The organism is uncultured Marinobacter sp. (assembly GCF_947488835.1).
Lineage (GTDB): Bacteria > Pseudomonadota > Gammaproteobacteria > Pseudomonadales > Oleiphilaceae > Marinobacter.
Genome location: NZ_CANLBK010000001.1, coordinates 807,402 through 865,072 on the forward strand (window position 1 = coordinate 807,402; position 57,671 = coordinate 865,072).

The following is a 57,671-nucleotide window of genomic DNA, read 5'->3' on the forward strand; positions in this document are numbered from 1 at the left end:
TCAACGATCTGGTCGCACCCGGGGGCAGACTATACGAGCAGCGGGAAACTGCCTGGCGAATGCTCAATGACATCCCCGGTGTAAGCTGCGTAAAGCCTCAAGGCGCTCTCTACCTGTTCCCGCGACTGGATCCGAAAATACATCCGGTAGTAAATGATGAAAAGCTGGTTCTGGATCTTCTCCTGCAAGAGAAAATCCTTCTGGTTCAGGGCTCAGCGTTCAATATTGATGACAAGCAACATCTCCGGGTCGTATTCCTGCCCCGGAAAGACACGCTGGAGGATGCCATGACCAGACTGGGCAACTTCCTCAGCAAATACAGACAATAAAACGGCAGGCAAAAAAGAAGTGATTTATGGCTGACATCCATATCGAGGAATTCTACAAAGACGCAGCTATTGCACTGGTGCAGCTATACAACGCCTTTCCAAGGCGGGTAAATCTGTTTGTGGAAGATATTGCGGGCGCGGACCAGCCGGACGAGTTCGGGCTGCATAGCAAGCGCCATATGGCGTGCTTTGGCACGTTATTATGGCTGGCAGAAGAAGGTTTTCTTCGCTATGTGGATACTATTCGGCAGGACGCTCTAGATCAGGCGGTTCTCACCCAGGAAGCCTTCATACGTTTGAGCGCGCCTGCACCCGATACGCTTTTGCAGGAGTTCGGTGATCCTGAAGATTCCGCAGGCGCTCCCCTGCCACCGTCTCTAAAAGAAGACCTCTCCAGCCACATTCATCTTGTACGCACCGCGCTGAAAAGCCGTCACTCCTTGCGTATTGGCCATGTCGTTCGAGCAACACTTTTTACTGACAAATAAAGCTATTGGGCCTGACAGGGGGCAAATCAGATTTTCAACTTGAACCCGATCGCACGAAAACTGTCCTGAAGGGATTTACTGGTGCCTTTGAGCTGCACTTTCAGGCTGGAGCACTCCCTTCGTATGGGATAGTCCTTCCGCATGCGGTCAAACGCGGCACCGCGCTCTTCGCTGGTTGGAAGCCCCATGATATGGCGCAGGCGCGCATCGTCCTGCCTCGGGTCGTAGCAGGCCCGCAGCGCTACGCGAATGGCTGCTTGCTCATCGGCTGCACTTGTAAATGACACCTTGCTGAGCGCAGGTTCAGGCAGGAACTGGCCCGCTTGCTTGCGCGCCGGCAGCCCCAGAAACCGGCTAACCGCCTGGTAGATCATCCCGGTGCCCTGAACTTTACCCTCAAGGCTGTAGCCGGCAATGTGAGGGGTCGCCAGCCAGGTCTTTCCTACAAGCTCCTGGCTAACTCTAGGCTCTTCCTCCCAAACGTCAAGCGCTACCAGTGGCGCATTAGCCTGGCTCAGGCGCTCATGCAGTGCAGCGCCATCAATTACTTCACCGCGCCCGGTATTGATCAGCAACTGCTCGGAAGTCAGCGAATCCAGCTCACGCTTGCCGATCAAATGCAGGGTGGGGTGAGCAGAGTCTCGGGTTAATGGTGTATGGAGAGTAACCACATCGCACGCAAGCACTTCATCCAGGCTCACGAAGGCAAGGTCTCCTTCGCGCTCTGCTCTGGGTGGATCGCAAAGCTTCACACTGAAGCCCAGGCGATCCAGCTTTTCCGCAAGCTCACTGCCTACATTGCCGGCGCCAACAATCCCAACTGTGAGTTGCGACCAATCATTCAGCACCTTGCGCTCTGCATACAGAGACAAAACACTCAACACATATTCAACGACACTGTTAGCGTTACAGCCAGGTGCAGCTGAAAAACGGATGCGATTTTCTTCCAGCCAACTCAGGTCAATATGATCGGTTCCAATTGTGGCCGTTCCGACAAAGCGAACCGAACTGCCTTCGAGCAATTCACGGTTAACGCGGGTAACCGACCGAACCAGCAATATGTCTGCATCGCGAACATCGCTGGCACTCATCGTTCGGCCGGAGACACGCCGAATCTCACCTATGTCACCGAAAAACGCCTCCAACTGCGGAATGTTTTCATCTGCGACGATCAACATAATAAGCTCATGCCGCCTCAGTTTCTGCGGGGGCGGGGGCCGCCACGACCACCTGGCCCGCGTCCGCCCTGTCCTTGCGACGGCCTGCGGCCACGCTTACGGGTAATGGGCGGATTATCCATTTCAGCCATCAACTCTTCTTCCGGAACGGTTGTTTTGAGCTTTTGACCGATGTACTTCTCAATGGCCGGAAGACCAAATGAGTCGTCCTCTCCTGCAAAACTGACCGACACACCGGTCTTTCCTGCCCTGCCAGTGCGCCCAATGCGATGCACGTAATCTTCAGCGCTGTCAGGCAGGTTGTAATTGAACACATGGGTAACGCCATCCACATGGATGCCGCGCCCGGCAACATCCGTAGCCACTAGCACCTGAATGCTTCCGGCCTTGAACTGTTCCAGAGTTTTCAGACGCTTGGCCTGGGCAATCTCTCCAGACATAAGAGCAACTTTAACGCCCTGGTTGCGCAAATCCTCTTCGAGGTCCCGGCACTGGTCACGTCGATTGGCAAACACCAAAGCCTTTTCAACCTCAGGACGCTTGAGATAGTTCACCAACACCGGCAGTTTTTCGTCATCACCAACCATGTAAACCGTCTGTTCGACCCGCTCGGCAGTTTTCTGCTCCGGTTCGATCTCCACAAACTCGGCATTATTGGTCCACATAGACGCCAGGTTCAGAACGTCCTGATTGAAAGTGGCGCTGAACAGCAGTGTTTGACGTTCATCTTTAGGAGTGCACTTGCGGATAATGCGCTTTACATCAGGAATGAATCCCATGTCGAGCATTCGGTCTGCCTCATCCAGAATGAGGATATCGAGCTGATCAAGGAATACGTCCTGAGAGCCAAGGAAGTCAATCAGGCGACCCGGGGTGGCCACAAGAATATCAACAATACCGTTGTGCAGCTGTTCACGCTGTTTGTCATAATGCATCCCGCCCACTACGGTAACGACGTTGTGGCCCGTGTGTTTGCACAACGCTTCTGCATCCTTGGCAATCTGCATGGCCAGTTCGCGCGTAGGCGCCAGCGCCAGAACCCGAGGCTCAGATGCAAAGCGATCGCCCTCTGGTATTGGCGTTTCGAGCAGGCTCTGAATGGCGGTAATCAGAAACGCCGCTGTTTTCCCGGTTCCTGTTTGCGCCTGGCCTATCAAGTCCTGGCACGCCAGTGTCCAGGGCAGAGTTTCCGCCTGAATCGGCGTGCAGTATTCGAAACCAATGGCGGCAATGGCGTCCAGCAGGCGTTTGTCCAGATTCAGATCGCTGAATCTCAGATCGCCGGTGTGCTTTGAATCAGATGTCATGGAGTCTCAGTTTGCCTCATAATGTTCTTTTGCAGAATAGAGCGGAACCACGCGCCGGACATCATCACGCCAGGCTGTACTGAAGTTATCGTCGGTTCCATAAAACGATTTCAACGTATCAAAAAAGGACTGTGCCCGCCGCGGCAGACCAGTCGTCAAATAATTTTCGGCCTGGTCAAGCACTCTGGACCGGAAGCGGCATTCGTCAGACGCCCCCCCACCAGACAGGTTATCCACACTGATATGAAAATTCGAGCCGGCAGCCACTGAAAACAACCACTCGATAGCCTGTGGTTTGACCTCAACCTGTTCGAATGCCCGCTGTTGTGCAGGTGTCCGGCCGTCCGGGCAATACCAGTAACCATAGTCGTGAAGTGTGCGCCGGTGCTCACCTGCGACGCACCAGTGACTTATTTCGTGCAGAGCACTGGCATAATATCCATGAGCAAAAACAATCTGCGCAAGCTCACTGGTGCCACCAGCAGGCAGGTATTCAGGTTCTTTGTCGCCTCTGACCAGAATAGTCCGGAATGCCTCCTGGAACAGGTCATTAAACAACATGATAAGATCGTTTGGGCTGTGATTCATTGGGAAGCTATTGTGCGACTTTAACGCGCCCAATGCCAGAGGGAACTTTCTTGCGGACCCTATGTCCATTCACTCGCAAAATACTACCGGGGCGCAGGCACCTTATTGTATCGCCAGCTCTCTTGTACGCCATGACACTCACCGGGAAACTGCTTACTCCATGACAGCATTATCTACCACTTCCGGCAACGCGCGCCGCTTCCTCTCTCCAGCCAGCTTGCTGTTCGTATTCGCCCTGCTGTTTACAGCTACAACTACGTCCTGGGCATTTGGCGGCGGCAACTCCCTGTTTGGCGGCCAGAGCAACCAGTTTCTTCCAGTAGATGAAGCCCTTCCCTTCAGCCACTCCATAGAAGGTGACGCAGTGCTGCTGCTCTGGGACATCACACCCGGGCACTATCTCTACAAGGATCGCGTCAGCATCAAAGCGCTGGGTGAAGGTGTCAGTGCGGGCGCCCCGCAGTATTCCAGCCCCGGCACAGAAACAGAAGACGAGTTTTTCGGGAAGACCACTGTTTTCTTTGATCCCGTTGAAGCCCGGGTGCACGTCACCCTGCCAGACAATGTCCGGGAAGCCCGCTTTGAGGTAACTTATCAGGGCTGTGCAGAGGCAGGATTATGCTATCCACCCCAGACCCGCGAAGTGCTCTTTTATCAAAGCCGCGACGCTGCCGAAGCGCAAGGGGCCACTGGCTCAACAGCGCCTACAAAAACCAAAACGGACACCAGCTCGGCAACCGGGCTTGCGGGCTTTCTCTCGGAGCAGTCGACACTGGTTATAGCTGGCGTATTTCTACTACTCGGCCTGGGACTAACCTTTACCCCTTGCGTACTGCCAATGGTTCCGATCATTTCTTCACTGGTGTCCGGACAAAACACCCGCACGACTGGCCAGGCAATTCTGCTTGCCAGCAGCTACGTGCTGGGCATGGCGCTAACCTATGCTGGCGCCGGAGTGCTTACAGGGTTGCTGGGTGCCAGCTTCAATCTGCAGGCACAGCTCCAGTCGCCCTGGGTGCTCGGTGTGTTTGCCGTGATGTTTGTGGTTTTTGCGCTGTCGATGTTTGATCTGTTTGAAATTCAACTGCCGCGCGCCATCCGCGATTCGTTAAACAATGCCAGCCAACGCCTCACAGGTGGTCGAGTGATCAGCATTTTCGGCATAGGCGCGCTCTCTGCTCTTATTGTATCGCCCTGCGTGTCTGCGCCCCTTGCGGGCAGCCTCCTTTACATCTCCACAACACAGGATGCAGTAATCGGTGGCATTGCTCTTTTTGCTCTAGGGTTGGGCATGGGGATCCCACTCATCCTGGTAGCGGTTGGCGGGCGCAAGCTACTGCCGAGCACCGGGCACTGGATGACCACCGTCAAACACTTCTATGGCGTGATGCTCATTGCCGTCGCGATCTGGTTGATTGAGCGCCTGGTTCCAGGGTGGGTTGGGCTCACTTTATGGGGCATATTGATTGCTATCACCGGCGTACAGCTGGGGGCTTTCGACGCGGCAAAGGCTGGCTGGGAGCGGACACGAAAAGGTCTGGGGCTGATCTTTTTCGCTTATGGCTTAGCATTGCTGGCCGGCGCCATTGCCGGTGCCAATAACCCCCTTGCACCACTGGACCCGTTCATCGCCAAAGCGTCTTTCAGCGGGAACCCGGGTGACACAGCTGGTAACGACAGTAGCCATGCCGGCTTTACCCGGGTAGAAGCGCCCGCCGATATTGAAGCGATGCTCCTGCAAGCCCAACAGGAAGGTCGCCCGGTAATGCTGGATTTCTACGCCGACTGGTGCATTTCATGCAAAGTAATGGAGCGCAACGTATTTAGCGACGGGGCTGTCATTAACTCGCTCAAGCCTTTTACGCTGCTACAAATTGACATGACGGACAACACACCCGCTCAACAGGCCATGCTGGACGAACTAGGGCTGTTCGGGCCACCGGCGATACTGTTTTACGATAGCACCGGCGGTGAAATGAAACCACAGAGAGTGCTGGGTGAAATGAACCGCAGCCAGTTCCTCGATCACCTCAATGGACTGACGCCCTCTATTTGACCACTCAAGCATCACAGCAGGATGACGTTACGGGCATTATTCGCCCCGGCGAATGAAGTAAACAAACAGGTCGTCCTGCTCTGTATGACTGATCAGCTCATGTCCTAAAAACTGACAAAACCGCGGTATATCACGGGTCGTTGAAGGGTCTGTTGCGATCACCCGCAAAACCTTTCCAGGTTCAACATTATTGATGCCAGTGTGAAGCATCATCACTGGTTCAGGACAAAACAGGCCGCTGGCATCCAGTTCGGCATCAAAATCGGTAGCACTCACAAAATGTCTCCATCTGGATGATCTGATTTTTCAGAAATACGTGCTAAATTACTGTTTATACCATTAAAACATCTGGAGGTTTGCATGATCCGGGTTCTGATCGAACGCCATATTGCTGAGTCACTTGAAACTGCCTATGAGGAGCGCTCCCGCAAAGTTCTGCAGCGTGCTGTGGCAGCACCGGGGTTTATTTCCGGGGAAACACTGGTCGATAAAAACGATCCCAACCACCGTATTACCCTTGCAAACTGGCGCTCTGAAGCGGACTGGAACCGCTGGTATCTTTCAGACGACCGCCGCAACCTGATGGCAGAACTAGTGCCAATGATGGACAAAGATGAAGCTATAACGGTACTTGCACAGAGCGGCGTTTAATCCGTTCAGGCGAAGCCTGTGACGGCTTGCAGAATTTCAAACTGTTTTACAACACTGATTCTGCATTTTCGCTACACTTCCGAGTTCCAAGGCTCTGCCCCAAGCCAAGGCTCTCGGGAAATGCTGATGTCACTCGTAGCGCGCTTTATCGTTTTTCTGCTCTGCAGCCTAGTTCCGGCATTCGCTATTGCGAATACGGCTGAGCATGCCTCCCAGTGCCCAGCGGTAGACGCCAACGATGTTTATGCACGTAGTTCGTTGATGCACTATGTTTGCTATTACCAAGCTTCCCCCGGTGAACCAGCGCACTCCGCAAGGCGCCCTGACGAACTGCCAAAGAACCTTGAGTGGACCCCCTCACGTGGACACGACCTGACATTTACTCAAACCCGCTCAGTGTACTGGATTCGCCTGAACATTCGAAATAGCGGCAGCGAACGCGGGCTATGGTATCTCAACCTCAGCTATCCTTTGCTTGACGAAGTCACCTTCTGGTGGAGCAACAACTCCAGGGACGTACTGGTCACTGGCGACCAGCACCGATTCGGCTCAAGGGCCATCGATTACCGATATTTCCTTTTTCCTATAAAACTCGACAGGGGCGAAACCCGCACGATTACACTTCGAGTACACAGTAGTGGCGCGCTGAACATCCCCTTGAGGCTGGAGTCTCCGAAAGAGCTCATTGCCTCAAGCAACCACCTGTCCGTGACCCACGGGCTGTTTTACGGCGCCATTCTGGTGCTTGCGGCTTTCAACCTTCTGCTCTTTATCAGTTCCCGCACCGCCTATTACTTTCATAACGCACTTTATATGGTCGCCATGGGCCTTTTCCTGTTTACCATGGGTGGTTTTGCCAATCAGTATTTCTGGCCCGAGAGCCCCCAGTTCGCGAGCATATCCATTCCCCTCACGCTGGTACTCTGCGCTTTGGCCATGTCGCTCTTTGGCCGCTCATTCCTCGAAGTAAAGCAAGGCACACGTGCTGACAAAACCTTGAAAGCCATCATCTGGATTTGCGCGGTGTTTACTGGGCTGACACTCATACTCCCATACACCGAAACCATTCTGTACAACACCGCTCTCGGGCTGGCCATCATCTTTGTTCTTTCAATTATTGCTATAAGCCGTTGGCGTCAAGGTTATCAACCAGCAAAGTGGTATGTACTGGCCTGGGCAATTATGGCGGGCGGGGCTTTGGCTTATGCTGGCGCAGCATTCGGTTATCTTGCAGACTTTTTAGCGCGAGAATCACTGATGCAGATCGCCATCGGTGGTCAGGTCATTTTGCTGAACTACGCCATGGTGCAGCGCTGGCGTCTTCTGAACGATAAACTGCTGAAAGTAGAGCAAGAAGCCCGAACAGACCTGGAGCACAAAGTGCACGAGCGCACCGCCCAGTTGCGCTCCACAATGCGAGAGTTGGAGAAAGCCAACCGAAAACTCGCCGCTCTTAGCCTCAACGACTCCCTTACCGGGCTTTTTAACCGTCGCCATATGGACAACATTCTGACTGAACTGTGTGCTGAGGCGCGCAGAACCGGGCAACCGCTAACCGTCGCCCTACTCGACGCCGATCACTTCAAATCCATCAACGACACATGGGGCCACGGCTTTGGCGACATATGGCTACAGCAAATAGCCGGCATTTTAAGCCGCCATGTGAAGCGGCCAAGGGACATTGCCGTCCGGTTTGGTGGTGAAGAGTTTGCTTTACTGTTACCAGGCACCGACACCGAAGGCGCTAAAAGAGTATGCGACGCCATACTTGAAGACTTACGCACCACCGAGATAGAGGCTCCCGGCGGAAATCTCGCCCAACTGACTCTCAGCGCAGGCATTGCGACACTATTACAGGACGAAGATCAGCAGACATTATTCGCAAGGGCCGACCGCGCTTTGTACAAAGCCAAAGCCCGCGGGCGAGACCAGGTAGTGTTAGCTGACGTTTGACGTATTTTATGTCGCTCCACGCCGTTTTTTTGTTCTTAGTCAATTTTGACGAGTTCAACTTGCTCGCCTCTGGGGCTATCATAGTGAAACGGCAGGCATGAGCGCATGGGAAAGGCGCCATGCTGCCGTTTCGGGTGCATTTGACGGATATCAGGAGTTGACCCGCGTCATTGCAAACAGCTAATGCTTTCTCCATACTTGCGCCCGCATAATTTCCCTCTCTGAACCCATTGGTAAGGCTATGAGCACACAAAATCCGAACCTGACATATAACTATAAGGTGGTGAGACAGTTCGCCATCATGACAGTGGTATGGGGTATTGTAGGCATGGCGCTGGGCGTGTTGATTGCAGCACAACTGGTCTGGCCATCCCTCAACCTCGATCTGCCATGGACTCACTTTGGTCGCCTGCGACCGCTGCATACTAACGCCGTTATCTTCGGCTTTGGTGGCAGTGCCCTGTTCGCGACATCCTATTACGTTGTGCAGCGCACCTGTCAGGCTCGCCTGATTTCAGACAAACTCGCCGCCTTTACCTTCTGGGGCTGGACCGCAATTATTGTCGCAGCAGCCATCACTTTGCCGATGGGCTACACCAGCACTAAAGAGTACGCAGAACTGGAGTGGCCTATTGATATCGCGATTGCGATAGTCTGGGTTACTTACGCCGTCGTGTTCTTTGGTACTATCACAAAACGCAGCACGCCTCACATTTATGTTGCCAACTGGTTCTACGGTGGGTTTATCCTTACCATCGCCGTACTTCACATTGGAAACAACATGGCACTGCCGGTCAGTGCATTTAAATCCTACTCAGCATATGCCGGTGTAACCGATGCTATGATGCAGTGGTGGTACGGTCATAACGCAGTAGGCTTTTTCCTGACCGCAGGCTTCCTGGGCATGATGTACTACTTCGTTCCCAAGCAGGCTGGACGTCCCGTTTATTCCTACCGCTTATCCATCGTTCACTTCTGGGCGCTTATTGCGACCTACGTATGGGCCGGTGGCCACCATCTTCACTATTCCGCCCTTCCAGATTGGGCCCAGACTGCCAGCATGGTGATGTCTCTGATCCTGCTTGCTCCGTCCTGGGGTGGCATGATCAACGGCATGATGACCCTATCCGGTGCATGGCACAAACTGCGTACCGACCCTATCCTGCGTTTCCTGGTGGTTTCCCTGTCGTTCTACGGCATGTCCACGTTTGAAGGCCCGATGATGTCGATCAAGACTGTTAACGCACTGTCCCACAACACAGACTGGACCATTGGCCACGTGCACTCCGGTGCCCTCGGCTGGGTTGCCATGATCAGTATTGGTGCAATTTACCACCTGATCCCGAAAGTATGGGGACTCAAGGAAATGTACAGCACCAGCTTGATCAACGTTCACTTCTGGCTGGCAACTGTTGGCACCGTTCTGTACATCGTTGCTATGTGGGTAAACGGCATCATGCAGGGCCTCATGTGGCGTGCAGTGAACGACGACGGCACTCTTACCTACAGCTTTGTGGAAAGTCTTGAAGCATCCTACCCAGGCTACTTTGTACGCTTCCTCGGTGGCGTCATCTTCCTGAGCGGTATGTTGTTCATGGCCTATAACGTCTACATGACCGTGCGCCAGAAAGATGCGGTTGCTCAGGACAATGCAGCAATTCAGGCGGCGTAACGGAGAGAAACCCGATGAAACACGAAATTGTAGAAAAGAATATTGGCCTGATGATTGTATTCATCATCCTGGTCATCAGTGGTGGCTTTCTGGCGGAAGTGCTCCCGCTATTTTTCCTGAAAGAAGTAAACGAACCGATAGAAGGCCTTGAGCCCATATCGGCACTGGAACTGGAAGGCCGTGACATCTACATCCGTGAAGGCTGTCACGTCTGCCACACCCAGCAAATCCGCCCGTTCCGCGCTGAAACCGAGCGCTACGGCCACTACTCCGTTGCGGGCGAGTTCGTGTACGAGCGCCCGTTCCTGTGGGGTTCCAAGCGCACGGGGCCTGACCTGGCCCGTGTTGGCGGTCGTTATTCAGATGCTTGGCAGCGTCAGCACCTGATGGACCCCCGCAGCGTCGTTCCTGAGTCAAACATGCCTGCTTTCCCGTGGCTGTTCGATACGCTGGTTAACCACAAAGGCACCGCAGCCAAGCTGTCCACTTTGCAGACTCTGGGCGTGCCCTACACTGACGAGCAAATCGCCAGTGCAGCCGACGAGCTTGAAGGCAAGTTCGAAATTGAAGCGCTGGTCGCATACCTGCAACAGCTTGGCACCGTACTCTCAGACAAGCGGTAATCTGATGGATATTAACGAGTTACGCGGCGTTCACACCCTTGTCCTGATGGCGGTCTTTATCGGCATCATCTGGTGGGCTTTCAGTGCCCACCGAAAAAAGGCGAACGAAGAAGCGGCCCACCTGCCGTTCGATGATGACGAGGTGGAAAAGCGTACTCTTGAACAGGAAAAAACGGAGAAAAAACAATGAGTACCTTCTGGAGCATCTGGGTCACAGTGATCGTGCTCGGTACAGTCTTTGGCTGCTGGTGGCTATTACTTGCAACACGTAAGAGCCAGGTATCCGATTCAGAAACCGAACGCACTACCGGCCACTCTTTCGATGGCATCGAAGAATATGATAACCCGCTGCCAAAATGGTGGTTCTATCTGTATGTGGCCACATGCATCTTCGCGCTGGGCTATCTCGCACTCTATCCGGGGCTGGGTAACTTCAAGGGCTTGCTAGGCTGGACAGCTGTTAATCAGTGGGAAGCCGAAGTTGCGAGTGCTGATGAAAAATACGGCGAAATCTATGCCCAATATGGTCAAACCCCGGTAATAGAGCTGGCGAAAGACGAAGACGCACTGAAAATTGGTCAGCGCCTGTTTGCCAATAACTGTGCTGTCTGCCACGGCTCCGCCGCTCGAGGCCAGGTTGGCTTTCCAAACCTGACCGACGACGACTGGCTATGGGGTGGCACACCTGACGCCATTCTGGAGACTTTGCGCAACGGTCGCATGGGTAACATGCCAGCGAAAGGCGTCATGCCGAACATGAACGCGGCTCAGGTTGACCAAGTGGTTAACCATGTACTGAGCTTCAGTGGTCGTGAAAAGGATGCAGCCGCTGCCGAGGCAGGTGAAGCTGTATTTGCACAAGCCTGCGCTGCCTGCCACGGAGCAGACGGAAAAGGCATGCAAGCCCTTGGCGCGCCGAATCTGACAGATAACATCTGGCTGTACGGCTCCAACTACGAGTGGATCAAAGAGACGGTTCTGCACGGTCGCCAAAACGAGATGCCCGCCCAAAGCGGTCGCTTGTCCAGCGATCAGATCCAGATCCTGGCTGCTTACGTTTACAGCCTTTCAAACTGACGTTCCTGCCGGGTCGTTGACCCGGCCTGGTCTGTTCAACCCTGTGCCTGCCCTTGCGGGCACAGGCTTGAAAAGATCAGCACCAGCCCCTGAAAAGGCATTGCGCCCGCTTTACGACTCCATCTGGAGGTACTCATGAGTAACGAAATCCCGGTCAAACAGATCGACCCCTCCTCAGAACCTTCGGGCGACACACAGAACACAAAAACAGTAGAGCTCTACGCCAGTCGCAAGAAAATCTACGTCAAAGAAGTAACCGGTCTGTTCCAGCGCATCCGCACTGTCAGTCTGCTGCTACTCATGAGCATGTACTTCCTGTTCGTATGGTTAACTTTGGACGGCAACCCGCTTATCCACTTCGACCTGCCGGCCCGGGAATTCCATCTCTACGGCGCGACCTTCTACCCCAAAGACTTCTTTCTACTTTCAGGCATGCTGATTATCAGTGCCTTTGGTCTGTTCTTCATAACCACGCTCTTTGGCCGCGTCTGGTGTGGTTACACCTGTCCACAAACGGTGTGGACGTTCATCTTTATGTGGGTTGAGGAGCGTATAGAGGGCAGTCGCAACAAGCGCATGAAGCTCGACAAAGCACCCAATTCACGGGAAAAAATGTTCAAAAAATCAGCAAAACATACAGTTTGGCTGATTATTGCGTTGCTGACCGGGCTAACATTTGTCGGTTACTTCTACCCGATTCGCGAACTCGTTTCCGATATTTTCACCCTTCAGGCTAATGGCTGGGCGTACTTCTGGGTGGCCTTCTTCACCGCGGCCACGTACATCAACGCCGGCTGGATGCGGGAACAAGTTTGCCTGTACATGTGCCCGTACGCTCGCTTCCAGTCCGTTATGTTCGACCCTAATACCCGCATCGTTTCCTACGATCCAAATCGCGGCGAGCCTCGCGGCGGCCGCAAAAAAGACACAAAGCCAGACGAAGTTGGTCTGGGTGACTGTATTGATTGTGGGCAGTGTGTGCACGTGTGCCCCACAGGAATTGATATTCGTGATGGCCTTCAATACGAGTGCATCGGCTGTGCTCTCTGCATCGACGCCTGTGATGAAATCATGGACAAGATGGACTACCCTCGCGGGCTGATTCGTTACACCACTGAGAATGAACTTGAAGGAAAGCCTTCAAAACTGCTTCGGCCCCGTACGTTCGGTTACGGTGCAGTTTTGACCGCGATGATCGGAGCGATCGTGTTCGTCATCGCCACTCGCGTACCTGCACAGATGGATGTGCTGCGGGATCGGGGTGCCTTATTCAGTTTTAATGGTGAAGGCCGTATTGAAAACTCCTACACGCTGAAAATAGTAAATATGTCTGAATTGCCCCAGACATTCAGCCTGTCGGTACAAGGCATGGACGGCATTCGTATTCTCACACAAACCCAGGTAACCGTAGACAGCGGGGAAAACCGATCGTTGCCGACGGTTGTCGACGTGTCGCCAGAGTCGATTCCACAATCGAATAATGAAATCATCTTCCATGCACAGTCTGAAACGGATGCTTCACTGAAGCTGGAAACCGAAAGCCGATTTGTCGGTCCAACCCAGTGATCCACAGCGATCACCGTTGGCAACCTGTAAACAGACGAGACTGAGCATTATGAATCAAGAAGTATCCGTAGCACCCTGGTATCGCCAGCCCTGGTTCTGGTTTCTGACCATTGCACCATTATGTGCTATTACCGTTAGCATGATCATGCTCGCTGTAGCGTCGAACATGAAAGATACGATGGTGTCTGATGACTACTCTAAAGAGGGGCGCGGCATTAACCTCGAGATTGCCCGTGACAAAGCAGCGGCAGATATGGGGCTCAACGCTGATATTTCGTTCGAAGATCGCAGTATCCTGATGAATGTAAACACTCTACAAGGTCCTGCAGACTTCCCGTATCTGATACTCAACCTGTTTCACCCAACGCTTTCAGAAAAAGACCGTACGATCCAGTTCCGTAGCGACGGTAATGGCCACTATACAGGCAATATGCTGGATGACATTAACGGCCGTTGGTACTACGAGCTACGCGGCCCGAATAACCACTGGCGCCTTAAAGGCGAAGCCTGGTTACCGACCGACAGCAACTTGCATATGGGCCCGAAAGGATCCGCCCAAGGGTGACCCCTGTGGATTGCTTCCATTGTGGCGAGCCGGCTGACGGCGAGCCGCGTATTACTCTCGAGCTTGATGGCCAAACACGATTTTTCTGTTGCCAGGGCTGCAAGGCGGTGTGCGAAACCATTCACACTGAAGGCCTCACAGGCTTTTATCAGCTCCGCACGCACACCGCTATTACTCCGCGCCAATTAACAGCCGCCGAACTCGACAGACTCAGAGAGCTGGACCACCCGCTGGTTCAGCAAGCCTTTGTGTCTCCCGTTAAGGGGGGCCAGGAAGCCCAGCTCTTAATCGGTGGCATCACGTGTGCCGCGTGCATATGGCTGCTTGAAAACCACATGAAAAAGCAGCCTGGTGTAGTCTCTTTCTCCGTAAACCACACCACGCAACGAGCACGCCTCAACTGGGCTCAGAACCAGGCCGGACTGAGCGATCTGTTGATCGCTATTCATGAGCTCGGCTACACCGCTCGCCCCTATCAATCAGATGAAGTAGAGGACCAACTCAAAGCAGAAAATCGCTCCATGCTGATTCGCTTGGCCGTCGCGGGCATGGGCACCTTCCAAAGCATGATGCTCGCTTTCCCACTTTACTTTGAGCTGGTCAGCGACCTGTCACCGGAGCTTGTGTCGTTTTTCCGGTGGTTTGGTTTATTGGTGGCAACGCCCGTTGTTTTTTACAGCGCCGATTCGTTTTTCCGCAACGCGTTCAGGGATATAAAGAGCCGACACCTGACCATGGATGTACCTGTGGCCATTGCTATAGGCCTTGCATACCTGGCGAGCGCCTGGGTAACCGTAATGGGCGGTGAAGAGGTCTATTTTGAATCGGTCTGTATGTTTACCTTTTTCCTGCTGCTCGGACGCTACATTGAAGCTCAGGCAAGATACCGCGCAGGGCTTACTGGTAATGCGTTGGCGGGCTTCAACCCAACAGTAGCAACCAGGGTGACCGGCGAGGAAACGGAAGTTGTACCCGCCCACCAGGTAAAACCAGGCGACGTGGTTCGTATCCGGCCTGGAGAAACCCTACCAGTAGATGGAGTAATTCTGCGCGGCCAGTCCACGCTCAATGAGTCCGCACTCACTGGTGAGTATTTGCCGGAAACCCGGGTTCCTGGCAACAGAGTGCATGCGGGTAGCGTGAATGGCGAAAACCCGCTGGATATTCAGGTTGAGAAGTCCGGAGCTCAAACACGACTATCAGGCATTCTTCGGATACTCGACCGGGTGCAATCCGAAAAACCACCTGTCGCCCGTATGGCAGACCGCATAGCAGGCAAGTTTGTTGGGCGCGTGCTAATTCTTGCCCCTGTCGTCTGGATCGGATGGTGGTGGGCCGGAGCAGACAATGCTTTCGATATCACTCTCTCCGTACTTGTAGTGACCTGCCCCTGCGCACTGTCGCTGGCAACGCCGACTGCGATTACCTCTGCCACGGTCAAACTGCGGCGGCTGGGCTTCCTTCCCACCCGCGGCCATGCACTTGAGTCCATGAATACCATAGACACGGTAATCTTCGACAAAACCGGCACGCTGACCCGGGGCAAATTGAGCCTGATTGATACCCGCATTACAGGAAGCAAAAGCAAAGATACATGCCTGCGCCTGGCTTCCGGTCTTGAGCAACATTCTGAACACCCTATTGCACAGGTATTTCATAACCGGCCAACAGCAGCCATCGAAAAGGTCACCAACCATTTGGGTGGTGGCCTAACCGGGCATTTGGGTGATCAAACGTTTTATATTGGGCACAAGGCCTTCGTGGCGGTCCATCTGAACGCGCCAGAACCGGAATCAGAGCCCCACACAGGCATGGAAATCTGGCTGGCTTCCGATACCGAATGGCTTGCGAGCTTCTGGCTTGATGACCAGCCCCGGGAGGACGCTGCCCAAGCTGTCAAAGCGTTGCAGAATGCAGGTATTCGCACAGTATTGTTGAGCGGAGATCGTTCCGGCCATGTTCGCGAAATAGCGGACATTCTGGGAATCGATGAGGCCATTGGGCAGGCATCGCCAGAGCAAAAGCTTGAGGTTCTGCAAAAACTGAAAGCAGAAGGCCACCAGGTGATGATGGTTGGTGATGGCCTTAACGACTTACCCTCGATGGCTGGTGCAGGCATATCGGTCGCCATGGGCACCGCAGCGGATCTTACGCAACTAAAAGCAGATGCTGTTCTGCTCAATGGCCAGCTAATGCAACTTGTAGAGGCCCTGGATACCAGCCGCCGCACCCGAAAGATCATTCGCCAAAATATGGCATGGGCACTCATCTACAACGTCAGTGCCTTGCCTCTGGCTGCAGCAGGCCTGGTTCCACCCTGGCTAGCAGCAATCGGAATGTCGATTAGTTCCCTGATCGTCGTATTGAACGCATTACGCCTCGGCAAACAGTCTCGGGCCAAAACTCGTCCCGAAACATTACAAGTTGGCGCGCAGGTTGCGCCCTGATACCGTGAACATCTGGTTTTAATATGAGGTTTACCCCGTGGAAGTTGTAGTGTTCCTGATTCCGATCATGCTGATTCTCGTGGTGATGGGCATTTTTTTATTTTCCTGGGCCGTCAAAAATGGTCAATACGATGATCTGGAGGGGCCTGCACACCGCATTCTGTACGATGACGATTTAGATATGATCCCGGAGGAAGCCCGCACGGACAAACAGAAAAAAGCGGCTGACTCGCCAAGCAATGAGGTTCAGGTTGAAGATGGCGAATCCGAGACCAAGCCTGACCGAACATGAGCCCGGAATTGTATCTCAGTTATCCCAGTGCGTTTCTCATCGGTCTGCTTGGCAGCACTCACTGCATTGCCATGTGCGGCGGAATCAGCGCCTCTCTATCCATGGCGCTGCCGGTTGGCAAGGGGTTCCGCTTTCGGCAATCAATGTTATTGCTTGCGTACAATTTTGGGCGCATAGGAAGCTACGCACTAATCGCGGCACTGATTGCACTTCTAAGTACCTCAGCTGCAAATCAGTGGGCGCAGATGGGTATCTTGCTGCGCTCGGCGGCGGGCCTGCTGCTGATTGCCATGGGGCTTTCCATGGGACAATGGTGGCAGGGCATTCGTTATGTAGAGCGCGTTGGTGCCCCCCTCTGGAAACGTCTATCGCCTCTTGCCAGCAAGATTCTCCCGATCAATCATGCGGGCCAGGCGCTTGCCCTCGGGGCTCTCTGGGGCTGGCTGCCATGTGGATTAGTCTATAGCACGCTTGGCTGGGCAGCCTTGCAACCGACAATAGGTTCGGCAGCACTTACCATGGTGTTTTTTGGGCTGGGCACCCTGCCCTCGATGCTAGGGGCAGGTTATGCAGCTACCTGGATCAACGGTTTGAAAAGCAATCAGACGTTCCGGAAATTCACCGGCGTTCTGTTGATTATTTTCGGGCTTTGGACCCTGCCCCTGCTGGCACTGACCGGCCACTGAATCAGGCCTGCTTTGTGCCACTCCGAGCAATCATCCCGCCATACCTAAATATTCAGAACGTCCAGCCGTCCAAAGCTCTGCTCCGGGTCTTGCTCCGGTACAGCCGTTTGGACAGCCTGGCGCTTGCCCCCCAAGCGCTTGCCCTCGCGAAAATCATAGAGGTTAGGGTCGGCAAGGTGTGATGGCTCAACATTGCATAAGGCCCGGAACATCGACTCAAGCCGGCCAGGATGTTGCTTGTCCCAGTGCTGGAACATTTCCTTGATGACCTGACGCTGCAGATTTTCCTGAGAACCGCAGAGGTTGCAGGGAATGATCGGGTACTCCCTAAGCTCCGCGTACCGGGCAATATCTTTCTCGCGGCAGTATGCCAGGGGGCGAATCACTGTATTCCGGCCATCATCACTGTGCAGCACCGGCGGCATGGTTTTAAGCTTGCCGCCATAAAACATATTCAGAAACAAGGTCTCCAGAAGATCATCGCGGTGATGGCCCAGGGCAATCTTGGTGACCCCCTGCTCCTCAGCAAAGTTGTAGAGAATGCCCCGCCTTAGGCGTGAACATAGGCCACACGTTGTTTTGCCCTCTGCTACCTTGTCAGTAACAATGCTGTAGGTATCTCGTTCAATGATGTGATATTCGATGCCCATTTCGGCCAGATAGCGTGGTAAAACCTCTTCCGGGAACCCCGGCTGCTTCTGATCCAGGTTGACAGCAATCAGCTCAAACGACACTGGTGCGCTTTTCTGCAAATTGAGGAGTATGTCCAGCATGGCATAAGAATCCTTGCCACCGGAAAGGCAACACATTACCTTGTCGCCTGCTTCGATCATCGAGAAGTCTGAAATGGCCTGGCCAACATCCCGGCGCAGGCGTTTCTGCAGTTTATTCTGCTCCAGTTTAATAGTACGTTCGTATACTGAACTATAATTCTGTTCGGGGCTGTCACTCATCGCTTCGGGCATATCAATTGTGTTCAGTGGGAAAATGATCGTGAGATTATACGCATCCACTTCTACCAGGGACAGGCTACTAACATGGATATGTTGAGCTCAGGTAAAGAAATACCAGGCAAGCGAGAGCGTAACCGCTTGCGCAACCATTCAGCAATACTGAACTCTGCTCGCATCTGCTTTCAAGAAAAAGGTTACGAGAACACAACCATTCGGGACCTTATCAAGAAAACAGATCTGGCTTCGGGTACCTTCTACAACTACTTTCGCAACAAGCAGGATATCTTTGCTGCACTTCTTACAGATTTCCTGAGTGGCTTGAACGAGAATCTGACTCGCTCACGCAGATCCGCTGTGACGACTGAAGAATTTATTCACCGCTCCTACCATGCGCTTTTCAGCGCCACCGCAAAGGACCCCCTTGTTTACGAACTGGCTCACCGTAACGATCGCGCCATTAGAGAGCTGTTTGGTTCGGGCATACTTGAGCTCATCATGATGTCGCTGGAAGATGATGTTCGTAGCGCCGTCACCCGGGGGATCTTGCCAAACGTTGACCAGGAGTATCTCTGCGCTGCGTTCTTCGGCGTCGCCTATGAGACCAGCCTGGTGGTAGCTCGGCGGGTGCACCTGGACCCGGAACAAGCGGATACTGAGGTAGACCGGGCGACTAACCTCACTACCGCACTGTTCCAAGGTGGGCTTCGCGGACTAGCCGCCCTTCCCTGAGTGCGGCTGCTGGCCTAACATTGGGACCATGAAAAACATATCCGCTTCTACGAAGCTGTCGGAAAGAACGTTTGCAAATGCACCGGATACATTGCTGGAGCAGCAGGTTGACCATCTATTGGTGGCTGTTGAGCATGAACTCCGCAACGCGCCAGCCGGCACAGACGAGCTCAGCCTGATCAAAAAGCTTCAAGGCCCACCATGGAAGTTGATTGGCGCCCTGGAGTTTCATGACATTCAAAAGCTCTACCCGGTGCACTTTTTGCTATTCCATGTACTTTACCGCTTGAGGGATACCCTCGCAGAAACCGGAGAAAATCTGTACATATCTCCTTTGCGTATCGGTATTGAGCCTCAAGATATTATCGGCGGGAAGGGTCTGCCCGGGGCAGTGGACAGCCTTCGCAGTTTCTATCTGGATTTATCGCAATATGAGCTACCGGAAGAAACGATTCAGCAAATGATGGATGACTTCTGGGAGGGACGAAGCGGTTGCAAACCCAGTAGCAAAGAGATTCTACAAGCCGCCCGAGTTCTCGGGTTCGATTCTGTCCCCGATCGTTTTCACACGGTAAAACAGGCGTTTCGGCGGGCGGTGATGCAAGCTCACCCCGACCGTGGTGGCGAGACAGAAGCAATACAGTCACTAAACGAAGCGTTTGCCATTCTGAAGGCACACTTCAGTCAGATTTTGGAGCACTCATGATCGCACGAAAACCCTGGAAATCAGCAGCCCTGATCTCACTCTTTCTGGCAAGTTTTGGCGTAAAAGCCGATCTCGTCGTACTTCAATATCACCACATCAGCGAGTCTACACCCCCATCAACCAGCACCTCTAGCTCACTGTTCAATGCACAATTGGACATGGTCACCGAGCTGGGGCTTGAGGTTGTTGATTTGCATAAGGCCACAAAGGACATTTTTTCCGACAAGCCGTCGACGGACCAACGCATCGCTATCACCTTTGATGATGCCTATGAGTCTGTATACAGCACAGCCGCAGGCATCCTCCAGGAACGAGATTTGCCATACACTATTTTCGTCGACACGGCCGCCATCGGAAAACACGGCTACATGACCTGGGCACAACTACGGGAACTGGCGACACGAGACGGCGTAAGCATCGCCAACCACACTGCAGGGCACGGCCACCTGGCACGAAAACCGGACGAGACGGAGTCAGATTGGAAAAAGCGGATAACCCACAGCCTGGATACCGCACAAGCTGAATTAAAACGGAGACTGGGAACCGACCTGCCTGTATTTGCTTATCCTTATGGTGAGTTCGATGAAGCTCTTGAAGCAGCTGTCGCGGAACGAGGCTGGTACGGTTTCGGGCAACAATCAGGTGCTATCGGCCCCCTTACCGGAACAACCCGCTTGCCCCGATTTCCCATGGCCAATGCCTACGGGCAGCTCAACGGGCTGAAAGATAAATTAAACAGTAAAGCTTTCCCCATAGACACAAACAAGCTGCCTGACGGAATCGTGCGTGCCAACCCTCCGACCCTTACTTTGCCGTTGGTCGATGACATTAAGCCCACTAGGCTCACCTGCTTTGCTTCGGGCATGGGGCGGATCGATTTTAACGTGTCTGGCGACAGTATCGCGATTAAGGCACCCAAGCCCTTCAATAGCCGACGATTCCGCTATAACTGTACCCACCCGGCTAAAGAGGGTGGCTTTTACTGGCTTTCACAGCAATGGTTGGATTTGAGCAAACCAGAAGACTGATCGGTTTTATTGTAGAGCGTCTACCATGTCCAGACCCATTTCACCGGTGCTGACATGGGGTATTTTTCGAGGGCCCCGGCGGGTTTCAGTTACCGTTTGGCCTTCGAGATCCTCACTGCGGGTAAAGACAAGCATCCAGCGCTCCGCACCGGTGCTGGAAAATGCAATACGAGCTTCCAGATAACCTCGGCGGTGCCAGTTCTCCGGCACAAAATCCGACACCAGATCCGTTACCAACCGCACTGGACTCAAGTTGCCATCAAGAAACAGCACCGAAGGCGCAACCACGCCCGCACTGGCATAGGAACGCAAACGAAGCAGCTGCCCTTCAGTTTGATCTCCTTGAGGCAATGAAATCAGCTGATAGGGGCTCAAGCCTGTCAGGAACAGGTGCTTAGGGGAACTGTCCTTCAGGTGTACGCCAAATTCCCGGTTTTCCTGCCAGCGTTCATGATCTTCGGTGTCCAGCGTCTCGCAGCAGGTTTCGGAAAAACGGCTCAGGTAGTCATCGCCAGTGTCCTTGATGCCAAGAATGGCAAAGGCATCAGGATCGTGCCCGGCCACCGGTTCAGCTGCAATAAGAGTGTCGCCGGCGCGATACACTTTTGCAGGGGTTGCCCCGAGCGGAGGAGCGATAAACCCTTTTTCCTTATCGGTTCGGGTATCTGGCTGGTAATAGGTATTTCGCACGGTGCCATCGGCGTCGCGCCAGGTAAAATAAGGTTGTTCATCCCCTTCACGCACATAGCCCCGGCGCCGCAACACTTCTGCATCTGGATAATTGGCCGTTGTAAACTCGTCAGCGCCGGCAGACTGGCTGACCGGCTGTTCCTTGGCGGGCTCCTCCACTATGGGCGAGTACCGCACGCGACCCTGCTCATCAACCCAGGAAAAATAGCCTTCCCTGTTTGATACGGTTGAGCCACCAATCTGGCAGGCGGACAACATCGCACCAAGAATCAGACAAGCAGCGGCATGCAGGAATCTATGTCTGTTCACTGATACGCCCTTTTGAGCACGAAACAGCGTGCCGTCAGAATTTTTTCCGGAAACTGATACCCGCCATAACAACGCGGAGAGATGTTTTCACATCCAGCCCTGCGTAGGGGTTATAGATAATATTGGTTATGTTATCGCAGTTAATATTACAACTGGTGTTTGCCGGAATCGTTTCGATCGAGTGCAGATAACTGAGATTCATATCAATTTCTGTATTCTTGTCCCATTTGTATCCCATTCCGACACTGTACAGGTTTGCGCCGCCAAACGGAGCCATAACCGAGCGCTGGTCATCCGGAATCACCGAGTCACGAATCTCAACACCCGCCCTCAAATCGAGCCGCGAGGAAGCATGAAATTCTGCACCGAAGGCCCAGTTCCACTGGCTGGTGAAACCCAACGGTAACTTGAGTGTGTTCGGCGTGGCATTGTCCGGAGACAGAATTCGCGCAGCGTTCAGAAACTCAAGATTACGATCAAAACGGAACAGGAATGCATCCCACTGCGCGTAATCAGTCCAGCCAATGTCGGCGTTCAATGTGAGTTTCGGATGTACATCCACACTGATGCCTGTTTGAAAATGCTGCGGATAAACAAGATCCATGCTGACGTTGCCGGCCTCTCGTGGCGCCCCGGACGGCAGGCTGAGAATGGCTGAGGTAATAGCGCCCAAAACCGATCCGTTTACACTCTGCCAGAACCCGGACCAGTCGTCCGTGTACTGAATCTCGAAGGTGCCTTTCATGTTCATTTCAGCTTCGGAGGTATAGCTTGCGCCCCAGGCAAACCAATCTACCGGCTCCCACATAACCCCAAGTGTGTAGGTAGGTGAAAGGCTGTCCTGAACATTAAGCGACAAAGCACCTATATCGTCCCAGGGGCCCACGTTACCGCCACAAAGAGCCAACCAAGGCTGCAATGGCTCATCGCCACTTTCGCAATTAAATGCATCCTGAAGGATCTCGGCAACACCCAACAGCATGTTAGGCGCCCGCATATACTGATCGGCCGCAATCCCCATGTGCGACAAGTGAATACCTGCACCCACAGACCACTCATCATTAACTTTGTAACCTACTGTCGGCGAAAGGTAGGTCGTGCGCTGCAATGCAGCGGCTTGGGGCTGATAGCGGCCCGGATCATCTTTATCACGGTAGAAACCGGCCGCCATGGGCAGGTAGAACGCATTGGCAAACGTCAGTTTTGAACCAGGTGGTGTGATGCTGAAACCCGCAGAAGGCGCAATCGCAGGCCCGGGCGGCGTGCGCACAATTCCAAAGCCGGGGACGTAGAGCGCTACGTTGTTGGAGTGACTGTGAGTGTTAGCAACAGGATCCCGCTGTTGGCCAGTATTCGGGTCTATTTCAGTGCCATCAATGCCGAATATTTCATAGCCTTCCGGGGCGGTAAAATCAGCGTCAACATCCAGATAGACACCCAGCAGGTTGATTTCAAACTGGCGACCTTCCAACCTGGTCAAACCGGCCGGATTGAAGTGAACAGCCATGATCCCCGGGGGGTCGGCTGTAACCGCATTACCCAGAGCCAGAGCTTTCGGGTGAATAGTCAGGTTCTGCGCCAACTGGGCCTGTGCACCACAAGAAAGTGTCGTGGCTATCATGGCCGCGAGAAGCTGGCGCTTGTGGCTGTTATGTCCCATGAAATCCTTCCCTTCCCTTTAAATCGTCAGCGGCGCCAATCACTCTTTGAGGCCGGAGAAGTTAATGGGTAGGGACACGCCCAGGGAGAAATCCGGGGCATCCTCAGTCAGACCAATACCAAGGCTTGTGTTCACTATTGTGGTATCGCTGACCCGGGTTCCCAGAGACATACTCAAGAAACCGCTCATTTGGTCCTGGGCCATTGCCTGGTCACCATTGGAGAATATAAGGATAGTCTCGTCGCTATAGCTCAGCTGCGCTGAGATACTCAGGGAGATATCGTAAGAGAGCGAATAGGCAAAGCCGGCGGAACCGGAAAGACTGAAACCTGGCTCAACTTCTTTCAGCAATCGCGCACCACGAACCTGCTGTAAATCTTCTGCAGGCAGGTTGTAGGTGACACTGACAGACCCGAACACGACAACCGGATCAAGCACCTTCGACAGGCTTGCGCCACCGCCAATAGAGTAATAGCCGCTGCCGGTTGATAGCTGTTCGTTTATATCGATCTCGTATGGGCTCACACCCGTTTTGGTGCTAAATGTACCGAACAGGGTTGTCGACATTTTGCCGGGCACATAAGCAAAAGGCTGCCAACGCCCAGTAAAGGAGATGTCACCGAAATCGTAGGTGTTCAGTTCATCCTGGGTGTCGTACTTTACGACTAGGGGAATCCGTGTGCCCACCGTGAAGTTGTCCAATAACCCATAATCGTAGGAGAACGAGTTGGTGAAGCTGTGGGTTGCCGAAGGAACCACATCCAGATTGCGCACCGAGCCATTTGTAATCGCAAGATCCAGACGTTGATCAGCTGTATAGGTATAGTCAAACGAGTAGTTAAGGGAGTGACTGCCTTTCTTCTGCAAGGAGTAGTTTTTCTCCGCAGCCTGAAACACTTCTTCAAGCTGACGCGACGAATCTTCATCACCATCCTGTTTTGCGAGCGCATCCCTCGCCTGGCCTACATTGTTATCCTGCGCCAGGGCTGTGCCCGGAAGCAAACCTGCCGCGGAAACAAGGATAAGACCTCGCACAAACCAACGATTCATCCTGACTCCCTTAATTTTTATTGGTAGTAGTCCTGCGCCGGGCTCAGTGCCCGACAATTTTTAGTTGCGACGGTAGTGCAATTGTTTTCTTGTATTCTCAACACTGCCGTCCGGATTGTTTTTCTGCCTTTCAAGCATGTTCTGAATGCGCCTGGCTGTAGCCTCATGGAACTCAGGCATGCGCTCTAATGCCAGCAACGTCATGGTTTGATCGTCTACAAAACGTAGATCCTCTTCCTTGAGCTCAAGGTTATCCAGTGGTTTGTCACTACCCGGAAATACGATAAAGAGCACGTTGTCGTCCCATTTCTCTTCGAACTGGGCGAGCGTGAAAGACAGGTTGCCCACCGCAGGATCTGCCATATATACGCGGCCGTCACGAATGGTTCTGAGCACAACAAAATGCTTGAAACCGGCATGGTGGATAGGAACGATAGCCGGGTGGTCAAGGTCAATCAGATCATCAATCGTGGCGCGAAAACCGCCAGACGGATAACCCAAGGCTGTTACAAGGCGTTTCATGTCGAGCATGGAGAAGGCGCGACGCGACACAATGCGTTCGCTTTCGCCATAATGCAGCAGGCCTTCCATAACTTGGCGCTCCGACAGAGTGCGCCCAAGATAGAAGTTCAGAATGGTGGTCAAGGCCGCACTGCCACAGCTGTAGTCATAAGCCTGGCGAACAATATTGCGGAACTTCTGCTCAACCAGCGGCTCAACCCGAAAACCGGTGAGTAACTCCACTGGGCTGGAATCGACCTTTTGCTCGATAACCACAGCACCCTTTTCAAAGGGCTCGACCACAGTAGCTTCCTGCACTATGGCGAATGTAAGAATGGATCCAGCGAGCACCAGCAGCATGTCAGACGAAATCCCTGTTTTTGTTATCCATGAGATTTTTTGGATTACATATTGTTACGGCAAGATACCGAAATAGCGGAGAGTTTAAAGATAACTGTGCCTCAAATCTGGTGCTGCGGGGGTGCGGGTGCGAGACAAGCTGCACCCGCACATTGTTCAGATGGTGAAAATAAAATCCATAAGCAGGTAGCACAGCAGAGTAACCACCACTATTCCGATGATATTCAGTGCAAACCCCGCACCGATCATATCCCCTATTTTCATGTGCCCACTGGAGAACACAATTGCATTAGGCGGTGTCGCGACAGGCATCATGAACGCGCAGCTGGCGGCAATCGCCGCTGGAATGGTAAGCAGGAGTGGCGATAACTCCTGAGACAGCGCCAGTGCTCCCAAAAGAGGCAGGAAGGCAGCAGTAGTTGCCGTATTGCTTGTTACTTCCGTAAGAAAAATGATCACTGCGACCACCAGCATGATCATTACGATCAAGGGCAAGGCACTTGCAACCCCCATGCTTGCCGCGATCCAGCTTGCCAACCCTGAGCTGCTGATTACACCTGCCATGGCAAGACCGCCACCAAACAGCAGAAGAACACCCCAGGGTATCTCCTTGGCGGCATCCCAATCGAGCACGAACGTCTGTTTCCGTACATTCACCGGAATAATGAACATGGCAATGGCCGCTGATATGGCAATGCCCGTATCGGTCAGCCAGGGCATGATGTTCGCAGAAAGTAGCGGCCTGAATATCCAGGCGCCGGCAGTCAACACAAACACCACAGCCACCAGTTTTTCACCACGGCTCATTTTACCCAGTGCCTTAAGCTCATCACGTATGGTCTCGCCCGCGCCTTCTTGCGACTTGAGGCCAAAGTCCTGGCGGGTGAGCCACCACCAGATCAACACCAGCATAACCGTCGCAACCGGCACACCGAGGAGCATCCATTGGGCAAACCCGACTGACACTCCCTGAGTCTCACTCAAATAAGCCGCCAGCAGCGCATTAGGTGGCGTCCCAATGAGCGTCGCAATGCCGCCAACACTGGCAGAGTAGGCTATGGCCAGCAACAGCGCCGTGGCATAACGCTGCACATTCTCCGGCTGACCGTTGTCCATCATGCCAATAACCGACAGGCCAATGGGGAGCATCATGATTGCTGTTGCCGTATTGCTGACCCACATGCTCAGAAAAGCCGTTGCTAGCATGAAACCCGCAATCTGCCGTTTTGGCTCGTTACCAACTGCCTTGAGCGTCATCAGTGCAATACGGCGATGGAGGTCCCAGCGCTGCATCGCAAGGCCAAGGGTAAAACCGCCCAGAAAGAGAAAGATGATCGGATGTGCGTAAGGCGACGTTGCCTGAGAAATACTCCCCAAACCAAGTCCGGGTACCAGCACGATTGGTAGCAGAGCCGTGGCGGGGATCGGAATGGCTTCCGTTGACCACCAGGTGGCCATAAGCAGCATGAGGCCTAATGCCGACCAAGCTTCAGGTGTCATGGATTCGGGCGGTGGTAGAAGCACCGTCATCAGGAGAAATCCGGCACCGAGCAGCAGACCAATAAGTTGGCTTAAGGGATAGCCGTGCGAGCTTTCTGATGCGGGTTGTTGTTCATGCATACGAGCGCCCCATTTGACTCCACTCCGTTTCAACGTTGGTTTTCACAGAGTATCAAATATAGCGCGGCGACGGTCCAGAGCCGTCGCCTAAACATGGAGCCTTCAAGAGCCTTCGGCTGAGATAAAATAATCTCAGCTGGACAGCAACTCAATCGGATAGCGAATCGTTGTTCTGTCTACCCCTGGCCTGGCTCCGAAATCCACCAGCAACAGGCGGTTGCAGATTTTGTTCTCCAAACCAGGCTCACCCAGCGTCGATTCGACCACTGAGCAGCGGGATACACTGCCACTGGATTCAATCACTAACTCGGGCGTAATACTGCCCTGCAACGAAGGTTTACGGCGAAGTTCACGGTTGTAGATGCTGTAGATGGCGGATTTGTTCGCATCCATGGTGCGTCTGAGCTCTTCTTTGCTGCGTGTGCGGGAAGCGGTTTCCTGCTTTTCACGCCGCACAGCTTCTTTGGCTTCGGCAACACGGGTTGCGTCCGCCACTTCTGCCCTCTCACGCTCTACCAAGGCAACCTGACGGCTCTCACGCTCAAGCGCGGCATCGTTCACACCTGCACTGCGTGCATTGGCCGTCGCTCTCGCGGCCAGGGTATCTTCCGTTTTCCGCGCAATGGGTTCAGCGGTCCGTGTCACCGGTGCATCCAACTTGATGGAACTGGCCAGTGTGTTGAGCTTGGCAAGCTCACTGCCCATGGCCAGAATACCTGTGTTCTTTGCTTTTTCGCGGGCCTTGGCTACGGCTTCAGGCTTTGGTGCTTCTTTCACTTCGGGCTTAGGCGGCAACAGCTGGGGCTTTGGCTCCGGCTTAGGTTCGGGCTTGGCCACTTCAACCGGCTTTTCTTCCGGCTTTATTTCAGCTTTTGGTTCCGGCTCCGGCTTTGGTTCGGGCAAAACCGGCTTCGGTGGTTCCTTTTTCTCAATTACCAGCTTCGCCAGCTGGGGTGGCAGGGCTTCACGCTCCTGCCGATCCTTCTCTGGCAACTCGATCCAGCTCACATAACCGGCAAACACCACAAATAGAGGCACTACAAGCAGCGCAATGGAAAGCAGCCGCCTGCGTTCCCCGCGCTCACCACTCCACGGCAATCCGTACCGATTTTCTGACAAGTTCTGGGTCGACTGCTGGGTCATGCTCCGGCTCCCTCTTTTGTCTGCTGGTTAACCGCCAAAGATATGCTGGCGTATCCCGCATCCACACAGGTAGACATGATCTTTTTGAGCAAATCGTAGGGCAGTTCGCGATCAGCCAAAATGGTAATCGCTCGCCCTTCTTCAGGTGCCGGCTGACCGGATCGGCTGGCCTGATAGTCCAACTCCTGCTTGAGACCAGGCTCAACCTGCCCCTCAAGTGCCTGCAACGTCTCCCGCTTGATGACCAAACGCCCGTTTACCAGGATATCCTGGTCGGTTACGGTCAGCGCGAGCACATCCCCCGGTGGTTGCACGGCAGAGGAATCAGGCAATTTAATGGTGCTGCTCTGGTTGAGTACCTGCACATCAGACGAAGAGTTAACCATCAGGAAGAACACTAGAATCGTAAAGATGTCCATCAACGACACCAGGTTCATCTTGCTCTGGTTCTTGTTGCGTCTGTGGTGACGCTTCTGGCGACGGGCTTTTGCTGACTCTTTCACGACTGCCCTCCTGCCTTTTCTGCGTCTTCAGCAATCTCGACAGGTGCATCACCCAAAGAAATTTCCGGAAACAGCTCCGCCTCTACCAGGCTGCCTGCAACGACTGTGTCGTAGGAACGAACCGTATCCATAACGCTGACCAACACCTGATAGGACGTTTCCCGGGAAGGCATGATAATCACGTCCTTTTTCTCCGGAATACGGCTTTTAAGTTCTTTCATGACCTCTTTAAGGACAACGAAATCGTGCTCGCCTCCTTTCTGGTCAATGCTTTTGATAACGCCGCCCTGATTATCCGCAACCACCAGGTTGTCCGCGTGGATGACCACCTGTATTTGCAGCTCTTCAACCTGCTCTGACGCAAGACTCTCGCCAGTGGGAAAGTTGAGCTCAAGCACGCTGGTGTGTGCAAACACCATGTTCAAAAGTAGCACCGGCACCAGCACAATCATGAGGTTCATGAATGGCGTGATATCGAGATCCGGTTCGCTCTGTAATCGACGATGTTTCCGTCTCATAGCCCGAAATCCTTCAGCTGGTTATCAGGCCGACGCTGCCGCCGGGGCAGAAGAGGATGTAGCCTGAGGCTGAGCAGCCGGGCGAACACCGGAACCATCGCTAAGCAGGTTAAGCACTTTGATACCGGCCATTTCAAAGCTGTCTACAATTTCGTTGGTCTTGGTTTGCAGTACCGAATGAACCAACAGCATGGGAATAGCAGACATAAGACCAAATGCCGTGGTGTTCATGGCCACGGAAATACTCTGGGAAAGCAGGCTGGCTTTCTGCGCGGGATCCGCAGCAGCAACGGCCGTAAAGGCAGCAATCAGACCGATGATGGTTCCCAACAGACCAAGCAGTGTTGCGATATTGGCAAGCGTCGCAAGGTACTGGGTGCGCTTTTCAAGGCGCGGCATTACATCCAGCAAGCCTTCTTCCATAGCGTATTCGATGTCTTCACGGCCCTGTCGGCGTGCCAGCCTCTGCAGGCCGTAACCAATCATGGTGGACATGCCTGTACCGGACTCCTGAGCGTAATTAAGCGCGCCTTTGAAGTCTTTTTTCGCAATCATCTGGTGCAGGCGATTGAAGTCCCTGCGATTAGTGATCTTCTGCGCAGACAGGTAAACGTATCGCTCAATGGCTACTATGAGTCCGATAATCAGCACAACGGCGATCGGAAACATAAAAAAGCCACCTTCCTGGAAAAAGCGAACGGCGGTATCGATCATTTTTAGGGCACTCCATGGTTCAGTTTGGGAATAGTCTAAGCGCTAGGCTACTTCAAAGGGGTTAAGTTTGCGGGGCTCTATGTTGCGGTTTGTTGTAGTTTGCACTCGAACACAGAAACACTGTGACGCACATCTCACTGGCAGGTGGATTTCACTGTGGCTTCAAGGTGTTGCCTCTGCATTTTCCAGCGCATTCTGCTCAGCTTTGAAGACATCATGGTAGCGGACAAGCCGTTGAAACTCGTAACGATCCAGAGGGCTAAAAGCATGCTCCACCAACAACTGCTCATCAGGCGCTCTTAGCTCATCCACTTCCGGTGGTTGCCAGGGCACCAGGTACATCACTGTCGGCACCTCTTGGTCACCACGAATACGGGTGCCCTCAATGGTGACTATCCCTGATTCCTGCGCCTGAGCTGGCAATATGCAAAGCAATGACGAGGCTGCCAGCAGAAAAATTCTGACCATAGTTCTCATGCCTGTTGCCTCGCGTCAAATTCTGTTTTTTGCATCGAATATCCAGTCTTTCACTCTTGGATCCGGCTCTTCTGAGCGCTCTTTGTACTGCTCGTACAACGGCAGCGCCTGGGCTGGCTGGCCCAGATATATATCCAGCAAAAACGCCAGATTCAGGAGCGCGGGCAAATAGTCAGGGTTTACAGCCAGTGCTTCACGGTAACGTTTTTCAGCCAAGGGGAAATCGCCAGCGTTACGGGCAATAACGCCAAGGTTGTTGAGGGCCACCGGGTGTTTGGGGTTCAGAGCGAGAACCTGCTCAAACCGCACCCGGGCAAGCTCCATATCACCGGACTGCATCAACAACAGCCCCAGATTGGCAATAGGGCCGCTTCGTTCCGGATGCTCCTCTGCCATTTGCTCAAAGCGGGCTCTGGCCTCGTCAGAGTCTCCGTTTTCCATTAACACAACCGCTTCTGAAAAAGCCTTCTGCAGGCGTGCCTCCGATTCCGCTGTAACGGCAGCATCATCAGGCGCAGTTGTGCGCTCCGGCCCTACCGCACAGCCCGTGAGCAGCAGAAGCAACATAAGCGCCGGGTTCAATTTTTTAACCCAGATCATGGACAACTCCGGCGGTGACTTCGGGTTTGTTGTAGCGGCCAGGGAGCAGGCGACGTAAGGATTCATAACTGCGTTTCACCCATTCATCAAAGATACCTTCACGGGCCCTGCGGATATTCTGTTCATGGATATCAATGGCATTGTCTTCGAACGGATAAGCCTGCTCTTCCAGCAACAACTCATATTGAGATAGTTCCAGCTGGCTGAGCCCTTCCGGGCGCTCCGAATCCATCAAATCTGCGCCCAGACGACTGTAAATATGGGCAATCTGATAGCCCGCTTCTGTGGCAAAGGATGAAATACCGTAGCTGGCGGTTTTCTGATAAGCGCGCACGGCCGCCTCAAGGGCATTGGTTTTGGCCACCATGCTTTTATTCAGGGGCAAGGTCAGGCGGATACTGTCGTAGCGGACCAGTGCATCCCGCGCCAGGATTGCGGAGGCAGACGCCGCCAGATAGCGCATGCGGTCATCGGCAGCCCCTGGGCTATCATCCACTTTATCCATCTGCCGGTTCAGCCAGTAATTACGTTGCTCAATGTCGCCCTCGGTTGCGTATAGTTCGCCCAAGCGGTTGGCAGCTTCCATGTACGCATCCGCAGGTTCAGGATGCCGGTTTGCGTACTGGCGCCAGGTATCAATTGCCTTGGTGTTGTTACCAGCCCGGTCATAGAGCTCTGCTGCAATTTGCAGATTTTGCCTGCGCTCCTCTGGCGTGGTCGCCATGGCCACCATGAGATTCAGCTCATCGCCGGCTTTCTCCCACTGTTCGGTTTCCCGATAGGCGAACGCGAGCTTTGCGGGCACCGTATTAACCAACTCATGCTCGGGAAAGCTTGAGCGGAAGCCAGTCAACACACTAATCGCCTCGCCCCATCGTGCAGAGCTTATCAGCAGCGATGCCGCATCATATTGTGCATTGGCGTTCAGTACGGACGCAGGCGCAACAAAACCTACCCTCAGATACTCGCTAACGGCGGCATCTGTATCGCCCGCTTGGGCAAACTGCTCCGCCTGGCGGAATACCGAGGCCGCCATATTTTCCTGTACGCCGGGCCGCCGTTGGTCTTCGGGGGGCATCATAGCAAGGGCATCGCGGTAGGACTGTTCAGCCTCGCCATAGCGTGCAAGCTCAAACAGGCTGTGGCCCGCAAGCAACAAGGCTTCGGTGACCAAAGCGGGATCTGCCGCTGGCTGCCAGGTAGCCAGGCGCCCGGCCATAGGAATCACTTCTTCAAGATTCTGCTGGTCATACTCCCGCTGCAAGGCAATGTAGTAGACACCTGGCGCGCGCGGGTCTTCAGGATAGGCATTCACAAACCTGAGGCGGTTGAGCTGCTGCATTTCCTGCAACGCGAACAGGTTTTCAGTGGTTTCATTCATCCAGGTGCCTGCGTACTCACGGAATGCCAGCACTGAGGCATAACCTGCTTCGGCAGCCCTTTCCGGCACTGTTCCAGCTGCCGGGAAATCATAGGCAACACGCTCAAATGCCTCGATAGCATCTGGCCATTGCTGAAGCTCCACATAGGTTTCTGCAAGCAGGAACAAGCGCTCAGGTGTGCGAGGATGATTCGGGAAGGTCGCCGCAAATTCAGAGTAATAGGCTGCTGCCTGGCGGTAGTGTTGATCCGCATTCAGGCTTTGCGGATCCCTCCGCGCCTCCCCGGCTAACAGGTAATGGCGATCAGCCAATTCAGGCAGGAGGATTTCAAGCTGAGCCTCAATGTAGGCCAGGGTTTCAGGATTCGTTTGCGGCCAGTAGCTGCTATAGATGCCGTAATTTTCTATAAATGCAGCTTTACGGGCTGGAATAGCCTTGTCGAAACCGGCAAGTTCCAGGGTATCAATGGCTCGCATGTGGTAACTGGGCGCCCATGGGCTATCCGGGTGGTCTTCGATATAAGCATCAAACACTGCAACAGCGTCGCTATATCGCTCCCGGCCAATCAACAAAGTGCTGTAGCGATCGTAAACCAGAATTTCATAGGGCCGGCTTCCGGCTTCCCTGAAAAGCGCTTGCAGGGTTTGAGCGCCATCAAGATAGGACAACGAAAGACCCATAACACGGAACAAGTCTTCCGTAAGTGTTTGATAGCGTTGCTCTGGCGCATCTGCGGCCTGTTCAAGCGGCATGATCAGATCCAGCACTTCAATGTAACTGAACAGCGCCTGTTGGTAGTCAGCCTGTTTGAACTGACTCCACCCCTTCATGTATTGGGCATTCATCAGGAAGGACGGATCGGCATTGCGCTCTTTGCTCGCAAGAGTGACCTCATCAAATGCCTGCTCCGCTTCCCCGTAGCGGCCATTGATAAACAGGATATCCGCCCGCCGGAATTGAGCTTCTACCCAGTGAGCTGAGCCCGGATACTGTGTTACCAAGGTATCTAGCGCCGCTAACTGCTCACCCGTCATGCCGCGCATCTCCCAGGCTCGGGCTAACTGGTAGTAAATCTGATCATTGCCCGCGCGCTCCGGATATTCCGCCAGCAAACCGGTGTACGCATCAATGGCTCCGGAGAGATCATCCTCTGCGGAATCCGTCATCAGGCGCTCCGCCCGGGCGAATTCGAGATCCGCGAGCCGATGCCGAATGGCGACCTGCTTTAGTGGGTCATCTACTAACGGCAACAAATCCCGGTAACTCTGCATGACAGATTCGAGAGAGACACTGTCCACTGGTACCTGCTCAGACTGGACCTCAACAACTGCCAAACCCGTATCAGGCTTCCGATTTAAAGGGCTCAATGATGCGAGGGTTCCCGGCCGGGCCGCAGGCATTTCACCATCGCCCTGCCCCAAGCCAAGGGTTTGACATCCTGCCAACAACAAAGCTGACAGTAACGGGGCCAAAGCCGCAAACGCACCACGGCTATCAAGACGTGTATTGAGGTGCCGACTAATCATTCGTCGCCTCCACACCCGGATCTGCCCTGAACAACTGGTCCGCCAGCCGGGCCTGTGCATGGCGAGATGCAACCCGGTAACGCCGTAGTTCATTGCTTTGTTGTTCCAGCGCATTATCCAACCGGCTAATGAGGATGTTTCTTGCCTGAACCAACGCGTCATCTACTTGTACTTTAAGCAATTGGATCTCGGCGGCGTTATTGGCAAGTCGTCCTGCAAGTTGAATATGTTCGTTGTCGCCTGCCATCAACTGTTCTATGTCCGATCGCTGTGTTTGAAGCTGCTCCATTTCCGAGCTCAACTCACGAAGCTGCTTCTGCGCGGCCCAACGGTTTACGCCGTAATCATTAGCGACACTCCAGTCAAGGGAGGCCTTCATCCTCTGGTACTTTTCTCGCTGCCGGGCTGTGCTCTGGTCGTCCGGAAGCTGAGCAAGCGTAGCCGCGACCTTGCCCAATCGGGCTTTCAGGGCTTTCTGCTCCGTTGTCATGAAGAATTCGGCGTCTTCCTTGGCAAGGGCTCTTTCAATTTCTGTCTGGAACGAATTCAGGGCCTCTATCCACTCATCCGGTTGTTGCTGCGCCAACTCAAGCCCTGCTTCTTGGCTTCGGCTCTCCCGTTGCACCCGCCGGGTTTTCAGCATGGTTTCAAAGGTGCTGAGCTGTTGTTCCCGCTGCGCCAGCAATGCTTGCATCCGGTAAAGCTCATTGAGCTCCCCAAGAGCCTGCTGGAATGGCTCTGTTGCGAGCACTTCTGAAAGCCCGAAATCGGCAGGCGTTACGCGAAGACGGCCGTAGGAGTCGGTAACAATTTCATCGTTGTCCCGATAAAAATTCAAACGTGCCATGAGGTTTTCTTCGGTCAGAGCTTGCCGGGCTGCAATCAGCTCCTCACCGCGAGCTTCGTAGTGTTCCGCAGCTTGGGTAAATGCTTGCAAGGCCGCACGGGGCTGCTTCATCTGCTCAAGCACATAACCCCGTGCATACGGAACCTGTTCTCTCCATGGCAAAAACAATTCTCTTTGAGAGAGTGCATCCAGCGCGTCCAATGCCCTTTGCATCTCGCCCTGACCGGCCGCTGCAACGGCATAATCGAAGAGGCCTCTGTCGGAAAACACGCCATCCAGGGGCATGGCTCCAAGCAGTGTTAATGCCTCATCAAATTTGCTATTCCTTAGATAAAGACGAGCAAGGGATAGCCGACTTTGATCCAGTAGGGCTCCGTGCTCGGAAATCAGATCATCGTTCGGGCTCTCATCGTCCATAACAGAAATGAGCTCTTGCAGACTTTGCTGTGCTGCGGTGAAATCATCGGCGGCGATGTCGGCCATGGCCAGGTTATAGTTCAAGTAGTGTGCCCAGGGGCCAGAGTGCTTCAGGCTTTTAATCAGAGTGTCATCGCCACCCGCGCTATCACTGAATTCCTCAGATATCATGGCCAACTGCGCTCGCAGGTATAGCCATTCTGCGTGTAATTCTGAGTCGGCTTCTTCCAGCAACTCTGAATCAACCCGCTGAAGATTTTCGTAGGCCAGGTGGTAATCACCCTCGAGATAGAAAACCTTGCCGAGATAAAACCAGGCCTGGCTGCGCACGTCAGGTGCGAGGGTGACGCGGGAGCGGCCGTGTTCATCTTCAAGCAATCGGATAAAGAGCTCACGGGCTTCACGAGTCATGCCGTAAGAGAGCATTAGCCCGCCTTCGACCAGTTCCGGATAATCGCCGTGCCCTCGGATTCCACCACGCTCGCGAGCCACATCCAGCAGGGTGAGCGCTTCAAACGCCTCGCCTTGGTGGTAGTTGTAGAGCACCCAACCATAGGCAGGGTCTTTGGCCCGCACTGGCGACTCTTCAGCAACAACAGCTGACACGCTGAGCAATAATGAAAGGCAGCCGGCGGCTACCGCAACCAGGCGTGTGCCTGTTCCGGTTTTATTCGGCTTTGAGCTGAATGCCACGGGTCGTGTCACTCCCACTCCACTATGGAAACCATGGGTTGGTAGTCTGACGAGCGATCCTCAATTCGAATTTCTAGTGCGGCTGTATCCGTGCCCTTTTCAAATGACAAAGTAGCCGCCTGTTTATAGGCGCGGTTGTTCGGACCAATGCCTTCTACGAAAGCCGTCACTTCGTGGGTTCCGGTTTTGAGGTTGCCGATGTACAAACGCTGCATGCCGCCGCGCTCCAGGGCTGTAACCTGGCTCTCAGTGTACAAATGGGAGGCGACAATATCGCCGTTCACTTTCAGCTTCACGGCGTCCAACTGCAGGAACTTACCCGCATCAACACTGAGAAATACCGCAAACTGCGTGCTTGCCGGGAACAACAGGTCTTCTTCCAGAATAAACAGATCACGGTTCAGGCGAATCACCTTCTTTTTGAGATCCTGAACACGTTCCGCAACCGCTTTACTGTCTTCTGCCGGGTCCGTTTCCGCAAACAGGCTCCCACTCATGAACAACATGAATGCAGCCAGCAGGCCAGCAACCAGTGTCTTTTGTGAATCCGTCATAATCAGGTTTCCTGCAAACTCAGTATTCGAGAATCAGCGATGCTCGGGTAACTAACGCATCGAATGAATAAAGTGGCTCTTGGCCAGGCACATAATTGCCCGGAGCGGTGACATCCCGGAAGTTGTCATAGTCGAAATTCAACCAATCCAGCAGCAGGCTGAACTGAAGCCGCTTGATACCCGGCAAGGATGTCTGCTTCCACTCATAAACCGCGCCTGTTCCAAAGGTTGTGCCCGAAAAAGAGCTCATTTCTTTGTCTCTCGCCAGATGGGTCTGTGAGTTTTCATAGGCGTAAAGGTCGCTGTAGAAATCTGCCTCGCCCTGGCTGTAGTAGCGCACCGACCCCTCCAGCGACCAATGTTGATTCAGAGCGTGCACGTAACCCAATTCAATGGTGTGCGCGTTAATACCCCAGGTGTCTGTGAAATACCGGTATTCACCGCGAATGGAGGCCCGGTAAGGCAGGTGGTAAATAGCCCGCGCGGCCACCGATGAACTGGTGCGAGTTTCGGGGTAACGCTCAGGCTGGTACAAAAACGCATTGGCGTTATTGGGGTCGAGATAACGATTCTGCCGGTAGGGGTTCTGCAAGAAGCCTTCGTCTGTGACTACTTCCAGGTCGAGCCCAACGAGCAAATTGCGAGTGAGAACCTGGCTAAAGCCCAACTGGTAGTTACGGCGATCAGCATCTTCACTGAAACTATTGTTGCCAAGCTTACCCACCTCATCCCAACCTGCCGCATACCCTAAGGTCACAGTGGACATTCCACCAAAGAACTCCTGGCTTACGGTGAAGTACAGGGTACTGGCCTCGTAATCGTTCTCTGAGCTGTTGGTAAATCCCAGGCTCATGATCGCCCGGTCATACAGGTAATCAACGCCCAGCGTATACTCCGTGCGCTCTTCTTCATAAGCACTTGCGGTGGCCAAAACGTCTACCGACGCTGCCGACACCATATCCACATAATACTGCCCCGACACAGACACCTGAGGCCCAACACTCTTGCGCGCCAGCACTACGGGGCCATCAATTACCATGCCGCCGCCGTCGTACCGGTGATAAAACAAATCCACGTTATCCACTGGCAGGGTTGCAGCCTGCGCAAACGAAGCGGCCAGCATAAGTATGATAAACAGCCAGGCCTTAGGCGCGCGCTCAGTTACAACCACAGCCACCTCCCGCGCCACCTTCTGCCCCACGGGCAGACTCCCTCGCCTGATATACGTGGTTGATGTAGGAGTCTGCTTTACCATGGCGGCTCAGGCTCATGATCGGGTCGGCCAGGCGATCCCTCTCATAAGGCTTAACCCAGGGCTCGACAGAGCTGCACCCGGCCGTTGCTGATAACAGCAGCGCCAATAACAAAGGCGCGATGATGGTCAGTTTGCGCATATTGCTTACCCGCTCGGGAATCACTCTCGCACCAGTTCTCTTATCTGGGCTTCGTACTCAACTTCGTAGCCTGGCTTGTAGCCATAGTGAATGTAGCGGGCATTGCCATCACGATCGATCATCACAGTAGTGGGCATGGCCGGCACTTCGTAAAGCTTGCTCACTGAACTTTCCGGATCGTACAAAATGGGATAGTCCACCGGCACCTTCTCCAGAAAACGCAAAGCCTCATCGCGGTTCTCATCCACGTTCACTGCAAGAATGGTGAAGCCCAGATCCTGATAGCGGCTGTAAATATCATCCATCAGAGGCATTTCCTGCCGGCAGGGGCCGCACCAGGACGCCCAGAAGTTGAGCATGACCACCTCACCGCGATGGTCTTCCAACCGGATGTTTTCTCCCGCTCGGCTCTCCAGAGTGAAGTCCGGAGCCGGGACATTGATGGCGTCTGCCTGAACGCTTATTGCAGCGCCGGACAAAGCAAGGGCCAGGGCTATGGCTGTAACCGGGTTATTCATTCAAATGGCTCCTGTGTTCAGAAAAATAGCGACAATCCGGTACGGATTTCAGTGTTCATGGAGGTTTTCTCCGCCCCTACCACATCAATACGGTAGTAGTGCTGGCGCACGCCGATATCTATGGCAAGGCTGTCTGTGAGCAATACCTGATAGCCAGCTCCGGCGTTAACGGTAAAGCGGGTATCACCGCCGAAATCCGTGGCGCCCGCGCCGGCAATCAGATAGAAATTGGTATTGAATGCGTAGTTCTCGCTAAAAAACGCCTGGCCGGGCAGAAGGTTATAGCCCAGGTTGATGTTGTAATAGCGATACTCTCGCTCGCTGTCGGTTAACACCTGCACGTTACCCGCCAGATTTTCAAAACTGGTTTGGCCACCTTCCGCGAAACCTATTCCTGCCTCGAAAAAGAAGGATTCGCTCAGGTGATAGGTAAGCTTGCCGCCATAGACAAACGACGATTCGAAATCTTCAATATTAATCACGCCCAGAAAGCCGCCGATCTCGAAGTTCTCGGTATCAATCAGTGCCTCATTGACCGGCACAGGTTTTACATCCGGCTCGATCAAAGGCCGATCATCACGTTCGGCACTCGCCTGCGCGAATACCTGAGGCGCAAACGCCATAACCTGTGCCAGGCAAAACCCGGTCAGAAAAAGATGCTTAGTCCGATTTTCCATTCTGTCGCTTCTTCGTTGGTTGATCGGCTGGTAAAGACTTTGTAGTCCTTGAACTCGGCCCGGATAAAATAACGCTCGGTGATGTACACCCGCAGTCCCAGGCCCGCATGCCCTACACTGTTATCTCGCTCTTCTGGCACGGCCAATGTTGCTTTGGGATCTACCCAGATATGCCCAACACCAAGGGTGAAGAACGGTGACACTCTCCACTGGGGGAATGGCTGGTGCACTATATTGGCATTCACCATGAGTATCTCCGAGGCGCTGCCCAGTACCTGCGAACCCCACACTTCCGCAGCGAGGTTGGGAGTGAACCAGTAGCCCCCGTAACCAGCGGTGACAGGGTTGTTTTCAAACTCCCCCATCAGAATTCCCGCTTCAAACGTGCGCTCGCTGAACGCCTTCCTATCCGGTACGCTGAGATTGACGCTTTCACCGGTTGCGTCCCGGGTTTGCGCAATCGCTGCAACAGCCACCCAACCTTCTCGGCCCTTGTTATCCCGCACTTTCATCCAGCCGGTTTTGCGTTGCAGCAGGGTTAACCATTCACCTTTTTCGCTGCTATGGAACACCGGATAACCAACAGCAGGGCCGGTGCGCCAGGCCACAAAAGGCTCGACAACCTGAACCCGCTGTTCGGGTTCATCACCGCCCCATAGCCAGCCAGCCCAAGCCGTCCCGGGTAAGCAGAGCATCAGTAACAGAATGGCAATGGGCATGATTGTGGTGTCAGGTCCTGATTAATTGTCTGGGGCGTCGAACGGGTTGTTGTAGTACTGAGCGCCCATGTCCAGCCACTCGGCAATCAGGCGCAGTTCGGCGGGAGACAAACGGCCATCGTGGGTGCCACCGGGCTTGAACGCCTCACGGAAACGAGTACTGGCTAGGGCTCCATTTACAGACATGCTTGCTGGAACCGTAATCGGAACAAGAATGGGCGTTGGCAGGCCAGTAACCTCATCCAGTATCGGATTACCCTCTTCGTCTCTCAGCACCTCGCCTGAATCAACCATTGTGTCAACTAGCACGCCCCCTGGATTTAGTTCCTGCGCGTTATCAGGAAACAGCAACTCCCGATAAGATTTAAAGTGCAGCGGGTTGGCATCGGAAGATCCGTTGGTTAGATCTAAGTTGGCCTCTGGAACAGCCTTTAAGTTTGCGTCAACAGGATCTGCTTCTGTATGGCACGAGGTGCAAGTGTGATCGTCTAATACCTGTCCACCCCCGTCGACAACTACTCGACTCACATTCCATTGCGGATGAATATGGGTTTCGTAATTGATCACTGCCCGGCAATTAGCTGCCCAGTCGTTTTCACAGGCGACGGAAATCGGCGGCGTTGTCTGCAGATTTTCATAAGCCATTGACCTATCTTCTGCACTGCTCATAAGATCCTCCCACTCATCATCCCTGTATATGGGATCAGGCAATGGCAGCCGAATATCCTGAGTTCGCGCATAAACCTCAGCCATGGTTTCGCCGATGCGATCCGTATACAAGCCTGGATCCGTACCCGGGAAAGGCAGCGTGATGGCACTGGCACCTTCCCACACAGACTCCGGGCCGGCATCGGGGCGCCCGTGGGAAACCGGTGATCCAGATTCATGACACCCTTGGCATTCCAAAGTTTCGCCGGGGCGAACCGACAACCAGTTCTGATGGCGCTCAGTGATTCTACGACCCTGACCATCCAATACGCTGATAGCAAACGCCACGTTGGCTGGTACGGCTACTTTTACCGAGCCATCGGGCTCTATGGGTACATAACCCAGAATTTCCCGCATCAATTGCCCACGGCTGCGGCCAAAGGCACTGTTATCAAAATCTTTCACATTCTCATCAGGCATCGATACTGGCTTTTCAAGGCGCAAGAATCGCGCCGGGCGCTGCACCGTTGGCGTGATAGAAGGATCCGCCATCGCTGCGATACCGTTTGGTGTTATATCGATGCCATCCATATCGTAAACGCTGCGAATATGCAGAATGCCATAACCGTCATCGGCGAGATCTGCGGCATCTCCCATGGGCTGATCGTCGGGAATAAACCCCTCCAGTGGCCGCTCACGCATCAGCATGGCTTCATCAAACTGTTCACCTTCAGAAGGCTCCACAACGGGTCGCTGGGTTCCGTTTGCCACATCCAGCAGCCATAGTCCGTATACCGGCGGCGCAGGTACGTAGGCATCAGATTCCAGGCGTTCCTCAGTGCAGTTCACAATACGGCCGGATGCCCTTTCGCTGAGCCGACAGGGTGTCCAACTAACCAGGTACCTTCCGGTTCCGTCCATAAGAGGTGAAATAGAGCCGTAGCGTCCATTTAGCGACAGTTGACCATCAAGCGTAATGCCCGGAATCAGTGGGCGTTGGCCGCCATTGCTGGCAACACCATCAATGCGCAATCCGGCTTCCACGTAGTTATGAATATCGACCTCAGCCGGTGCAGAAGCGTAATCGGTACTTTCAAAGGGACGCAATTGAACCAACACAGAGTTTGAATCGGTTTTCCGGGCCTTCAAGTACTGAACATTGCGTGCTCCGAGAACAGAGTCGTGGGAATGACGACCATACAGGTAGGAGAGCCCTGTACCGTCCGGATTCACCCGATACAGATTCACACCGTTGTTACGAGTCTGCCCTGCATTATCCCAGCGGCTGAATACGATAAACCCTTCATCGGTAACCAGTGGATCCAGGTCGTGGCTCTGATTAAAGGTAATTTGCTGAATGTTCTCACCATCGTCGTCCATGGTATGGAGAACGAATGCGGGAGCATTCCGGTTTTCATCCAGGCCGGCAAACTGGCCTTTGCCCTCATCCAACAAAATGGCTTTGGAAGCCCGCTGGCGGCTAGACGAAAACACTATTCGGCCATCAGGTAAATAAGCCGGAGCAACATCCTGACCAGCTTCGGCTGTTACGTTAGAGGTTATGATTCGGCGCAGGACATCCGCTACACGATCGTATTCCCAGATATTCCAGGTGGGCTGATCTTCGTCATCGGCATCTTCAATTTCCGGCGCCCGCATGGCAAAGAGCGCGCGGTTACCATCGTGGGAAACGTGCAGATCTTTTACGTCATACAACAGGCGGCCCGCATCATTGAGAAACCCAACGCCAGAAAAGGCCTGTGAAGACACATCCACAGCGCGGGCATCGATGGAGGCACTGTTTTTTACAAATAAGCGGGCGCCCGGGCGAAACCCGGAAGGGTCAGCCAGGTTGTCCTCTACCAACGCCCCACTATTGCTATCGAATAACAATGGTCGCTTCACATAGAGCACAGGGTTCTCGACCACCACGGGGTCTGCTTGCTGACTGTCTGCACTTGGTAAACAGCCTGAAAGCGTTACCAACAGACCGGAAAAAGCCAGCAAGCGGATGATCTTGATCGATTTGTGAGGCACGCGCCTTAGTCCCCTGGAAACAGTGTCACCGCAGTGAATATAGTGAATTCATGACATAAATTAAGTCTGTGGAACCGTGCACCTCCAGAGGCTTTACGTAAGTAATTGTAATTACGTGGAGCGCCCCACAAATTCCATGTTAATTGCAAGTATAAACTATTAACAATTGTCAAATTGGCCTAATGTGCCAAAGCTAAACCATTGAGGACGGCGACATGAAAGCCAAAGACAGGGTGCGACTCAACGCATTCAAGGCATGCAGTATGTCACTGCTGATTTTGCTGACTACTGCCTTTGCTTGCACAGCCAGTGCCGGGCCGCGGGAACAAGCCAAGCGGATTCACGACAGGATTGCAGGCGTACCTCCATCTGCCTCTGTACTTGATGACATGGCGCAGGATATTGCTGCCAACAGAAAGCTCGAAGCTGCATTTACTGCACTGGAAGATCCGGCTTTTTACAATGTAACGCTGAAAAACTTCGCAGCGCCCTGGACCAATGAGGCGATGACGCCGTTTGTCCCCCTGAACGATTACACCGCTACTGTGATCGGCCTGGTGCGAGATGATGCAGATTTTCGAAGGGTGCTGTACGACGACATTTTATACGTCGGCACCTGGAACGATATACCGGCCTACTCCAACTCGAACAACAATCATTACGAGAAGATCGAAGAACTTGGCCACGACCTTTCCGACAAACAAAATTTCCGGCCCGAAAGTCAGTCAGCCTTCACCGGCCTGCCAACGGACGCCACAGCCGGCGTAATAACATCTCGCGCAGCCGCCAGAGCCTTTTTCAGCGCAGGCACCAACCGCGCCATGTTCCGGTTTACCTTGATCAACCACATGTGCCGGGATCTGGAACAGGTGGCCGATGTGAACTTGCCCCCGGACAGGATTCGCCAGGACGTTTCACGAAGCCCGGGTGGCGATAGCCGTGTGTTCCTGAACAACTGCGTGGGCTGCCATACGGGGATGGACCCGATGACCCAAGCTTTTGCCTACTACGATTACGAATACAACCCGGACCGTGATCCTGATGGAATGCTTGGAAGACTCGTTTACAACACCGTTAACGACCCCGAGACTCAATCACGGGTGCAGGCCAAGTACCTCATCAACTCCACCACCTTTGCCCCCGGGTATGTCACGCCGGACGACAAATGGGACAACTACTGGCGCCAGGGCACCAACCGGCGGCTAGATTGGGATGGGAACTTGCCCGGTTCGGGTCACGGCGCAAAAAGTCTTGGTGAAGAGTGGGCACGTTCCGGCGCCTTCGCGGAATGTCAGGTAAAGAAAGTGTTCACGAATGTATGCCTCAGGCCACCCTCTACCAGCGCAGACCACACTCAGGTCGAAGCAATGGTGTCGAGTTTCAGGTCCCAAAACTACAATCTGAAGCAGGTGTTTGCCGAATCTGCTGTTTACTGTGCGGGGGAGTAACGCCTGATGAAAACACTAACGTTGCCCGGATCAAACCAACTCCGCTCCGTAGCATCTATTGCACTGCTGATAGTGCTCACCCTCTTCCTCAGCGCCTGTGGTGGCGAGTCCACTGAGGCGCTGCCAAATACATCTTCTGGTTCAAATACCATTAGCTACAGCGGCCCCGCACCGGCTACCGCTGATATACAGAGTTTTAAACTGAATGTCTGGGACAACCTTGTGCAGGACAATCGCTGTGGTTCATGCCACGGTGCAGGCGGCCAGTCGCCCACATTTGTTGACCAGAACAACATCAACAGCGCCTACGCCCAAGCTAGAACCATTGTAGATCTCACTGCGCCCTCCCAATCCAGAATGGTGACCAAAGTAGCCGGTGGCCATAACTGCTGGACAGGCAGTGACGTCGTCTGCGGAAATATTCTGACCACCTATATTTCGAAGTGGGCTGACGGGGCTGAGGGCTCTGTGAAAACGGTGGAGCTTCAAGCGCCGGTGCTCAAATCGCCTGGCTCAACCATCGCTTTCCCGGAAGGCAGCAGCGCCTTCGGAAGCACCGTTTATCCAGTATTGAGAACTTACTGCTCCGAATGCCATGGCGATGGTGGCCAAACACCTTACGTTGCCAGCGATAATGTAGATATCGCCTACCAACAATCCCAAAGCAGGATAGACCTGAACTCGCCGGAAAACTCCCGTTTTGTAGTCCGTCTGAGAAGAGATTTCCACAACTGCTGGGCAAATGGAGCTGAGACAGATTGCGACTGGTCTGCCGGCATGATGCAGATGGCTATTGAGCAGTTCGCAGAGCCATTATCACCCGAGCCGGTCGATCCTGCTCTGGTAGCCAGCAAGGCTCTGGTACTGGATTCAGATGGCCTTCTCGCCAATTCTGGCGGGCGTTTTGAGGACAATATTGTTGCGCTGTATGAATTCCAATCTGGCCAGGGCCAGATCGTCTACGACACCAGCGGCGTCTCCACACCGCTCGATCTCACTCTCAGCGGCAACGTTGACTGGGTACTGGGCTGGGGAATCAATATAGGCCCCGAAGTCAAGCCGGAAAGTGCCCCTGTAATACCCGCAGGCAAAGCGCAAGGCTCGACCGCCAGCAGTAGCAAACTGCATAGCTTACTGACAGGGTCTGGTGAATATGCCATCGAAGCCTGGGTCGCGCCGGGGAACATTACCCAGGAGGATGCAAGAATCATTACCTACTCTGGCTCCTCCACTGCCCGGAACGTAACACTGAGCCAGACCCTGCAACGGTACGAAGTGCTCCATCGCAGCACCACCAGCGATGAAAACACTCCGTTCGCTACTCAAGATGGTGACCAACTCCTGCAGGCAACTCTTCAGCACGTTGTCGTGAACTATAGCCCTGGCTCTGGGCGGCAGATCTATGTCAACGGCGAGCACTCCGGCGATCTCGACCCGGACGACCCTGGCCTGTTTTCCGATTGGGACGACAGCTTTGCGCTCGTTCTTGGCAACGAGACGGATGGCCGCTCTCCTTGGCAAGGTGTCATTCGCATGGTCGCCTTCCATAACCGGGCACTGACATCCGAACAGGTCAAAACAAACTTCGATGTAGGTGTAGGCCAGAAGTTCTACCTGCTGTTTGGTGTTTCCCATCTGATCGATGTGCCAGAAAGCTTTATCGTTTTTGATGTGAGCGTTTTTGACAACTACAGCTATCGCTTTACGGAGCCATTTTTCATCAGCCTTGATGAAACAGCTGAGCCATCAGGTATTCCACTAGAAGGCATGCGCTTGGGCATCAATGGTAAAGAGGCTACTGTCGGTCAAGCATGGGCAAATCTTAAGGTGGTTCTGGATAGTTCCTCCTACGAGCCAGGAAAAGGCCAACCATTATCGCGGCAAGGCACGATCATCGCACTCGAGAATGGCCCGGGTAGCGACGAATTCTTCCTGACCTTCGATCGGCTTGGCAGCAGCGCCTTCTCTCGTTCCGAGCCACCCCTGCCCGGAACCGTCGCGCCAGCAATCCTGCCGCCCTCATCCCATATCGGCTTAAAAACCTTTGATGAGATTAACGAGTCCATGGCCCGCATGACCGGCATCCCGACCACCAACGCTGCGGTTGCAAATACCTTCAACACGGTGAAACAGCAACTGCCCACCGTGGAGAATATCGAAGGCTTTCTTTCGTCACATCAAATGGCCATAACCCAGGTGGCAATTCAGTACTGCGACGCTCTTGTATCGAATGTCCAGAAAAGACAGAACTTCTTCCCGGGATTCGATTTTTCCGCACCTGCCGCCACAGCCTTTGATCATGGCGGCAAGAGCCAGATTACAGGGCCTCTGTTAGCAACATTTGTGGGTGACAATCTGGGCAGTCAACCGAGTACACAGGTCATTGAAGATGAAGTGGGCAGCCTGATCGACCAACTCGCCCTGTGTGGCGGATCCACCTGCCCGAACGACCGCACCGAAACCATCGTTAAAGCAAGTTGTGCCGCTGTGCTTGGCAGCGCCACCACCCTGGTTCAGTAGAGGACTACGCTCATGTTTATACGCAAACCCCTGAAACGGCCTCTGGCCAATGGCGAGCCCCTCTTCCACAACGACCACGGGCGACCACGGACTCGCAGGGAGTTCATTGCTCAAGGCTTCCGAGTTGGCACTGCGACGGTTGTTGGTACTTCAATGCTCGGCCTGTTCGCTAACCCCCGAATGGCGGCTGCCGAGTTGTCTGAACAAATAAAGGCAGAATGTGGCATCGGTATCGCAGGCGCAGGAAAAATCCCGTTTATCTGTTTTGATTTGGCCGGCGGTGCCAGCATTGCGGGCTCCAACGTGCTGATGGGCAAATCTGGTGGGCAGATGGATTTTCTGAGCACGGCGGGCTACAACAAACTGGGTGTACCAGGTGACATGCTTCCGAACGATCCGGCGTTTGTGAACACAGAACTCGGGCTGGCGTTCCACTCAGACAGCGGTTTTTTGCGGGGTATTCAGCAAAGTACCAGCATGATGACCCGCTCACAGACCAACGGCGCGATCATTGCTGCTCGCTCGGAAAACGACACCGGCAACAACCCGCACAACCCCATGTACGGTATCTATAAAGCCGGCGCGAACGGCTCCCTGCTCTCCCTGATCGGTTCACAAAGCACGGAATCAGGCGGCAACTCCATGGCGCCTATGAACCTCATTGATCCGAAAGTTCGGCCTACAAAAATCGACCGTCCATCCGATGCAATTGGATTGGTGGATGTGGGCGACCTGACCTCCATACTGAATCAGGCGGATGCGGTTTCTGTGATGGAGGCCGTTCAGCGTATCAGTGACGCTAAAATGAACCGCGTGAGCACCGGCCTCGGCACAGACGCCGAAAATGATATTCGTAAGCTGGTGCGGTGCGGCTATGCCAAGAGCGCCGATGTGGTCGACACCTATGGCGACCCGGCAATTCTTGACCCCGCCAGAGATGAGCACATTGTCGGGGCTACTGGAATTTTCACTGAGGAGGAATTCAGGGCCAACCGGGAGTTCCAGAAAACAGCTTCTGTGATGAAACTGGCCGTAAACGGCTATGCAGGTGCAGGCACCATCACCATGGGTGGCTATGATTACCACACTGGCGAGCGCGCAACCGGAGAGCGCCGGGATTTACTGGCTGGCCGCTGCATGGGTGCCTGTCTGGAATACGCTGCGAGAATGAACAAGCCACTGATGCTGTATGTATTCAGTGACGGCTCGGTATCCAGCAATGGCACTCTGGACGACTCTGAAGATGGCAGGGGCAAAGGCGTTTGGACAGGTGATAACCAGCAGACCGCAGCGTCGTTTTTCCTGGTTTATAACCCTAACGGCCGCCCTACCCCGATTCGAAATCAGATTGGCTTCATGCGGGGCGATGCCTCTGTGGAAACCGCTTCCAGCCCGGCTGCAAACAACGTAAACCAACTGGTACAAACGGTTTTGCTGAACTACATGGCGTTGCACGGCGAGCAAGCAGACTTTGCTTCGAGGTTCCTCGGCCATGGTTTGGGTAATACGGCGAGCCAGGATCGGTTGATTGCACTGGAGTCTATTGTTTAACGCGGCAGCACACCCCCGGCATCCCCTTCACGATTCCGGGGGTGCCAACCCCTCCGTAAAGTGCATCATCCGCTGGTCATCAATAATGATCGCATCAATACCCGGCAGCTTCTCGATCATCTCCAGGCCCTTTTCCGGGCCAAGCACGAACACAGCCGTAGATAGCCCGTCAGTTGTCAGGGCATCACTGCCAATGATGGTAACGCTCTGCACACCTCGCACGGATTTCCCTGTACCGGGGGAAAGTATGTGGTGCACACGCTCGCCTTGATCATCGATAAAAAAGCGTTCGTAATCACCGGATGTGGAAATAGCCAGATCGGTAAGTGGTAACACCACAACATTTCTGTTCTCTGAGCGGGGGTCACGAACACCTACAAGCCAGGGCCGGCCCCGCTTATCGCCTAGCAAGCGCAAGTCGCCACCCGCGCTGAGCCTGGCATGGCGCACGCCAGCTGATATCAGATGTTCTATACCAAGATCCACAGCGTAACCTTTGGCAATGCCTCCCAAATCTACCAATAAGCCTTTCTGGCGAAAGAAGACTGTTTGCGCCTTATCGTCCAGAACAATGTCCTGATAATTGATATGGCCAAGTCTGGCCTGAATAGATTCATCGCTTGGCTGCTGTCGCTCCCGGTAGTCGTATAAGTAACCGACAGACCCGAAGCTGATATCGAAGGCACCAGCGCTAAGAACAGCTACTTCTTCCGCTTTTCTAAAAACCTGGAATAGGCCGGTGCTTACCCGCACGGGGTTATCCGCTGCCTGCCTGTTAAGGCCGGAGAGTTCGGAGTCCTCCCTGTACCGGCTCATGTCCCTGTCCACTTGGTGGAACACCGCCAGAACATCTTTCGCGATTGCATTAGCAGTGCTCTTGTCGTCGGCCCAGAACTCAAGCTCCACCGGAGTTGTCATGGCCGTATCTGTGTAACGGAACCACTCGGCCTGAGCCATCGAAGGCATCAAATAGATAAGCAAAAGAAATAAAGGGGAACTCCAACCGATAAGCCGGCGAATATTGGAGGCATTGAAGAGAATTAGAGGCATCAGCGATCAGACAATCCCTGTTCGTGGCTCAACAATGCCTGTTTGCGTTTAATCCCCCAGCGATAGCCAGAAAGGCTGCCGTCGCCTCGCAATACGCGATGGCATGGCACAACCACGGCCATTGGATTAGCCGCACAGGCGCCTGCGACAGCTCTCGACGCAGTGGGCATACCCATCTGACGTGCAATATCACCATAGCTGGATGAACTTCCTGAAGGAATCTCCTGCAATGCCTGCCAAACCCTGCATTGAAACTCCGTGCCACGAAGATCAAGTTCTACAGAGAGCGGTCTGCGGCTGTCGATCAGGTGATTCATTACCTCGGTAAACCAGGGGGCCCGGGAATCGTTTGCATGGGTGAGCTCAGCATTTGGGAAACGTTGAGCAAGGTCGTCTACCAGTTCGTCGGCTGTTTCTCCCGGCAAAACAGCACAAACGCCTTTGGGCGTGCATGCAACCAGAACCTCACCGAGGTAGCAGTGGCCGGTTTGCCATAGGATGGTTTCGTCCTGAGCGTTCTTGGCCGTCATGAAAAACTCCTCAGCATGGGCTCATCCGGGGTATTGCGGAACTCGAGAGTTCAAGCGAACGTATTAAGGATCATGTCAGTGAGAAGGCAAACGTGCAATTTTTTATCGGGAAAGGGATTAAAAACATGCCGGGCACTGCCTGAATGACAGCGACCGGCAAGCTACTACAACGTACTACCAGGCTTAGCTCTTGCGAGCGTCTTCCCAGGTTTTAATCAGCTCATCGTAAGGGACTGTTTGGCCCTGCACCTTTTCATTCGTCAGCTTGGGCTTGGGTGCGCCCGGCTGGTCGAACCAGTACTGTGGATCACGGGGCTCGTTCAGCTTGGGAGCACATGTGGTCAGAACATTGGCTCTCTGTAGCCGCTCCATAACCCGATCCTGAGCCTTTGCCAAACCATCAAGCGCTTCCTGCGCTGTGGCTTCACCACTGGCTGCCTGAGCAACATACTGCCACCACAACTGAGCCATCTTCGGGTAGTCGGGAATGTTGGTGCCGGTAGGCGTCCACTGAACCCGTGCAGGGCTGCGGTAGAATTCAACCAGGCCGCCCAACTTAGGTGCCATTTCCGTCATCACGTCCGAGTTGATATCGGAATCGCGAATCGGGGTCAGACCTGCCACAAGCTTTTCAAGGGACACCGTTTTCGACACGGTGAACTGTGCGTAAAGCCATGCCGCCAAGCGACGTTTTTCAGGTGTCGAGTTCAGGAAGGTCCAGGAGCCAACGTCCTGATAACCCAGTTTCATGCCTTCCTCCCAGTAGGGGCCACGTGGAGATGGAGCCATGCGCCACTTCGGCAGACCTTTTTCATCTACAACCGGCAGCCCTTCCTCAATCATGCTGGCGGTGAAGGCTGTATACCAGAAAATCTGCTGGGCAACATTGCCTTGAGCAGGCACTGGGCCGGATTCGGAGAAGGTCATCCCTGTGGCCTCTGGTGGCGCATACTTGCCCATCCAGTCAACGTACTTCTCTGTCGCGTATACAGCAGCCGGGCTGTTTGTAGCACCACCGCGGGAGACATCAGAACCAACAGGGTGGCAATCCTCTACCCGAACGCCCCATTCATCTACAGGTAAACCGTTAGGCAGGCCTTTATCGCCAGCACCCGCCATGGAGAACCAGGCATCGGTGAAGCGCCATCCCAGGGAGGGATCCTTCTTGCCGTAGTCCATGTGGCCGTATACTTTTTTGCCGTCTATCTCTTTAACGTGCACCGAGAAGAACTCGGCAATATCTTCGTAGGCAGACCAGTTAACCGGCACACCCAGGTCATAGCCGTAGAGTTCCTTGAATTGCTTTTTCAGGTCGTCGCGCTCAAACCAGTCAGCGCGGAACCAGTAAAGGTTGGCAAACTGCTGGGTAGGCAATTGATACAACTTGCCATCAGGCCCTGTAGTGAAATCAAGGCCAATGAAATCATCAAGATCCAGTGTTGGCAGGGTAAATTCTTTGCCCTCACCCTTCATGATATCTTCAACGGCAACAACCTTGCCGTACCTGACGTGCGTGCCAATCAAGTCTGAGTCGTTCACGTAGCCGTCATAAATGTTGCGCCCCGACTGCATCTGGGTTTGCAACTTCTCGATAACATCCCCTTCCTGAATCAGGGTATGGGTAAGCTTAATGCCGGTGATGTCTGTGAAGGCCTTGGCCAGCACGCTGGATTCGTATTCGTGGGTCGCAATGGTTTCCGAAACAACATTGATTTCCATGCCACGGAAAGACTCCGCAGCCTTCGTGAACCAGGCCATTTCTTCCATCTGCTGTTCTTTGGTAAGGGTAGACCGTTTGAACGAGTCATTTACCCACTTTTCAGCTGCATCCGAGTACTGGTCAGCACTGGCCTGCAAGCTCAGGCCCATACTGACGGCACCGATTGCAGCGCCAAGCAGTAGGGTCTTAGGATATTTATTGTTTTTAAACATACCCAACCTCGTCATCTTTATTATGAATGGGGCGAAGAAGATCTTCGCTCCGGTTTTTGGCTTGTTACAGCTCTTGTTACCTCTAGCCTTGCCCTTCCGAAAACCAAACACTTATCACGTTCGTTCCTGGTGAAAAAATAGTTCGGTTTCGAATCCTTTACAACATTTAAGCAAGTTTATTCGGGGTGCGTTTATTGCACCCTGTTCAGCCTCTCCTCTAGCCCCATCGCAACAGAACCAGAAGCCAGACAACAGACACAGCCAACGCAACCCACAAAGTGATGTCACTAACCGCAAGGAACGTGAGGTGTATATAGGCTGCCGAAAGCAAACCAATAAACAACCGGTCTCCGCGCGTTGTCTCTATCGGCAAAAAGCCTTTGCGCTCTATACAGGGGGATACAATTTCGTAAACGGTCATTACCGCAAGAATCATGGCAATAACTGAAAAAAACACGATGACCGTAGGGGTCCAATTCATCCAGGCAACCATATGCTTTCTCCTTAAACGCGCCCGAGAGCGAAGCCTTTAGCCACATGGTTACGAACGAACCAGATAACCAGCAAGCCTGGGATTATTGTTAAAACGCCGGCTGCCGCCAGCACTCCCCAATCAATGCCACTCGCCCCTATGGTACGAGTCATGATTGCGCCAATGGGCTGAGCATCCACAGAGGTCAGTGTTCTGGCCAGAAGCAACTCAACCCACGAAAACATGAAGGCAAAGAAGGCCGTTACGCCGATACCTGAGCGAATCATCGGCAAAAACACTTTGATGAAGAATTTGGGAAAACTGTAGCCATCGATGTAAGCCATCTCATCGTATTCACGGGGAACGCCCTTCATGAACCCTTCAAGAATCCAGACTGCTAAGGGCACGTTGAACAAGCAGTGGGCCAAGGCAACGGCGATATGAGTATCGAAAAGCCCGATAGATGAATACAGCTGAAAGAACGGCAGCAGGAAAACCGCCGGCGGTGCCATCCGGTTGCTGAGCAACCAGAAGAACAGATGCTTGTCCCCCAGAAACTTGTACCGGCTGAATGCGTAGGCTGCAGGCAAAGCAACCAACAAGGTAATCACCACGTTGATAGACACATACGCCATTGAGTTGAGGTAGCCGTTATACCAACTGGGGTCTGTAAAGATCACCGCATAATTATCAAACGTGAAATTCTGCGGCCACAGGGTAAGCCCCCCCAGAATTTCGCGGTTGGTTTTGAACGACATGTTCAGCAGCCAGTAAACCGGCGTAAGAAGGAGCAGGATGTATACCGTGATCCCGATGTTTTTATAGCCTGTTTGCCTCATCACACTCTCCTTATTTTTCTTTGTCGGCGTGAGTAATGGCTGTGAAGAACAACCAGGAGATCAGCAATACGATCAGGAAGTAGATCAGTGAGAATGCCGCTGCACGCCCAAGATCAAACTGCCCTATTGCCATGGTTGTCAGGGTCTGGCTAAGGAAGGTTGTCGAGCTTCCCGGGCCCCCGCCAGTGAGTACGAAGGGTTCGATATAGATCATGAAGCTGTCCATAAACCGCAACAGCACAGCGATGATCAATACGCTCTTGAGACGCGGAAGCTGGATATAACGAAACACCGCCCACTTGGAAGCACGGTCAATTTCAGCCGCTTGATAAAAGGCCTCAGGAATTGCCCTCAGGCCCGAGTAGCACAACAGGGCAACCAGAGGTGTCCAGTGCCAAACGTCCATCAGAAGGACGGTCAGCCAGGCGTCTACAGTATCGCCCGTATAGTTGTAATCAATTCCCGCCTGGTTGATTGCCCAGCCAAATAGACCGATATCACCCCGGGCAAATATCTGCCAGATGGTTCCTACAACGTTCCAGGGGATAAGTAACGGAATAGCAACCAGAATAAGGCAAAGCGAGCCCTTGATCCCGGACTTGGGCATCATCAACGCAACACCAATACCCAAAGGAATCTGAATCAGCAGCACAGCACCAGAGAAGGCAAACTGACGGACCAACGAAGCCTGTAGCCGCTCATCCGTCAGAACTTCTTTGAACCACTCTGTGCCAACGTAGTACGCCTGGCCTGGCCCAAAGATATCCTGAACCGAATAGTTCACCACCGTCATCAGAGGGATCAGTGCCGAGAAGGCAACGAGAAGGAAAACCGGGAGGACGAGCCACCAGGCTCGGTTATCTGGGATCTTATCCATCACTGTTGCTCCTGTACCAGGAATTCATCCACGTAAAGCATTAGCCACTGCCCCGGGAACAGTAGATTTACCTGGCTACCAACGCCGGCATCAAACTCCTCACTCTGGCGCACTTTCATTTGCTGTTCGCCAAGCTTTACCGTCACAATTTTGTAGGTACCCAAGTCCTCTACATCCCTTACTTCAGCGGCATAGGTGCCATCGGAGCTTACGGGTGAGAGCTCTATAAATTCGGGCCGTATACCAATCTTCACGTTTTCCGATTCCATGGCACCTAGAATTTCTAGCTGCCATGGCTCCAGGCGAATCTCTGTTGAATCAAATCGAACGCCTCCCGAGCACCTCTCAACCTCCATAATGTTCATGCCAGGGCTACCGATGAAATAGCCGACGAACGTGTGATTAGGTACCTCAAACAGCTCTGTGGGCGTACCGAATTGCACTACTTGCCCGTCGTACATCACGGCAATTCTGTCGGCAAATGTAGATGCCTCAAGCTGATCGTGTGTGACGTACACCATGGTGATATCGAACTGCTCGTGAATCTGCTTGAGCTTTCTACGCAACTTCCACTTGAGCTGAGGGTCAATAACCGTCAGGGGTTCATCGAACAAAATGGCGGAGACATCTTCCCTCACCAAACCACGGCCCATGGAAACCTTCTGTTTTTCATCAGCCGTCAGGTTTTTCGCCTTCTTGTGCAGTTTGTCCTCGATCTCAAGAACCTCTGCTATCTCCTGCACGCGGGTTTTGATCTTTGCAGCAGGTACCTTGTTGTTCTTGAGGGGGAAAGCCAGATTCTCGAATACGGTCATCGAGTCGTACACCACAGGGAACTGGAACACCTGGGCTATATTTCTGTCTCGGGGTGACAGTTCGTTCACCCGCTTGCCGTCAAACAGCACCTCCCCTTCGGAAGGCTGAACCAACCCGGAGATAATGTTCAGCATGGTGCTTTTGCCACAGCCCGATGGCCCAAGCAGCGCATAAGCCCCGCCTTTGTGCCATACATGATCCAGCTGACGGATGGCGTAATCATCAGGGCCTGATGGGTTAGCACTGTAGCTGTGTGCCAAAGATTTCAGTTGAATTTCAGCCATCAGTTTGCACCTCCTGAAACCCGGGTTGGTGTATGCACCAGCTGCTCATTACTATCGAACACAAACAGTTTGTTCACCGGCAAGTACACCTTGAGCGGCGCGCCAGTGTGGTACTGATGAACGCCCATCAACTGCAGCACCATCTCGAAATGGCTGTTCTCAACATGCATAAAGGTTTCAGAGCCACTGATCTCGCTGAGAGCAACTTCCATAGACATCTCAAGGTCATCATCATTGGCTGGCACCAGCGCAATGTGGCTGGGGCGAATCCCGAACCAATAGTCGCCCGGGGCCAGCCTTGCCAACTCTTGTGTTAGTGCGTGGTGTGAATATTCATCAAAGGTTACCTCGGTATCGCTTACACGGCCGCGAACGATGTTCATGGGGGGTTCACTGAACAACTGTGCTGCAAGGGTGTTAACGGGTGAACGATAAACATCCATAACAGGCCCACTCTGAACAACGCCACCCTCATGTAACAAAGTTGTGGTGCCACCCAGCGCCAAAGCCTCATTGGCTTCCGTTGTTGCGTAAACTGCGATGCACTGACGCTCTCGAAACAGATCCCGCAGCTCAGCACGAAGCTCTTCTCTCAACTTGTAGTCCAGATTCACCAGGGGTTCATCGAACAACACCAGCGTTGCATCTTTTACCAATGCTCGCGCCATAGCCGTTCGCTGTTGCTGGCCGCCGGAAAGTTCAAGAGGGTAACGTTTAAGCAGAGGTTCGATCTGTAGCATTGATGCCGTCTCTTTCACCCGGCGATCAATTTCAGAGCCTGACATTTTGGCAAGGCGTAGCGGTGAGGCGATATTTTCGTAAACGGTGAGTGTGGGGTAATTAATGAACTGTTGGTAGATCATCGAAATGTTCCGGCGCTGCACGCTTTGCCCGGTTACATCTTCACCCTTATAGAGCACACGCCCCTTCGTCGGCTTATCAAGCCCGGCCATCAGGCGCATCATTGAGGTTTTGCCGGCTAGTGTCCGGCCAAGCAGAACATTGAAAGATCCCGCCTCAAACGTGAGGTTGGCATCCCGAACGTAATCGACACCGTCGACCGTGCGGGAGAGATTCTCCAGCGTTAAGGACATAAGCTTTCCTTGTTATTCTTATAAAAGCGCAACCGGATACAAAACGAACACCCGGAAACTTATTGTTTGGGTTTATGAACGCAAAGCTCATACCACTTTTTTCTTTCAACCCTCCAGAACACCACCAACTCCATGATTTACTAAACTATTCCATATCGACGACAGATTCACATACGAAAGCAATGATGTTCGTTTGGAAACAATTTGTTCAAACGAAGCATTGACGTGAACAACTGTTAAACAGATTATTGAACAGTTCTCACGCATCAACTGAACACATGCTCCCCAAAGCATCTCCAAAACAAGAAAACGAACACAGGGATGTAGTCTGATGAAGAATAGCCCACAAACGGAAAGTCGAACGGATGTTTCTGAATCCTGGCAACGTTGCATAGCCTTGGGGCTGGACCACGAAGCCGAACCGATTCAACCAACACTCAGCACGGAACAGCTGCAAGATATAACGCGGCAATATGGTGAACTACTCACCAGCGCAGAGGCTGAGGTGGTTCCCTATTACCAGAACGTACTTTCCAGCAGTCGGTGCCAGATTCTACTGGCGGACCACAAGGGCACTGTCCTGAAAAGCTGGGGAGACCAGCGCACCACTGAATCGCGATTGGAGCCCTGGTTCCGGGAAGGTGCTAACTGGCGGGAGCAGCTGTGCGGTACCAATGCCATAGGAACAGCCATAGCAAGCCGGCGGGCGGTACAGGTACAAAGGAGCGAGCATTTTCTGAAGGTTCACAGAAGCCTCATAGCATCAGCCGCCCCCATTTTCGATTCAGAAAAAGAATTGACCGGTGTGTTGAGCGTGTTCAGCGATGCCTATCTGCCACAGCACCACACTCTCGGTATGGTGCGCCTGCTTGCTCAATCCGTTGAAAACCGGCTGCTCAATCGGCAATTTGAGGCGGACTTTTTTCAAATCACCCTCAACACGACCGCCGACAACTTTGATAGCCCTTGGTCCGGAATCCTCGTGTGCAATGATTTAGGCCGGGTTGTCGCCAGCAATCGACGGGCAGATCAACTACTGGGCACTCAAACAAAGAATGTCATGCTCGATGAACTGTTCACTACCAGTCGCAGTGACGTTCTTGGCCACCCGGAACAGTCTCCGCTGCAGCTGAAAACCAAAAGTAAAGTCCGACTAAGCGCCCTCGTAAAACGCCCTTCAACCATCCGAACCGCGCCTGCTGAGACGAAAGCAGTTGTGCAGCGCGCCCCTTTCCCTGGTAAACCGGCAAGCTTTTCCAACCTCGAGTACGGTGACACCTCCGTACGTCGATGTGCCGAGCAAAGTTTAAAAGTTCTTGAGCGAGGCGTTCCGGTACTGATTACAGGCGAAACCGGCGTGGGGAAAGAGGTTTTGGTGAATGCCCTGCATAAAGCTTCGCAGCGAAAAGATCAGCCACTGGTTGCGGTCAACTGTGCAGCCATACCGCCAGAACTTGTGGAATCAGAGCTGTTTGGTTACGAGCCTGGAGCATTTACAGGCGCTCGAGCGAAAGGCTCTCTTGGCCTGATCCGCAATGCTCACAAAGGCATTTTGTTTCTCGATGAGATTGGCGAAATGCCGGTTTCCGCCCAATCAAGACTGCTTAGGGTATTACAAGAACGGGTAGTTACGCCTGTGGGCGCAACAGAGGGTGTTATGGTTGATATTTGGCTGATCACAGCAACCAATCGCTCCCCCCTATCCAGCATAGAATCCGGGCAGTTCCGGGCTGACCTTTACTATCGGATCAACGGGCTGTCTGTGGAGCTACCTGCTTTAAGGCACCGAAAAGATTTACGAAGCCTG

The 57,671-nt window shown here is 53.5% G+C and carries 54 protein-coding genes (2 of these 54 cut by a window edge); 21 read left to right on the forward strand and 33 right to left on the reverse strand.

What is annotated here, in order from left to right:
* Positions 1–329: the 3' portion of a pyridoxal phosphate-dependent aminotransferase gene (locus Q0824_RS03745; protein WP_298447642.1), read on the forward strand. Its footprint begins 886 nt before the window's first position; only the last 329 of its 1,215 coding nucleotides appear in the window; the start codon falls outside the window, past its left edge; its stop codon occupies positions 327–329.
* 26 nt (positions 330–355) lie between these two features.
* Positions 356–817, forward strand: a complete 462-nt coding sequence (locus Q0824_RS03750) for a hypothetical protein (protein ID WP_298447643.1) — start codon at positions 356–358, stop codon at positions 815–817.
* Between the two features lie 26 nt (positions 818–843).
* Here the strand turns inward: Q0824_RS03750 and pdxB are convergent, their stop codons facing one another.
* The 3 genes from pdxB to Q0824_RS03765 are packed head-to-tail and all read right to left on the reverse strand — an operon-like array spanning position 844 to position 3,890.
* Entirely contained in the window at positions 844–1,995 is a 1,152-nt protein-coding gene (gene pdxB, locus Q0824_RS03755) for a 4-phosphoerythronate dehydrogenase PdxB (protein ID WP_298447645.1), read from the reverse strand.
* A 17-nt stretch (positions 1,996–2,012) separates the two neighbouring features.
* Positions 2,013–3,302: a DEAD/DEAH box helicase gene (locus Q0824_RS03760; protein WP_298447646.1), complete on the reverse strand. Its 1,290-nt coding sequence runs from the start codon at positions 3,300–3,302 to the stop codon at positions 2,013–2,015.
* A gap of 6 nt (positions 3,303–3,308) precedes the next feature.
* Positions 3,309–3,890 carry an elongation factor P hydroxylase gene (locus Q0824_RS03765; protein WP_366521625.1) on the reverse strand — a complete coding sequence of 194 codons (582 nt, stop codon included), beginning with the start codon at positions 3,888–3,890 and terminating at the stop codon, positions 3,309–3,311.
* A gap of 160 nt (positions 3,891–4,050) precedes the next feature.
* Here Q0824_RS03765 and dsbD point away from each other — a divergent pair, with 160 nt between their 5' ends.
* Complete coding sequence (gene dsbD / locus Q0824_RS03770) at positions 4,051–5,946, forward strand: protein-disulfide reductase DsbD (RefSeq protein ID WP_298447650.1); 1,896 nt, start codon at positions 4,051–4,053, stop codon at positions 5,944–5,946.
* A 36-nt stretch (positions 5,947–5,982) separates the two neighbouring features.
* Here dsbD and tusA read toward each other — a convergent pair whose 3' ends face one another.
* A complete protein-coding gene (gene tusA, locus Q0824_RS03775) occupies positions 5,983–6,222 on the reverse strand; it encodes a sulfurtransferase TusA (protein WP_298447653.1) in 240 nt (79 codons plus the stop codon).
* An 84-nt stretch (positions 6,223–6,306) separates the two neighbouring features.
* Between tusA and Q0824_RS03780 the strand changes: the two genes are divergently transcribed.
* The 11 genes from Q0824_RS03780 to Q0824_RS03830 all read left to right on the forward strand — a co-directional run bounded on the left by Q0824_RS03780 (position 6,307) and on the right by Q0824_RS03830 (position 17,478).
* Positions 6,307–6,597, forward strand: a complete 291-nt coding sequence (locus tag Q0824_RS03780; RefSeq protein ID WP_298447655.1) for an antibiotic biosynthesis monooxygenase — start codon at positions 6,307–6,309, stop codon at positions 6,595–6,597.
* Between the two features lie 126 nt (positions 6,598–6,723).
* Positions 6,724–8,550 (forward strand): diguanylate cyclase, encoded by a 1,827-nt coding sequence (locus Q0824_RS03785; RefSeq protein WP_298447657.1) that lies wholly within the window; start codon positions 6,724–6,726, stop codon positions 8,548–8,550.
* A gap of 241 nt (positions 8,551–8,791) precedes the next feature.
* Positions 8,792–10,222, forward strand: a complete 1,431-nt coding sequence (ccoN, locus tag Q0824_RS03790) for a cytochrome-c oxidase, cbb3-type subunit I (RefSeq protein WP_298447659.1) — start codon at positions 8,792–8,794, stop codon at positions 10,220–10,222.
* Positions 10,223–10,236: 14 nt separating this feature from the next.
* Positions 10,237–10,845: a cytochrome-c oxidase, cbb3-type subunit II gene (ccoO, locus tag Q0824_RS03795; RefSeq protein ID WP_298447661.1), complete on the forward strand. Its 609-nt coding sequence runs from the start codon at positions 10,237–10,239 to the stop codon at positions 10,843–10,845.
* A gap of 4 nt (positions 10,846–10,849) precedes the next feature.
* Positions 10,850–11,035, forward strand: coding sequence for a cbb3-type cytochrome c oxidase subunit 3 (locus tag Q0824_RS03800; RefSeq protein ID WP_298447662.1), 186 nt, complete (start codon positions 10,850–10,852; stop codon positions 11,033–11,035).
* Positions 11,032–11,922 (forward strand): cytochrome-c oxidase, cbb3-type subunit III, encoded by an 891-nt coding sequence (ccoP, locus tag Q0824_RS03805; RefSeq protein WP_298447664.1) that lies wholly within the window; start codon positions 11,032–11,034, stop codon positions 11,920–11,922. Before Q0824_RS03800 ends, ccoP begins: the two co-directional genes overlap by 4 nt.
* 135 nt (positions 11,923–12,057) lie before the next feature.
* Entirely contained in the window at positions 12,058–13,488 is a 1,431-nt protein-coding gene (gene ccoG, locus Q0824_RS03810) for a cytochrome c oxidase accessory protein CcoG (RefSeq protein ID WP_298447666.1), read from the forward strand.
* 49 nt (positions 13,489–13,537) lie between these two features.
* Positions 13,538–14,053, forward strand: coding sequence for a FixH family protein (locus tag Q0824_RS03815; RefSeq protein WP_298447668.1), 516 nt, complete (start codon positions 13,538–13,540; stop codon positions 14,051–14,053).
* The gene (locus Q0824_RS03820; RefSeq protein ID WP_298447670.1) at positions 14,050–16,500 is read left to right on the forward strand and encodes a heavy metal translocating P-type ATPase; all 2,451 of its coding nucleotides are present in this window, start codon (positions 14,050–14,052) and stop codon (positions 16,498–16,500) included. The genes Q0824_RS03815 and Q0824_RS03820 overlap by 4 nt, the downstream gene beginning before the upstream one ends.
* 37 nt (positions 16,501–16,537) lie before the next feature.
* Entirely contained in the window at positions 16,538–16,792 is a 255-nt protein-coding gene (gene ccoS, locus Q0824_RS03825; protein ID WP_298447672.1) for a cbb3-type cytochrome oxidase assembly protein CcoS, read from the forward strand.
* Entirely contained in the window at positions 16,789–17,478 is a 690-nt protein-coding gene (locus Q0824_RS03830; protein WP_298447673.1) for a sulfite exporter TauE/SafE family protein, read from the forward strand. The genes ccoS and Q0824_RS03830 overlap by 4 nt, the downstream gene beginning before the upstream one ends.
* A 44-nt stretch (positions 17,479–17,522) precedes the next feature.
* Here the strand turns inward: Q0824_RS03830 and ttcA are convergent, their stop codons facing one another.
* Positions 17,523–18,443 (reverse strand): tRNA 2-thiocytidine(32) synthetase TtcA, encoded by a 921-nt coding sequence (gene ttcA, locus Q0824_RS03835; RefSeq protein ID WP_298447675.1) that lies wholly within the window; start codon positions 18,441–18,443, stop codon positions 17,523–17,525.
* 72 nt (positions 18,444–18,515) lie between these two features.
* Here ttcA and Q0824_RS03840 point away from each other — a divergent pair, with 72 nt between their 5' ends.
* Genes Q0824_RS03840 through Q0824_RS03850 form a run of 3 tightly spaced genes read left to right on the forward strand, consistent with a single transcriptional unit; the run spans position 18,516 to position 20,894 of the window.
* Complete coding sequence (locus Q0824_RS03840) at positions 18,516–19,160, forward strand: TetR/AcrR family transcriptional regulator (protein WP_298447677.1); 645 nt, start codon at positions 18,516–18,518, stop codon at positions 19,158–19,160.
* 28 nt (positions 19,161–19,188) lie between these two features.
* Positions 19,189–19,866: a DNA-J related domain-containing protein gene (locus tag Q0824_RS03845; RefSeq protein ID WP_298447679.1), complete on the forward strand. Its 678-nt coding sequence runs from the start codon at positions 19,189–19,191 to the stop codon at positions 19,864–19,866.
* The gene (locus tag Q0824_RS03850; protein ID WP_298447680.1) at positions 19,863–20,894 is read left to right on the forward strand and encodes a polysaccharide deacetylase family protein; all 1,032 of its coding nucleotides are present in this window, start codon (positions 19,863–19,865) and stop codon (positions 20,892–20,894) included. The genes Q0824_RS03845 and Q0824_RS03850 overlap by 4 nt, the downstream gene beginning before the upstream one ends.
* 6 nt (positions 20,895–20,900) lie before the next feature.
* Here the strand turns inward: Q0824_RS03850 and Q0824_RS03855 are convergent, their stop codons facing one another.
* The 20 genes from Q0824_RS03855 to Q0824_RS03950 all read right to left on the reverse strand — a co-directional run bounded on the left by Q0824_RS03855 (position 20,901) and on the right by Q0824_RS03950 (position 42,451).
* A complete protein-coding gene (locus tag Q0824_RS03855; protein ID WP_298447682.1) occupies positions 20,901–21,893 on the reverse strand; it encodes a MalM family protein in 993 nt (330 codons plus the stop codon).
* Positions 21,894–21,927: 34 nt separating this feature from the next.
* On the reverse strand, positions 21,928–23,553 hold the full coding sequence (locus Q0824_RS03860; protein WP_298447684.1) for an outer membrane protein transport protein: 1,626 nt from the start codon (positions 23,551–23,553) through the stop codon (positions 21,928–21,930).
* A gap of 39 nt (positions 23,554–23,592) precedes the next feature.
* Positions 23,593–24,603 carry a transporter gene (locus Q0824_RS03865; protein WP_298447686.1) on the reverse strand — a complete coding sequence of 337 codons (1,011 nt, stop codon included), beginning with the start codon at positions 24,601–24,603 and terminating at the stop codon, positions 23,593–23,595.
* A gap of 60 nt (positions 24,604–24,663) precedes the next feature.
* Positions 24,664–25,464 (reverse strand): C39 family peptidase, encoded by an 801-nt coding sequence (locus tag Q0824_RS03870; RefSeq protein WP_298447687.1) that lies wholly within the window; start codon positions 25,462–25,464, stop codon positions 24,664–24,666.
* Positions 25,465–25,620: 156 nt separating this feature from the next.
* Positions 25,621–27,084: a DASS family sodium-coupled anion symporter gene (locus tag Q0824_RS03875; protein WP_298447688.1), complete on the reverse strand. Its 1,464-nt coding sequence runs from the start codon at positions 27,082–27,084 to the stop codon at positions 25,621–25,623.
* Between the two features lie 132 nt (positions 27,085–27,216).
* Complete coding sequence (locus Q0824_RS03880) at positions 27,217–28,227, reverse strand: AgmX/PglI C-terminal domain-containing protein (RefSeq protein ID WP_298447690.1); 1,011 nt, start codon at positions 28,225–28,227, stop codon at positions 27,217–27,219.
* Positions 28,224–28,730 carry a biopolymer transporter ExbD gene (locus tag Q0824_RS03885; protein WP_298447692.1) on the reverse strand — a complete coding sequence of 169 codons (507 nt, stop codon included), beginning with the start codon at positions 28,728–28,730 and terminating at the stop codon, positions 28,224–28,226. Before Q0824_RS03885 ends, Q0824_RS03880 begins: the two co-directional genes overlap by 4 nt.
* A complete protein-coding gene (locus Q0824_RS03890; protein ID WP_298447694.1) occupies positions 28,727–29,248 on the reverse strand; it encodes a biopolymer transporter ExbD in 522 nt (173 codons plus the stop codon). Before Q0824_RS03890 ends, Q0824_RS03885 begins: the two co-directional genes overlap by 4 nt.
* Positions 29,249–29,272: 24 nt before the next feature.
* A complete protein-coding gene (locus Q0824_RS03895) occupies positions 29,273–29,962 on the reverse strand; it encodes a MotA/TolQ/ExbB proton channel family protein (RefSeq protein WP_298447696.1) in 690 nt (229 codons plus the stop codon).
* 162 nt (positions 29,963–30,124) lie between these two features.
* Positions 30,125–30,430: a hypothetical protein gene (locus Q0824_RS03900; RefSeq protein WP_298447698.1), complete on the reverse strand. Its 306-nt coding sequence runs from the start codon at positions 30,428–30,430 to the stop codon at positions 30,125–30,127.
* A 24-nt stretch (positions 30,431–30,454) separates the two neighbouring features.
* Positions 30,455–31,039, reverse strand: a complete 585-nt coding sequence (locus tag Q0824_RS03905) for a tetratricopeptide repeat protein (RefSeq protein ID WP_298447699.1) — start codon at positions 31,037–31,039, stop codon at positions 30,455–30,457.
* Entirely contained in the window at positions 31,026–33,947 is a 2,922-nt protein-coding gene (locus Q0824_RS03910; protein WP_298447701.1) for a tetratricopeptide repeat protein, read from the reverse strand. Before Q0824_RS03910 ends, Q0824_RS03905 begins: the two co-directional genes overlap by 14 nt.
* Complete coding sequence (locus Q0824_RS03915) at positions 33,940–35,916, reverse strand: hypothetical protein (protein WP_298447703.1); 1,977 nt, start codon at positions 35,914–35,916, stop codon at positions 33,940–33,942. Before Q0824_RS03915 ends, Q0824_RS03910 begins: the two co-directional genes overlap by 8 nt.
* A complete protein-coding gene (locus Q0824_RS03920) occupies positions 35,913–36,458 on the reverse strand; it encodes an AraC family transcriptional regulator (protein WP_298447705.1) in 546 nt (181 codons plus the stop codon). Before Q0824_RS03920 ends, Q0824_RS03915 begins: the two co-directional genes overlap by 4 nt.
* A 19-nt stretch (positions 36,459–36,477) precedes the next feature.
* A complete protein-coding gene (locus tag Q0824_RS03925; protein WP_298449512.1) occupies positions 36,478–37,581 on the reverse strand; it encodes a DUF3570 domain-containing protein in 1,104 nt (367 codons plus the stop codon).
* 34 nt (positions 37,582–37,615) lie between these two features.
* Entirely contained in the window at positions 37,616–37,852 is a 237-nt protein-coding gene (locus Q0824_RS03930; protein ID WP_100639784.1) for a DUF4266 domain-containing protein, read from the reverse strand.
* Positions 37,853–37,872: 20 nt separating this feature from the next.
* Positions 37,873–38,370 (reverse strand): TlpA disulfide reductase family protein, encoded by a 498-nt coding sequence (locus Q0824_RS03935; RefSeq protein WP_298447710.1) that lies wholly within the window; start codon positions 38,368–38,370, stop codon positions 37,873–37,875.
* A gap of 17 nt (positions 38,371–38,387) precedes the next feature.
* Complete coding sequence (locus tag Q0824_RS03940; protein WP_298447712.1) at positions 38,388–39,047, reverse strand: outer membrane beta-barrel domain-containing protein; 660 nt, start codon at positions 39,045–39,047, stop codon at positions 38,388–38,390.
* A complete protein-coding gene (locus Q0824_RS03945) occupies positions 39,017–39,766 on the reverse strand; it encodes an SH3 domain-containing protein (RefSeq protein ID WP_298447714.1) in 750 nt (249 codons plus the stop codon). The genes Q0824_RS03940 and Q0824_RS03945 overlap by 31 nt, the downstream gene beginning before the upstream one ends.
* Positions 39,767–39,787: 21 nt before the next feature.
* Positions 39,788–42,451, reverse strand: a complete 2,664-nt coding sequence (locus Q0824_RS03950) for a hypothetical protein (RefSeq protein WP_298447716.1) — start codon at positions 42,449–42,451, stop codon at positions 39,788–39,790.
* A gap of 215 nt (positions 42,452–42,666) precedes the next feature.
* On the opposite strand from Q0824_RS03950, the gene Q0824_RS03955 reads away from it, so the two are divergent.
* From Q0824_RS03955 to Q0824_RS03965, 3 genes are read left to right on the forward strand one after another with little or no spacing between them, the layout of a single operon-like run.
* Complete coding sequence (locus Q0824_RS03955; RefSeq protein WP_298447718.1) at positions 42,667–43,899, forward strand: hypothetical protein; 1,233 nt, start codon at positions 42,667–42,669, stop codon at positions 43,897–43,899.
* Between the two features lie 6 nt (positions 43,900–43,905).
* Positions 43,906–46,419: a LamG domain-containing protein gene (locus tag Q0824_RS03960; protein ID WP_298447720.1), complete on the forward strand. Its 2,514-nt coding sequence runs from the start codon at positions 43,906–43,908 to the stop codon at positions 46,417–46,419.
* Between the two features lie 12 nt (positions 46,420–46,431).
* On the forward strand, positions 46,432–47,970 hold the full coding sequence (locus Q0824_RS03965; protein ID WP_298447722.1) for a general secretion pathway protein GspF: 1,539 nt from the start codon (positions 46,432–46,434) through the stop codon (positions 47,968–47,970).
* Positions 47,971–47,997: 27 nt separating this feature from the next.
* Here the strand turns inward: Q0824_RS03965 and Q0824_RS03970 are convergent, their stop codons facing one another.
* The 8 genes from Q0824_RS03970 to Q0824_RS04005 form a co-directional block, all read right to left on the reverse strand.
* On the reverse strand, positions 47,998–49,020 hold the full coding sequence (locus tag Q0824_RS03970) for an FAD:protein FMN transferase (RefSeq protein ID WP_298447723.1): 1,023 nt from the start codon (positions 49,018–49,020) through the stop codon (positions 47,998–48,000).
* A complete protein-coding gene (locus Q0824_RS03975) occupies positions 49,020–49,550 on the reverse strand; it encodes a methylated-DNA--[protein]-cysteine S-methyltransferase (RefSeq protein ID WP_298447725.1) in 531 nt (176 codons plus the stop codon). Before Q0824_RS03975 ends, Q0824_RS03970 begins: the two co-directional genes overlap by 1 nt.
* A 183-nt stretch (positions 49,551–49,733) precedes the next feature.
* Positions 49,734–51,482, reverse strand: coding sequence for an ABC transporter substrate-binding protein (locus Q0824_RS03980; protein WP_298447727.1), 1,749 nt, complete (start codon positions 51,480–51,482; stop codon positions 49,734–49,736).
* 217 nt (positions 51,483–51,699) lie between these two features.
* The gene (locus Q0824_RS03985; protein ID WP_298447730.1) at positions 51,700–51,975 is read right to left on the reverse strand and encodes a DUF2160 domain-containing protein; all 276 of its coding nucleotides are present in this window, start codon (positions 51,973–51,975) and stop codon (positions 51,700–51,702) included.
* Positions 51,976–51,986: 11 nt separating this feature from the next.
* Positions 51,987–52,793: a carbohydrate ABC transporter permease gene (locus Q0824_RS03990; protein ID WP_298447731.1), complete on the reverse strand. Its 807-nt coding sequence runs from the start codon at positions 52,791–52,793 to the stop codon at positions 51,987–51,989.
* Positions 52,794–52,803: 10 nt separating this feature from the next.
* Positions 52,804–53,670, reverse strand: a complete 867-nt coding sequence (locus tag Q0824_RS03995) for a sugar ABC transporter permease (protein WP_298447732.1) — start codon at positions 53,668–53,670, stop codon at positions 52,804–52,806.
* The gene (locus Q0824_RS04000) at positions 53,670–54,770 is read right to left on the reverse strand and encodes an ABC transporter ATP-binding protein (protein WP_298447733.1); all 1,101 of its coding nucleotides are present in this window, start codon (positions 54,768–54,770) and stop codon (positions 53,670–53,672) included. The genes Q0824_RS03995 and Q0824_RS04000 overlap by 1 nt, the downstream gene beginning before the upstream one ends.
* Positions 54,770–55,864 (reverse strand): ABC transporter ATP-binding protein, encoded by a 1,095-nt coding sequence (locus Q0824_RS04005; protein ID WP_298447734.1) that lies wholly within the window; start codon positions 55,862–55,864, stop codon positions 54,770–54,772. The genes Q0824_RS04000 and Q0824_RS04005 overlap by 1 nt, the downstream gene beginning before the upstream one ends.
* A gap of 331 nt (positions 55,865–56,195) precedes the next feature.
* Between Q0824_RS04005 and Q0824_RS04010 the strand changes: the two genes are divergently transcribed.
* Positions 56,196–57,671 carry the 5' portion of a sigma-54-dependent Fis family transcriptional regulator gene (locus Q0824_RS04010; protein ID WP_298447736.1) on the forward strand. 426 nt of this gene lie beyond the right edge of the window, so only the first 1,476 of its 1,902 coding nucleotides appear in the window; its start codon is at positions 56,196–56,198; the stop codon falls past the right edge of the window.

Bases quoted from the DNA above. Each gene is read 5' to 3' on its own strand.
- Q0824_RS03750 (WP_298447643.1), top strand. From the start codon at position 356: ATGGCTGACATCCATATCGAGGAATTCTACAAAGACGCAGCTATTGCA.
- pdxB (WP_298447645.1), bottom strand. From the start codon at position 1,995: ATGTTGATCGTCGCAGATGAAAACATTCCGCAGTTGGAGGCGTTTTTC.
- Q0824_RS03760 (WP_298447646.1), bottom strand. From the start codon at position 3,302: ATGACATCTGATTCAAAGCACACCGGCGATCTGAGATTCAGCGATCTG.
- Q0824_RS03765 (WP_366521625.1), bottom strand. From the start codon at position 3,890: ATGAATCACAGCCCAAACGATCTTATCATGTTGTTTAATGACCTGTTC.
- dsbD (WP_298447650.1), top strand. From the start codon at position 4,051: ATGACAGCATTATCTACCACTTCCGGCAACGCGCGCCGCTTCCTCTCT.
- Q0824_RS03780 (WP_298447655.1), top strand. From the start codon at position 6,307: ATGATCCGGGTTCTGATCGAACGCCATATTGCTGAGTCACTTGAAACT.
- Q0824_RS03785 (WP_298447657.1), top strand. From the start codon at position 6,724: ATGTCACTCGTAGCGCGCTTTATCGTTTTTCTGCTCTGCAGCCTAGTT.
- ccoN (WP_298447659.1), top strand. From the start codon at position 8,792: ATGAGCACACAAAATCCGAACCTGACATATAACTATAAGGTGGTGAGA.
- ccoO (WP_298447661.1), top strand. From the start codon at position 10,237: ATGAAACACGAAATTGTAGAAAAGAATATTGGCCTGATGATTGTATTC.
- Q0824_RS03800 (WP_298447662.1), top strand. From the start codon at position 10,850: ATGGATATTAACGAGTTACGCGGCGTTCACACCCTTGTCCTGATGGCG.
- ccoP (WP_298447664.1), top strand. From the start codon at position 11,032: ATGAGTACCTTCTGGAGCATCTGGGTCACAGTGATCGTGCTCGGTACA.
- ccoG (WP_298447666.1), top strand. From the start codon at position 12,058: ATGAGTAACGAAATCCCGGTCAAACAGATCGACCCCTCCTCAGAACCT.
- Q0824_RS03815 (WP_298447668.1), top strand. From the start codon at position 13,538: ATGAATCAAGAAGTATCCGTAGCACCCTGGTATCGCCAGCCCTGGTTC.
- Q0824_RS03830 (WP_298447673.1), top strand. From the start codon at position 16,789: ATGAGCCCGGAATTGTATCTCAGTTATCCCAGTGCGTTTCTCATCGGT.
- ttcA (WP_298447675.1), bottom strand. From the start codon at position 18,443: ATGCCCGAAGCGATGAGTGACAGCCCCGAACAGAATTATAGTTCAGTA.
- Q0824_RS03840 (WP_298447677.1), top strand. From the start codon at position 18,516: ATGGATATGTTGAGCTCAGGTAAAGAAATACCAGGCAAGCGAGAGCGT.
- Q0824_RS03845 (WP_298447679.1), top strand. From the start codon at position 19,189: ATGAAAAACATATCCGCTTCTACGAAGCTGTCGGAAAGAACGTTTGCA.
- Q0824_RS03850 (WP_298447680.1), top strand. From the start codon at position 19,863: ATGATCGCACGAAAACCCTGGAAATCAGCAGCCCTGATCTCACTCTTT.
- Q0824_RS03860 (WP_298447684.1), bottom strand. From the start codon at position 23,553: ATGGGACATAACAGCCACAAGCGCCAGCTTCTCGCGGCCATGATAGCC.
- Q0824_RS03865 (WP_298447686.1), bottom strand. From the start codon at position 24,603: ATGAATCGTTGGTTTGTGCGAGGTCTTATCCTTGTTTCCGCGGCAGGT.
- Q0824_RS03870 (WP_298447687.1), bottom strand. From the start codon at position 25,464: ATGCTGCTGGTGCTCGCTGGATCCATTCTTACATTCGCCATAGTGCAG.
- Q0824_RS03875 (WP_298447688.1), bottom strand. From the start codon at position 27,084: ATGCATGAACAACAACCCGCATCAGAAAGCTCGCACGGCTATCCCTTA.
- Q0824_RS03880 (WP_298447690.1), bottom strand. From the start codon at position 28,227: ATGACCCAGCAGTCGACCCAGAACTTGTCAGAAAATCGGTACGGATTG.
- Q0824_RS03890 (WP_298447694.1), bottom strand. From the start codon at position 29,248: ATGAGACGGAAACATCGTCGATTACAGAGCGAACCGGATCTCGATATC.
- Q0824_RS03895 (WP_298447696.1), bottom strand. From the start codon at position 29,962: ATGATCGATACCGCCGTTCGCTTTTTCCAGGAAGGTGGCTTTTTTATG.
- Q0824_RS03900 (WP_298447698.1), bottom strand. From the start codon at position 30,430: ATGGTCAGAATTTTTCTGCTGGCAGCCTCGTCATTGCTTTGCATATTG.
- Q0824_RS03905 (WP_298447699.1), bottom strand. From the start codon at position 31,039: ATGATCTGGGTTAAAAAATTGAACCCGGCGCTTATGTTGCTTCTGCTG.
- Q0824_RS03910 (WP_298447701.1), bottom strand. From the start codon at position 33,947: ATGATTAGTCGGCACCTCAATACACGTCTTGATAGCCGTGGTGCGTTT.
- Q0824_RS03920 (WP_298447705.1), bottom strand. From the start codon at position 36,458: ATGACGGATTCACAAAAGACACTGGTTGCTGGCCTGCTGGCTGCATTC.
- Q0824_RS03925 (WP_298449512.1), bottom strand. From the start codon at position 37,581: ATGCTGGCCGCTTCGTTTGCGCAGGCTGCAACCCTGCCAGTGGATAAC.
- Q0824_RS03930 (WP_100639784.1), bottom strand. From the start codon at position 37,852: ATGCGCAAACTGACCATCATCGCGCCTTTGTTATTGGCGCTGCTGTTA.
- Q0824_RS03935 (WP_298447710.1), bottom strand. From the start codon at position 38,370: ATGAATAACCCGGTTACAGCCATAGCCCTGGCCCTTGCTTTGTCCGGC.
- Q0824_RS03940 (WP_298447712.1), bottom strand. From the start codon at position 39,047: ATGGAAAATCGGACTAAGCATCTTTTTCTGACCGGGTTTTGCCTGGCA.
- Q0824_RS03945 (WP_298447714.1), bottom strand. From the start codon at position 39,766: ATGCCCATTGCCATTCTGTTACTGATGCTCTGCTTACCCGGGACGGCT.
- Q0824_RS03955 (WP_298447718.1), top strand. From the start codon at position 42,667: ATGAAAGCCAAAGACAGGGTGCGACTCAACGCATTCAAGGCATGCAGT.
- Q0824_RS03960 (WP_298447720.1), top strand. From the start codon at position 43,906: ATGAAAACACTAACGTTGCCCGGATCAAACCAACTCCGCTCCGTAGCA.
- Q0824_RS03965 (WP_298447722.1), top strand. From the start codon at position 46,432: ATGTTTATACGCAAACCCCTGAAACGGCCTCTGGCCAATGGCGAGCCC.
- Q0824_RS03970 (WP_298447723.1), bottom strand. From the start codon at position 49,020: ATGCCTCTAATTCTCTTCAATGCCTCCAATATTCGCCGGCTTATCGGT.
- Q0824_RS03975 (WP_298447725.1), bottom strand. From the start codon at position 49,550: ATGACGGCCAAGAACGCTCAGGACGAAACCATCCTATGGCAAACCGGC.
- Q0824_RS03980 (WP_298447727.1), bottom strand. From the start codon at position 51,482: ATGTTTAAAAACAATAAATATCCTAAGACCCTACTGCTTGGCGCTGCA.
- Q0824_RS03985 (WP_298447730.1), bottom strand. From the start codon at position 51,975: ATGGTTGCCTGGATGAATTGGACCCCTACGGTCATCGTGTTTTTTTCA.
- Q0824_RS03990 (WP_298447731.1), bottom strand. From the start codon at position 52,793: ATGAGGCAAACAGGCTATAAAAACATCGGGATCACGGTATACATCCTG.
- Q0824_RS03995 (WP_298447732.1), bottom strand. From the start codon at position 53,670: ATGGATAAGATCCCAGATAACCGAGCCTGGTGGCTCGTCCTCCCGGTT.
- Q0824_RS04000 (WP_298447733.1), bottom strand. From the start codon at position 54,770: ATGGCTGAAATTCAACTGAAATCTTTGGCACACAGCTACAGTGCTAAC.
- Q0824_RS04005 (WP_298447734.1), bottom strand. From the start codon at position 55,864: ATGTCCTTAACGCTGGAGAATCTCTCCCGCACGGTCGACGGTGTCGAT.